Source organism: Chromobacterium alkanivorans (assembly GCF_016937655.1).
Taxonomy (GTDB): Bacteria; Pseudomonadota; Gammaproteobacteria; order Burkholderiales; family Chromobacteriaceae; genus Chromobacterium; species Chromobacterium alkanivorans.
This window is the reverse complement of record NZ_JAFHKL010000005.1, coordinates 57,672-114,119: the sequence shown is the minus strand read 5'-3', so window position 1 is coordinate 114,119 and position 56,448 is coordinate 57,672. Positions and strand designations below refer to the sequence as shown.

Annotated in this window: 52 protein-coding genes and 1 riboswitch (2 of these 53 running past the window's edge); of the genes, 25 read left to right on the top strand and 27 right to left on the bottom strand. The window is 64.5% G+C overall.

Annotated elements, in window-relative coordinates; translation table 11 throughout:
* Positions 1-866, top strand: partial view of a polyamine ABC transporter substrate-binding protein gene (locus JW897_RS10545; RefSeq protein ID WP_048414808.1) — the 3' portion only. The gene continues 223 nt to the left of window position 1, outside the view; only the last 866 of its 1,089 coding nucleotides appear in the window; the start codon falls outside the window, past its left edge; the stop codon is at positions 864-866.
* A 76-nt stretch (positions 867-942) separates the two neighbouring features.
* On the opposite strand, the gene acnA is transcribed toward JW897_RS10545, so the two are convergent.
* Positions 943-3,615, bottom strand: a complete 2,673-nt coding sequence (gene acnA / locus JW897_RS10540; protein WP_205466044.1) for an aconitate hydratase AcnA — start codon at positions 3,613-3,615, stop codon at positions 943-945.
* 180 nt (positions 3,616-3,795) lie between these two features.
* On the opposite strand from acnA, the gene fumC reads away from it, so the two are divergent.
* A complete protein-coding gene (gene fumC, locus JW897_RS10535) occupies positions 3,796-5,175 on the top strand; it encodes a class II fumarate hydratase (protein WP_048414810.1) in 1,380 nt (459 codons plus the stop codon).
* A 276-nt stretch (positions 5,176-5,451) separates the two neighbouring features.
* Here the strand turns inward: fumC and JW897_RS10530 are convergent, their stop codons facing one another.
* A complete protein-coding gene (locus tag JW897_RS10530; protein WP_205466043.1) occupies positions 5,452-6,141 on the bottom strand; it encodes an SOS response-associated peptidase in 690 nt (229 codons plus the stop codon).
* A 227-nt stretch (positions 6,142-6,368) separates the two neighbouring features.
* Between JW897_RS10530 and JW897_RS10525 the strand changes: the two genes are divergently transcribed.
* From JW897_RS10525 to JW897_RS10505, 5 genes are all read left to right on the top strand, one after another.
* Positions 6,369-6,893 (top strand): P-loop nucleotide/nucleoside kinase family protein, encoded by a 525-nt coding sequence (locus JW897_RS10525; RefSeq protein WP_205466042.1) that lies wholly within the window; start codon positions 6,369-6,371, stop codon positions 6,891-6,893.
* A 172-nt stretch (positions 6,894-7,065) separates the two neighbouring features.
* Entirely contained in the window at positions 7,066-7,521 is a 456-nt protein-coding gene (locus JW897_RS10520; RefSeq protein ID WP_205466041.1) for a hypothetical protein, read from the top strand.
* Between the two features lie 238 nt (positions 7,522-7,759).
* Positions 7,760-8,014: a hypothetical protein gene (locus JW897_RS10515; RefSeq protein ID WP_048414814.1), complete on the top strand. Its 255-nt coding sequence runs from the start codon at positions 7,760-7,762 to the stop codon at positions 8,012-8,014.
* A 228-nt stretch (positions 8,015-8,242) separates the two neighbouring features.
* On the top strand, positions 8,243-8,398 hold the full coding sequence (locus JW897_RS10510; RefSeq protein WP_158274275.1) for a DUF5993 family protein: 156 nt from the start codon (positions 8,243-8,245) through the stop codon (positions 8,396-8,398).
* Between the two features lie 10 nt (positions 8,399-8,408).
* Entirely contained in the window at positions 8,409-8,957 is a 549-nt protein-coding gene (locus JW897_RS10505; protein WP_048414815.1) for a disulfide bond formation protein B, read from the top strand.
* A gap of 18 nt (positions 8,958-8,975) precedes the next feature.
* Here JW897_RS10505 and JW897_RS10500 read toward each other — a convergent pair whose 3' ends face one another.
* Positions 8,976-9,884 (bottom strand): DMT family transporter, encoded by a 909-nt coding sequence (locus JW897_RS10500; RefSeq protein ID WP_205466040.1) that lies wholly within the window; start codon positions 9,882-9,884, stop codon positions 8,976-8,978.
* 135 nt (positions 9,885-10,019) lie between these two features.
* Between JW897_RS10500 and JW897_RS10495 the strand changes: the two genes are divergently transcribed.
* Positions 10,020-10,913 (top strand): LysR substrate-binding domain-containing protein, encoded by an 894-nt coding sequence (locus JW897_RS10495; protein ID WP_205466039.1) that lies wholly within the window; start codon positions 10,020-10,022, stop codon positions 10,911-10,913.
* Positions 10,914-10,931: 18 nt separating this feature from the next.
* Here JW897_RS10495 and JW897_RS10490 read toward each other — a convergent pair whose 3' ends face one another.
* The 4 genes from JW897_RS10490 to JW897_RS10475 form a co-directional block, all read right to left on the bottom strand.
* On the bottom strand, positions 10,932-11,207 hold the full coding sequence (locus JW897_RS10490; protein WP_048414818.1) for a hypothetical protein: 276 nt from the start codon (positions 11,205-11,207) through the stop codon (positions 10,932-10,934).
* 318 nt (positions 11,208-11,525) lie between these two features.
* A complete protein-coding gene (locus JW897_RS10485; protein ID WP_205466038.1) occupies positions 11,526-12,209 on the bottom strand; it encodes a helix-turn-helix transcriptional regulator in 684 nt (227 codons plus the stop codon).
* The gene (locus tag JW897_RS10480; RefSeq protein WP_205466037.1) at positions 12,206-13,207 is read right to left on the bottom strand and encodes a threonine ammonia-lyase; all 1,002 of its coding nucleotides are present in this window, start codon (positions 13,205-13,207) and stop codon (positions 12,206-12,208) included. Before JW897_RS10480 ends, JW897_RS10485 begins: the two co-directional genes overlap by 4 nt.
* Positions 13,204-14,220: an ornithine cyclodeaminase family protein gene (locus JW897_RS10475; RefSeq protein ID WP_205466036.1), complete on the bottom strand. Its 1,017-nt coding sequence runs from the start codon at positions 14,218-14,220 to the stop codon at positions 13,204-13,206. The genes JW897_RS10480 and JW897_RS10475 overlap by 4 nt, the downstream gene beginning before the upstream one ends.
* A gap of 401 nt (positions 14,221-14,621) precedes the next feature.
* Between JW897_RS10475 and JW897_RS10470 the strand changes: the two genes are divergently transcribed.
* Positions 14,622-15,098: a MarR family winged helix-turn-helix transcriptional regulator gene (locus JW897_RS10470; RefSeq protein ID WP_205466035.1), complete on the top strand. Its 477-nt coding sequence runs from the start codon at positions 14,622-14,624 to the stop codon at positions 15,096-15,098.
* Complete coding sequence (locus JW897_RS10465; RefSeq protein ID WP_205466034.1) at positions 15,095-15,589, top strand: hypothetical protein; 495 nt, start codon at positions 15,095-15,097, stop codon at positions 15,587-15,589. The genes JW897_RS10470 and JW897_RS10465 overlap by 4 nt, the downstream gene beginning before the upstream one ends.
* A gap of 145 nt (positions 15,590-15,734) precedes the next feature.
* On the opposite strand, the gene JW897_RS10460 is transcribed toward JW897_RS10465, so the two are convergent.
* Positions 15,735-16,247, bottom strand: a complete 513-nt coding sequence (locus tag JW897_RS10460) for a hypothetical protein (protein WP_205466033.1) — start codon at positions 16,245-16,247, stop codon at positions 15,735-15,737.
* 610 nt (positions 16,248-16,857) lie between these two features.
* Here JW897_RS10460 and JW897_RS10455 point away from each other — a divergent pair.
* Positions 16,858-18,327 carry an ATP-dependent nuclease gene (locus JW897_RS10455; RefSeq protein ID WP_205466032.1) on the top strand — a complete coding sequence of 490 codons (1,470 nt, stop codon included), beginning with the start codon at positions 16,858-16,860 and terminating at the stop codon, positions 18,325-18,327.
* A 51-nt stretch (positions 18,328-18,378) separates the two neighbouring features.
* Here JW897_RS10455 and JW897_RS10450 read toward each other — a convergent pair whose 3' ends face one another.
* Complete coding sequence (locus JW897_RS10450) at positions 18,379-21,210, bottom strand: valine--tRNA ligase (protein ID WP_205466031.1); 2,832 nt, start codon at positions 21,208-21,210, stop codon at positions 18,379-18,381.
* A gap of 117 nt (positions 21,211-21,327) precedes the next feature.
* On the opposite strand from JW897_RS10450, the gene JW897_RS10445 reads away from it, so the two are divergent.
* The 3 genes from JW897_RS10445 (at position 21,328) to JW897_RS10435 (ending at position 26,909) form a co-directional block, all read left to right on the top strand.
* On the top strand, positions 21,328-22,554 hold the full coding sequence (locus JW897_RS10445) for a diguanylate cyclase (RefSeq protein ID WP_048414824.1): 1,227 nt from the start codon (positions 21,328-21,330) through the stop codon (positions 22,552-22,554).
* A 354-nt stretch (positions 22,555-22,908) separates the two neighbouring features.
* Positions 22,909-24,795, top strand: coding sequence for an amidohydrolase (locus JW897_RS10440; protein WP_205466030.1), 1,887 nt, complete (start codon positions 22,909-22,911; stop codon positions 24,793-24,795).
* A gap of 278 nt (positions 24,796-25,073) precedes the next feature.
* Positions 25,074-26,909 carry an amidohydrolase gene (locus JW897_RS10435; RefSeq protein WP_205466029.1) on the top strand — a complete coding sequence of 612 codons (1,836 nt, stop codon included), beginning with the start codon at positions 25,074-25,076 and terminating at the stop codon, positions 26,907-26,909.
* Positions 26,910-27,006: 97 nt separating this feature from the next.
* On the opposite strand, the gene JW897_RS10430 is transcribed toward JW897_RS10435, so the two are convergent.
* From JW897_RS10430 to JW897_RS10420, 3 genes are all read right to left on the bottom strand, one after another.
* Positions 27,007-27,339, bottom strand: a complete 333-nt coding sequence (locus JW897_RS10430) for a DMT family transporter (RefSeq protein ID WP_048414826.1) — start codon at positions 27,337-27,339, stop codon at positions 27,007-27,009.
* Positions 27,340-27,792 carry a multidrug/biocide efflux PACE transporter gene (locus tag JW897_RS10425; protein WP_048414827.1) on the bottom strand — a complete coding sequence of 151 codons (453 nt, stop codon included), beginning with the start codon at positions 27,790-27,792 and terminating at the stop codon, positions 27,340-27,342. It abuts the gene before it with no gap.
* Between the two features lie 93 nt (positions 27,793-27,885).
* A complete protein-coding gene (locus tag JW897_RS10420; RefSeq protein ID WP_048414828.1) occupies positions 27,886-28,335 on the bottom strand; it encodes a multidrug/biocide efflux PACE transporter in 450 nt (149 codons plus the stop codon).
* 205 nt (positions 28,336-28,540) lie between these two features.
* Between JW897_RS10420 and JW897_RS10415 the strand changes: the two genes are divergently transcribed.
* On the top strand, positions 28,541-29,401 hold the full coding sequence (locus tag JW897_RS10415; RefSeq protein ID WP_205466028.1) for a LysR family transcriptional regulator: 861 nt from the start codon (positions 28,541-28,543) through the stop codon (positions 29,399-29,401).
* Positions 29,402-29,446: 45 nt separating this feature from the next.
* Here JW897_RS10415 and JW897_RS10410 read toward each other — a convergent pair whose 3' ends face one another.
* From JW897_RS10410 to speA, 3 genes are all read right to left on the bottom strand, one after another.
* The gene (locus JW897_RS10410; protein WP_048414830.1) at positions 29,447-29,881 is read right to left on the bottom strand and encodes a hypothetical protein; all 435 of its coding nucleotides are present in this window, start codon (positions 29,879-29,881) and stop codon (positions 29,447-29,449) included.
* A gap of 74 nt (positions 29,882-29,955) precedes the next feature.
* On the bottom strand, positions 29,956-30,414 hold the full coding sequence (locus JW897_RS10405) for an RICIN domain-containing protein (protein WP_197083060.1): 459 nt from the start codon (positions 30,412-30,414) through the stop codon (positions 29,956-29,958).
* Positions 30,415-30,676: 262 nt separating this feature from the next.
* The gene (gene speA / locus JW897_RS10400) at positions 30,677-32,557 is read right to left on the bottom strand and encodes an arginine decarboxylase (RefSeq protein WP_048414831.1); all 1,881 of its coding nucleotides are present in this window, start codon (positions 32,555-32,557) and stop codon (positions 30,677-30,679) included.
* Positions 32,558-33,211: 654 nt separating this feature from the next.
* On the opposite strand from speA, the gene astE reads away from it, so the two are divergent.
* On the top strand, positions 33,212-34,210 hold the full coding sequence (gene astE, locus JW897_RS10395) for a succinylglutamate desuccinylase (protein WP_205466027.1): 999 nt from the start codon (positions 33,212-33,214) through the stop codon (positions 34,208-34,210).
* A gap of 240 nt (positions 34,211-34,450) precedes the next feature.
* Here astE and blaCHA read toward each other — a convergent pair whose 3' ends face one another.
* On the bottom strand, positions 34,451-35,338 hold the full coding sequence (gene blaCHA / locus JW897_RS10390; protein ID WP_205466026.1) for a CHA family extended-spectrum class A beta-lactamase: 888 nt from the start codon (positions 35,336-35,338) through the stop codon (positions 34,451-34,453).
* Positions 35,339-35,551: 213 nt separating this feature from the next.
* On the opposite strand from blaCHA, the gene JW897_RS10385 reads away from it, so the two are divergent.
* Positions 35,552-35,875, top strand: a complete 324-nt coding sequence (locus JW897_RS10385; RefSeq protein WP_205466025.1) for a DUF3761 domain-containing protein — start codon at positions 35,552-35,554, stop codon at positions 35,873-35,875.
* Between the two features lie 290 nt (positions 35,876-36,165).
* Here JW897_RS10385 and JW897_RS10380 read toward each other — a convergent pair whose 3' ends face one another.
* Positions 36,166-37,146, bottom strand: a complete 981-nt coding sequence (locus JW897_RS10380) for a sodium:calcium antiporter (RefSeq protein WP_048414835.1) — start codon at positions 37,144-37,146, stop codon at positions 36,166-36,168.
* A 56-nt stretch (positions 37,147-37,202) separates the two neighbouring features.
* Positions 37,203-37,347: riboswitch (yybP-ykoY riboswitch) on the bottom strand.
* A gap of 285 nt (positions 37,348-37,632) precedes the next feature.
* Here JW897_RS10380 and JW897_RS10375 point away from each other — a divergent pair.
* From JW897_RS10375 to JW897_RS10345, 7 genes are read left to right on the top strand one after another with little or no spacing between them, the layout of a single operon-like run.
* Positions 37,633-39,933 carry an acyl-CoA dehydrogenase family protein gene (locus JW897_RS10375; protein WP_205466024.1) on the top strand — a complete coding sequence of 767 codons (2,301 nt, stop codon included), beginning with the start codon at positions 37,633-37,635 and terminating at the stop codon, positions 39,931-39,933.
* 55 nt (positions 39,934-39,988) lie between these two features.
* Positions 39,989-41,215, top strand: coding sequence for a CaiB/BaiF CoA transferase family protein (locus JW897_RS10370; RefSeq protein ID WP_205466023.1), 1,227 nt, complete (start codon positions 39,989-39,991; stop codon positions 41,213-41,215).
* Positions 41,216-41,257: 42 nt separating this feature from the next.
* Complete coding sequence (locus JW897_RS10365; RefSeq protein ID WP_205466022.1) at positions 41,258-42,427, top strand: ABC transporter substrate-binding protein; 1,170 nt, start codon at positions 41,258-41,260, stop codon at positions 42,425-42,427.
* Positions 42,428-42,459: 32 nt separating this feature from the next.
* Entirely contained in the window at positions 42,460-43,332 is an 873-nt protein-coding gene (locus JW897_RS10360; protein ID WP_048414839.1) for a branched-chain amino acid ABC transporter permease, read from the top strand.
* Positions 43,329-44,303: a branched-chain amino acid ABC transporter permease gene (locus JW897_RS10355; RefSeq protein ID WP_205466021.1), complete on the top strand. Its 975-nt coding sequence runs from the start codon at positions 43,329-43,331 to the stop codon at positions 44,301-44,303. Before JW897_RS10360 ends, JW897_RS10355 begins: the two co-directional genes overlap by 4 nt.
* Positions 44,290-45,003, top strand: a complete 714-nt coding sequence (locus tag JW897_RS10350) for an ABC transporter ATP-binding protein (RefSeq protein ID WP_205466020.1) — start codon at positions 44,290-44,292, stop codon at positions 45,001-45,003. Before JW897_RS10355 ends, JW897_RS10350 begins: the two co-directional genes overlap by 14 nt.
* The gene (locus JW897_RS10345) at positions 44,996-45,736 is read left to right on the top strand and encodes an ABC transporter ATP-binding protein (protein ID WP_048414842.1); all 741 of its coding nucleotides are present in this window, start codon (positions 44,996-44,998) and stop codon (positions 45,734-45,736) included. Before JW897_RS10350 ends, JW897_RS10345 begins: the two co-directional genes overlap by 8 nt.
* Before the next feature lie 387 nt (positions 45,737-46,123).
* Here the strand turns inward: JW897_RS10345 and JW897_RS10340 are convergent, their stop codons facing one another.
* The 10 genes from JW897_RS10340 to JW897_RS10295 form a co-directional block, all read right to left on the bottom strand.
* Complete coding sequence (locus tag JW897_RS10340) at positions 46,124-46,552, bottom strand: MaoC family dehydratase (protein WP_048414843.1); 429 nt, start codon at positions 46,550-46,552, stop codon at positions 46,124-46,126.
* A 22-nt stretch (positions 46,553-46,574) separates the two neighbouring features.
* Positions 46,575-47,027, bottom strand: a complete 453-nt coding sequence (locus tag JW897_RS10335; protein ID WP_205466019.1) for a MaoC family dehydratase N-terminal domain-containing protein — start codon at positions 47,025-47,027, stop codon at positions 46,575-46,577.
* A 254-nt stretch (positions 47,028-47,281) separates the two neighbouring features.
* Positions 47,282-48,202 carry an SDR family oxidoreductase gene (locus tag JW897_RS10330; protein WP_205466018.1) on the bottom strand — a complete coding sequence of 307 codons (921 nt, stop codon included), beginning with the start codon at positions 48,200-48,202 and terminating at the stop codon, positions 47,282-47,284.
* Between the two features lie 153 nt (positions 48,203-48,355).
* Positions 48,356-49,531 (bottom strand): thiolase, encoded by a 1,176-nt coding sequence (locus JW897_RS10325; RefSeq protein ID WP_048414845.1) that lies wholly within the window; start codon positions 49,529-49,531, stop codon positions 48,356-48,358.
* Positions 49,528-50,052 carry a Zn-ribbon domain-containing OB-fold protein gene (locus JW897_RS10320; RefSeq protein ID WP_205466017.1) on the bottom strand — a complete coding sequence of 175 codons (525 nt, stop codon included), beginning with the start codon at positions 50,050-50,052 and terminating at the stop codon, positions 49,528-49,530. The genes JW897_RS10325 and JW897_RS10320 overlap by 4 nt, the downstream gene beginning before the upstream one ends.
* 2 nt (positions 50,053-50,054) lie before the next feature.
* Entirely contained in the window at positions 50,055-50,885 is an 831-nt protein-coding gene (locus JW897_RS10315) for an HpcH/HpaI aldolase/citrate lyase family protein (RefSeq protein WP_205466016.1), read from the bottom strand.
* Positions 50,882-52,267, bottom strand: coding sequence for an MmgE/PrpD family protein (locus JW897_RS10310; protein WP_205466015.1), 1,386 nt, complete (start codon positions 52,265-52,267; stop codon positions 50,882-50,884). The genes JW897_RS10315 and JW897_RS10310 overlap by 4 nt, the downstream gene beginning before the upstream one ends.
* A gap of 22 nt (positions 52,268-52,289) precedes the next feature.
* Positions 52,290-53,468: a CaiB/BaiF CoA transferase family protein gene (locus JW897_RS10305; RefSeq protein WP_048414848.1), complete on the bottom strand. Its 1,179-nt coding sequence runs from the start codon at positions 53,466-53,468 to the stop codon at positions 52,290-52,292.
* A gap of 168 nt (positions 53,469-53,636) precedes the next feature.
* Positions 53,637-54,797, bottom strand: coding sequence for an acyl-CoA dehydrogenase family protein (locus JW897_RS10300; protein WP_048414849.1), 1,161 nt, complete (start codon positions 54,795-54,797; stop codon positions 53,637-53,639).
* Positions 54,798-54,816: 19 nt separating this feature from the next.
* Entirely contained in the window at positions 54,817-55,680 is an 864-nt protein-coding gene (locus JW897_RS10295) for an HTD2 family dehydratase (RefSeq protein ID WP_338030565.1), read from the bottom strand.
* A 433-nt stretch (positions 55,681-56,113) separates the two neighbouring features.
* Between JW897_RS10295 and JW897_RS10290 the strand changes: the two genes are divergently transcribed.
* Positions 56,114-56,448, top strand: partial view of a LysR family transcriptional regulator gene (locus tag JW897_RS10290; protein ID WP_240352161.1) — the 5' portion only. It continues 598 nt past the right edge of the window; 335 of the gene's 933 nt are visible here — the first part of the coding sequence; its start codon is at positions 56,114-56,116; its stop codon lies beyond the right edge, outside the window.

Genomic DNA, 56,448 nt, shown 5'->3' with positions numbered 1-56,448 from the left:
TGCCGTCCAACAATGTGCTGGGCCTGGGCATCAAGGCCGGCCTGTTCCAGCCCTTGGACAAGAACAAGATCCCCAACTACAAGAACATAGACCCGGCATTGCTGAAGATGATGGAAGTGTCCGACCCCGGCAATAAATACGCGGTGCCGTATTTCTGGGGCGTGATCACTCTGGGCATCAATGAGGAAAAGGTGAAAAAGGCGCTGGGCGGCAAGCTGCCGGCCAATGAGTGGGACCTGTTGTTCAAGCCGGAATACGTGTCCAAGCTCAAGTCCTGCGGCGTCAGCATCCTGGATTCCCCGTCCGAATTCTTCCCGATGGCGCTGCACTACTTCGGCAAGGACCCGGGCAGCACCAAGGAAGCCGACTACCGCGCCATCATGCCGCAGCTCAACGCCATCCGCGCCAGCGTCACCCGCATCTCCTCCTCCGGCTACATCAACGACATGGCCAGCGGCGAAGTCTGCCTGGCCATGGGCTACGGCGGCGACCTCAACATCGCCAAGCGCCGCGCCGCGGACGCCAAGAACGGCGTCAAGGTAGTGCCGCTGATGCCCAAACAGGGCGTGGCCATCTGGGTGGACAGCATGGCCATCCCCAAGGACGCCAAGAACGTGGCCAACGCGCTGTCCTTCATCAACTACAGCCTGGACGCCAAAATCGCCGCGGACAACGCCAATACCGTGACCTTCGCCCCCGGCAGCCTGCCGGCGCGGCAGTTCGTCAACAAGCAGTACCTGAACGACCGCTCCATCTTCCCCAGCGCCGAAGACCTGAAAAACAGCTTCATTCAAAAGAGCGTGGGCCAGGAAACCCTGCGCATCTACGGCCGTTTTTGGCAGAACTTCAAGCTGGGCCGCAGCTGAAGCCGCCGCCCGCCGGGAATGAACAACAGCCGCTTGCAGCGGCTGTTGTTCATTGAGCCCTAGTCTCGCCTGGCGTTCAGCTCAGCAACTGGCGCAGCACATAGGGCAGGATGCCGCCGTGTTGGTAGTAGTCCACCTCCACCGGCGTGTCGATGCGCAACAGCAAGGGCAGTTCTCGCTCGCCGCCGGCGGCGTCGCGGACCAGCAGCCTTACCCGCTGCTGCGGCGCGATGCCGTCCTCCAGCCCGCGCAACTCGAAGGTTTCGTCGCCCTTGAGGCCGGCGGCGCTGTCGCCGTCCAGAAACTGCAGCGGCAACACCCCCATGCCCACCAGGTTGGAGCGGTGGATGCGCTCGAAGCTCTTGGCCACCACCGCGCGCACGCCCAGCAGGCGCGTGCCCTTGGCCGCCCAGTCGCGGCTGGAGCCGGTGCCGTACTCCTCGCCGGCGAAGATCAGCGTCGGCGTGCCGGCGCGCACATAGGCCATCGCCGCGTCGTAGATCGCCATCTGCTCGCCGTCCGGCTGCAGCAGGGTCAGGCCGCCCTCCACCGGCTTGCCGTCGGCGTCCGGCGCCAGCATCAGATTGCGGATGCGCACATTGGCGAAGGTGCCGCGCATCATCACCTCGTGATGGCCGCGCCGCGAGCCGTAGCTGTTGAAATCGCCGGGCTGAATGCCCTGCCCCTGCAGATACAGGCCGGCCGGCGAGCTGGGCTTGATCGAGCCGGCCGGGCTGATGTGGTCGGTGGTCACCGAGTCGCCGAAAATCGCCAAGGCGCGCGCGCCGCGGATGGGCGGCTGCGGCGTGGGCTGCATCGCGAAATCCTGGAAGAACGGCGGTTCGGCGATATAGCTGGACGGCTCCCAGCCGTAGACCTCGCCCGTGCTGGCGGCGATGTCGTTCCACAAGGGGTTGCCGCTGGCGAAGTCCTGGTACAGCCGGCGGTAAGTGGCCGCGTCGGTGGCTTGCAGCAAAGCCGCGCCCACCTCCTGCTGGCTGGGCCAGACATCGCGCAGATACACCGGCTTGCCGTCCACGCCGACGCCCAGCGGCTCGTGCTCCAGATCGATGTCCACCCGGCCGGCGATGGCGAAGGCCACCACCAAGGGCGGGCTCATCAGGAAGTTGGCCTTGATCGCCGGATGGATTCGCGCCTCGAAGTTGCGGTTGCCGGACAAGACCGACGCGCAGATCAAATCCTGGCCGCTGACCTCGTTCTCCAGCTGCGGCTCCAGCGGGCCGACGTTGCCGATGCAGGTGGTGCAGCCGTAGGCCGCCACGCGGAAGCCCAGTTGCTCCAGCGGCGCCAGCAAATGCGCCTTGCCCAGGTAATCGGTCACCACCCGCGAGCCGGGCGCCAGCGAAGTCTTGATGTGGCCGGCCACGCTCAGGCCGCGCGCCACCGCCTTCTGCGCCAACAGGCCGGCGGCCAGCATCACCCCCGGGTTGGAGGTGTTGGTGCAGGAGGTGATCGCCGCGATCAGCACCGAGCCGTGGCGCAGCTTGCCGCTGAAGCCGCCGGCGCCGTCCTTGCCGTAGCCGCCGGTCTTGGCCGGCTGCTGCAAGAGCTCGTTGAAGCGCTGCTTCAGCTCCGGCACCGCGATGCGGTCCTGCGGCCGGCGCGGACCGGCCACGCTGGGCGTCACCTCGGCCAGGTCCAGCTCCAGCACGCTGCTGTAGTCGATGTCGCCCTGCTGCGGCATGCCGAACATCTGCTGGGCCTGGAAGTAGCGGCGGAACGCGTCCACCTCCGCCTCGCTGCGGCCGGTGGCGGTCAGATAGGCGGCGGTCTGCTCGTCCGGCGGGAAGAAGCCCATGGTGGCGCCGTATTCCGGCGCCATGTTCGCCAGCGTGGCCCGGTCCTGCAAGGTCAGCGAGGCCGCGCCGGCGCCGTAGAACTCCACGAACTTGCCCACCACCTGCGCCTTGCGCAGCAGCTCGGTCACGGTCAGCACCAGGTCGGTGGCGGTCACTCCCTCGCGCAGCCGGCCCTTCAAATGCACGCCCACCACGTCCGGCGTCAGGAAATACACCGGCTGGCCCAGCATGCCGGCCTCGGCCTCGATGCCGCCCACGCCCCAGCCCACCACGCCCAGGCCGTTGATCATGGTGGTGTGCGAATCCGTGCCCACCAGACTGTCCGGGTAATACACCCCGCCCTTGCTCAACACCCCGCGCGCCAGATACTCCAGGTTCACCTGGTGCACGATGCCTATGCCCGGCGGCACCACCTTGAAGGTGTCGAAGGCCTGCATCCCCCATTTGATGAAACGGTAGCGCTCCGCGTTGCGGCGGAATTCCAGTTTCATGTTAAGGTCCAAAGCGTTGTTCTCGCGGAAGTGGTCGATCTGCACCGAGTGGTCCACCACCAGGTCCACCGGCACCAGCGGTTCGATGCGCTTGGGCGGCTTGCCGAAGCGCTCGGCCACCGAGCGCATCGCCGCCAGATCGCACAGCAGCGGCACCCCGGTGAAATCCTGCAGCACGATGCGCGCCACCACGAAGGGGATCTCCTCGCTGCGCGGCGCCCGCGGCTGCCAGCCGGCCAGCTGGCGCACATGCGCCTCGGCCACGCGCTGGCCGTCCAGATGACGCAGCAAAGACTCCAGCACGATGCGCAGCGACACCGGCAGCCGGCCGACATCGCCGACGCCCAGCTCCGCCAGAGCCGGCAGCGAATGAAATTGACAGGACTGGCCCGAGGCCAGGGTAAAGGAACGCAAAGTGGATTCGGAACGAAGCGACATGGTGGACTCCTGTTGAAAGCCAAGATGCAAATCAAGGGCAGAAGCGATGGGAGCGCCTTGCAAAATAGCCTGTTCGAGGCGCTCCGCCTCGTGTTCAGACTGGAAAACAGGTCAATGGTTCAGTCCTGAATTTGCATTTAGCATACAATCGAAACCTCATTCCCGTGCGAAAGGCATGCCATGACACACAGAATAGAACACGATTCCTTCGGCGACATCGAAGTCCCCGCCCACGCGCTGTGGGGCGCGCAGACCCAACGCTCGCTCGGCCACTTCGCCATTTCCAGCGAAACCATGCCGCCGGAACTGATCCTGGCGCTGGCCCAGGTCAAGCGCGCCGCCGCGCTGACCAACCGCGAGCTGGGCAAGCTGCCGGCGGACAAGGCCGACGCCGTCGTCGCCGCCGCCGACGAAGTGCTGGCCGGCAAACACCCGGACGCCTTCCCGCTGTCGGTGTGGCAGACCGGCTCCGGCACCCAGAGCAATATGAATATGAACGAGGTGCTGGCCAACCGCGCCTCGGAACTCCTGGGCGGCGAACGCGGCCCCGGCCGGCTCGTCCACCCCAACGATGACGTCAACCGCGGCCAATCGTCCAACGACATCTACCCCACCGCCATGCACGTGGCCGCCGCGCGCGCGGTGCACGACCGGCTGCTGCCGGCGCTGGGCCGGCTGCGCGCCGCGCTGGTGGACAAAGTGGCCGCCTTCGCCGACATCGTCAAGATAGGCCGCACCCATTTGCAGGACGCCACCCCGCTGACCCTGGGTCAGGAACTGTCCGGCTGGGTGGACCAGCTGGAGCAAGCCGAACACGCCGTCCGCGCGGCGCTGCCCGGCCTCTACCAGCTGGCCGTGGGCGGCACCGCCGTGGGCACCGGCCTCAACACCCACCCGGAATTCGGCCCGCGCGTGGCCGCCGAGCTGGGTCGCGCCTGCGGCCTGCCCTTCTTCAGCGCCGACAACAAGTTCGCCGCGCTGGCCGGCCACGACGCGCTGGTGCACTCCCACGGCGCGCTCAAGCAACTGGCCACCGCCTTGATCAAGATCGCCAACGACATCCGCTGGCTGGCGTCCGGCCCGCGCAGCGGCCTGGGCGAACTGCTGATCCCGGAGAACGAGCCGGGCAGCTCCATCATGCCGGGCAAGGTCAACCCCACCCAGTGCGAGGCGATGACCATGCTCTGCTGCCAGGTGCTGGGCAACGACGTGGCGCTGTCCATCGGCGCCGCCTCCGGCAATTTCGAACTGAACGTGTTCAAGCCGCTGATCGTCCACAACTTCCTGCAAAGCGCGCGGCTGCTGTCCGACGGCATGGACAGCCTCAACCATCATTGCGTGCGCGGCATGCAGGCCAACCGCCCGCGCATCGAGCAATTGCTGGAGCAATCGCTGATGCTGGTCACCGCGCTCAACCCGCACATCGGCTACGACAAGGCCGCCGCCATCGCCAAGCTTGCCCACGCCAACGGCGGCACCCTCAAGCAGGCGGCGCTGGAACTGGGTTATGTGACGGCGGAGCAGTTTGATCAGTGGGTGGATCCGAAGGCGATGATCTAACCTCTTTTTCAGTGCGCTGAACCAGGCTTGGCGCTCAGAGAGCCGCGCGTCCAAGGCGCCCCAAGCCTCTGCAGCCGACCTCCGCGCGGGTATCGCTACGCTCCACCCGCCCTACCCCTGGCCAACCGCCTCGCGTAGGGCGGGTGGAGCCGCAGGCGATACCCGCCAGCATTCGCCGTCTTCCTCGGCGACCGGTCTTAACTCCCGTTGAGGGTCTCGCCAGCTCCGGCGAAACAAGGCCTTGCGGCGGAGAAAACGGCTTTGCTCAGACGGCGCTCAGTCGAACAAACCCAAGGTGCGCGGCTGCGGCTGCGGCGCCGGCTTGGCCGCGCCCTGGCGCGGCGCCAGCGGCGCGTCCTCTGCCCGCATCTCCTCCGCCGGATACAGGCGCAGCAAGCGATACGCATCCTCCGGTCGGCGCGCCGTCAGCCAGGCCTGGTAATCCTCCGGCCGCACAATCACCAGCGAACGCTTCTCGTCCTCCGGCTTGTGGGTGCGCCGCATCAGCGCGTGCGCCTCGGCGTTCACCGTCAGCTGGGTGAAGGCGTGGCTGATCGAGCCGTCCGGCTCCGACCAGGCCCGCCACAGCCCTGCCACCGCGAACGGCGCGTCGTCGGCCAGGCCGATGCGCCAACGCACCGCGCGGCCGGTTTCGTACGAAGGCTCGAAAAAGGCGCGCATCGGCACCAGGCAACGCTGGCCGGCCCGCCACGGGTAACGGAAGTTTTTCAGCTCGGCCACGGTTTCCGAGCGCGCGTTGGTGGTGGACAGCCGCATGCCTTCCGGCTGATGGCGCTTGGGCACCAGGCCGTAATTGCCCAGCCGCAGCTCCAGGCCCTGGCGGCCGGCCGCGATGAAGGGGGCGGCGTAGTCCTGCCAGGCCTCCTCCGGCCAAACCAGCTCGCCGGGCTCCACGCCGAACAGCGGCAGTTGATCCGGGTGGGGACATAGATAATTGACGCACATCGGCGCAGTCTACCGGATATTGCGCCGGCCGGCCCGCCGCCGCGGTTTGACAAGCTCGCCCCAAGCGGCGACCATAAGCTCACTATGCGCCGCTTTGTCCCGTTCTCCAGCCAAGATTGGATTGACGCCTTTTTCTGAGGCGGGTTGGCGCGCGACCGGACGAAGCTCGACAACCCGCCCCAGCAGGCGGGTTTTTTCATATGTGCCCCTATCCCAAGGAGACTGTCATGCCAAGCAATGAACAATTCAAAGATGCGGCCAATGAGGCGACACTGCACTTGGTTTGCGGCAAGATCGCAGCGGGCAAGTCCACCTTGACCCGCCGCCTGGCCGACCAGCCTCGCACCATGCTGATCAGCGAGGACGAATGGCTGGCTAAGCTCTATCCCGGCGAAATCCGCACCATGACCGACTACGTGCGCCGCTCGCAGTCGCTGAAGGACGCGCTGGCGCCGCACGTCGCCGCCCTGTTGCGCCAGGGCCTGTCCGTGGTGCTGGACATGCCTGCCAACACCCTGGACAGCCGCCGCTGGATGCGCGAGGTGATCAACGCCAGCGGCGCCGCCCATCAGCTGCACCACCTGGAGGTCAGCGACGAGGCCTGCAAAGCGCGGCTGCGTCAGCGCAACGCCAAGGGCTCCCACCCGTTCAGCGTCAGCGAAGCGGAGTTCGACCACATCACCCGCTACTTCGTGCCGCCCAGCCCGCAGGAAGGCTTCAACGTCGTCGCCCATCGCAGCGCGGAAGACTGAGCCGCCCCGCCTCAGCGAAAAACGCCGGCCCGCCGGCGTTTTTTCTTGCCCTCGCATGAAAGCGCCGGCTTCCGGCGCGGCCCTTCCCTCCCTGGCATGGCCTATTGGATATAAAAATTGATAACCATGTGACAGCTTACCAGCCGGATATATTTAGGCTTGAATAGCGGGCATGAACACCACCGAAATCCGCCGCCATAAACTGGGCTTGTTGATCGAACGCGATTTTGACGGAACCGTTTCCCGACTCGCGGAGCTGATCGATCGTCGCCCTCCGCAAATCTACCGCCTGTTCTCCGACGCCCCCAGCGGCCGCGGCATGGGAGAAAACCTGGCCCGCCACATCGAAACCCGCCTGAATCTGCCCCGTTACTGGCTGGATCAGGAGGGCGACATCGACGCCCTGCCGCCGCTGCGCGACCGGGTGGCGGAGTTTGAAGCCTCGCTGTCGGAACGCGCCTTGCTGCAGTTGCTGATAGACGATCTGCACCGCGGCGTGCGCGGACAGACGCTGAGCCGCAAAGCGCTGATCAGCCTGCGCGGCATGGTGGAAGCGCTGGCCCAGGAGCGGCGGCCCATCCTGGACGCCCCACCGCCGGACCTCTGGGCGGACGACGCCGCGGAGTGAGCCGCCAAGCGGCGTTGGCCGATACGCAACACCCCGCCTCCAATAACCTTATGGTTATTGTTGCTTAATATCTTTATTGATAGGCTATGCCAGTCGCTTTTTGACGCATGGAGACTGGCATGACCTTAGCGCCGCCTTGCCCCCGATTTACCCAGCACGGCGGCCACGCCGCCGCGAAAAACCCACGCCCACGCATCCCCGCCCTGTGTCCCAACGATTGAACCTCACCGGAGCCCGCATGCCGCTCAACGTCAAGCCGGACGACACCGTCGCGGCCTGCGCCATCGCCATGGACGCGCTGCAATCGCTGAGCTCGCTGATGCACGCGATCGAACGCCTCAACGAAACGCCGGACCCGCAGGCGCGCAGCCATATCGCCGAACTCTGCCGGCTGGCGGTGGAAATGGCGCAAGACGCTCACAATGAGCTGGACCTGATCCGCGAACAGGCCGAAACGCGCACCCGCCGCCCCCGTCAGAAAACGCCGGGCTAGGCGCCGACGCCTCGCGCCGGCTGGCCCCTTCGTCCGTCCCTCCGCCCCACTCCGGGGAGCATTTGCTTAGCCAGTTTGAATAGCCACACAATGCGCCGAGGCGCCTGGCCGCCGCTTTACTGCGCCTTACCCTGTTTCGCCGGCATTAAGCGAATGCTAATATTCAATCGCCACAAGCCGTCGGCATCCGCCGCCGGCCCATCGCCACCACCAAGAAGGACACCACCGATGGATACCCTGTTGTTTCTGCTGCTAGCCGCTTCCCTGCTGGCCCTGATCCTGCGCAAGCGCCAATGGGCCTACGCCTGCTGGGGCCTGGCCTTCGCGCTCACCCTGTACTGGTTCAAATTCCACGCCACCAGCAGCCTGCCCATTTCCCTGTGAGGAGCCAGACATGACGCAAAACCTCACCGACAAGCTGAACCTGCTGGGCCTGCTGCTGATCAACCTGATGTTGCTGGTCGCCTTCTACTTCCAGTTCGCCCAGCATGAACTGCCCTGCCCGCTCTGCCTGCTGCAACGCGTGGCCTTGTGCGCCATCGCCGTGGCGCTGGCCGCCAACGTGCTGCTGGGCGACAAGCCCGGCCATTACGGCATGATGCTGCTGGCCGCCGGCGCCGGTTTCGCCGTGGCCGGCCGCCAAGTGCTGCTGCACATCGCCCCCGGCGACGCCGGCTTCGGCCCGCCCATCCTGGGCCTGCACTTCTACACCTGGGCCGCGATCGCCTTCTTCGCCGTCTTCATCGGCTGCGGACTGCTGCTGATGCTGTGCCAACGCGAACACAGCTTCGATCGTCAACCCCCGGCGCAGCTGGGCCGGCTGGCCAAGGCCGGCGTCGCCCTGACCATGTTGCTGCTGCTGGGCAACGCCCTGTCCGTGTTCCTGGAATGCGGGCTGGCGGCCTGCGGAGAAAGCCCGATCAGCTATCTGCTGCTCAATTAAGCCCGCGCCGCGCCGCCGCTAGATCGACCAATCCTCATCCGGCGCGGCGGCGCGCGCCGTCGGCGCTTCCGGCCGCAGCACCAGCCACAGCGCCAGCGCGATCAAGGCGCCGCCCAGCGCCTGGGACAAGGTCGCCGTCTCGCCCAGCGCCAGCCAGCTCCAGAAAATGCCGAAGGGCGGGATCAGAAAGGTCACCGTCAGCGCCTTCAGCGGGCCGACGTCCGCGATCAAGCGGAAGTACAGCACATAGGCCAGCGACGTGCACAACAGGCCCAGCGCCAGCATCGCCAGCCACACCTCCGCTCCCGCCGCCGGCCAACTCAGCGGCTGCGCGCTCGCCTGCCACGCCATGAACGGCAACAACAGCAACACCGCGCCCAGCTGGCTACCCAAGGCCACCACGCGGCTGTCCAGGCCGCCGCGGTCCGCGATCCAGCGCTTGGTCAGAAAACCGGCCAGGCCGTAACAGGCGGTGGCCGCCAGGCAGGCCGCCACGCCCCACAAGGCTTCCGGCCCCGCCGCCGGCCCCGTCCGCGTCAGCACCGCCACGCCGGCCAGGCCGATCAACACCCCGGCCAGCTTGTTGGCGGTGACACGCTCGCCAAACGCCGCCGCCCCGATCAACACCCCCATCAAGGGCGTGCTGGCGTTCAGAATCGCGCTATAGCCGGCCGGCAACACCCGGGCCGCCAGTGCGAACAGCAGAAAGGGCAAGCCGGAATTGACCACCCCCAGCAACAAGGTGGCGGCCAACTTTCCCTTGAAGGACAGCCCCACCCGCAACAAGGCGATCAGCCCCAGCAGACCCGCCGCTCCCAGCGCCACCCGGCCAAACGCCGTCGGCAGCGCGCCCAACGCCGGCGCGGCGATGCGCATGAACAAAAAGCTGCCGCCCCACAAGGCCGCCAGCAACAGTAAGCGACCCAAGCTCGCCATCCCCATGATGTCTCTCCCTTCGCCTTGAATTTAACTTTGCTAAACCAGATACTGAAATCATCAGCCGCCAATGCAGTACAAACAAACGATTTTTCCTGCCAAATGCTTTAGAAAAACTAAATCGACATGCCCAAACCGCCGTTGGACACCCTCCGCTTCTTCGAAGCCGTCGCGCGACGGCTCAGCGTCAAGCTCGCCGCCGAAGAACTGCACGTCACCCCCGGCGCCGTCTCCCAGCAACTGCGCAAGCTCGAAAGCTTCCTCGGCCAGCCCCTGTTCGAGCGCCGCGCGCGCGGCCTGGAACTCAACGCCGCCGGCCGCGACTATCTGGACGCCTGCCGGCAAGCGCTGGAGCTGATAGACCACGCCACCGCGCGGCTGACCGACGCCCGCCGCGTGATCCTGCTCAGCTGCACCCCGTCGTTTGGCGCGCAATGGCTGCTGCCGCGGCTGCAGGGCTTCATGCGCGAGCATCCGCGCATCGACGTCCACGTCAGCACCGGCAACCGCGTGGTCGACCTCGCTGCCGAGAACATCCACTTCGCCGTGCGCCACGGCCTGGGCGACTACCCCGGCCTCAGCGCCTGCAAGCTGCTGGACGACGAACTGACGCCGGTGTGCGCGCCCGCGCTGCCGGCGCGGCTGGACGCGCTCAGCGGCGAACAACTGCTGCACGACGAACACCGCGAGGACTGGCGGCTGTGGAGCCGAGCCGCCGGCCTGGACCGGCTGGACTGCGAACAAGGCGTGGTCTGCGTGGACTCCAACGCCGCCATCGAAGCCGCGCTGGCCGGCCGCGGCTACGCGCTGGCGCGGCGCTCGCTGCTACAGGCGGAGCTGGCCGCCGGCCGGCTGCGCGAACTGCCGGCGCCACGGCTGCGCAGCGCCCTCGCTTATTACCTGATACACCGTCCGGACCTCCTGCGCGACCCGGAAATGGGCGTCTTCAAACAATGGCTGCTGGAACAAGCCGCAGCGGCCCAAAACAAAAGCCCGCCGGGCGGCGGGCTAGATGCGTAACAGCGTCTTGCTAAGGGCTTACAGACGCAGGTTCTCGATGCGGGTCACATGCGGCGGCTTGCCTCCCAGCGGCTGGAAGATGTACACCGCCACCAAGTGCGGCTGCGCGCCGGGATAGACCACTTCCGCGCTGGCCAGGAAGATGAAGTTCTCCCCCGCCACCACCTGCGTGGACACCGCCAGCGGCACGTATTTCACGCCCAGCAAACCTTCCGTGGCCTGATGAAACACCTTGCGGTCCTGCTCGTTCAGCGGCCGGAATCCGGACCAACCACCCAGCAATTGTTCAGACATGGTTCATGCTCCCATAACGGTTATCCAACACAGGAAACAACACGGAGCAAGCTCTGCCCGCCCCGCCCATAGCTGGTATAGCAAGCGCCTTCGCACCGAGGCAAGACGCTAGTTATTACTACGTACTTGACATTTCAAATATAATTACCATTTGTCATTTTTATATTGCCAAACAGACTTTGAGCGAGCTCTCGGGCGTCGTCGGCCAAACCACAGACCCATGAAAAAGCCCCACACGGGGGCTGTCTACCTATCAGCACATATCTCAATGCCTGAGCTAACACACGTTGACAAACACTGAGCGCAAACCGATCTGTCTTAATCTAGCTTTGTTGCTCCTCTTTCAGGTTCAAGGTCTGTTTTCTCCGCATCACGCCGGATCGTCTTCAAATGCTTGTAGAGCGCCGCACGCGAAATGCCCAGTTTCTCCGCGACAACTGACGGCGCGTTGCGTACATTGAGCAAGCCTCCGGTCTCCAGCCGGCGGATGAACTGCATTCTTTGCTCGGCATCCATGGTTTTGATGGGCCGACCAAGACTTGACTCCTGCTCCTCAACGGCCCGGTCCAACGCTTGATGCCAGTTGTCATGGAAAAACGGGGCGTGCGGCTCAAGCGAGCCGGGCAGAAATGCCAGGATCTTAATCTGGTCCGCAATATTCTCGAGCTGCGAGACGTCGAAGTTGAGACACATGACGGCGACAGGCTTGCCCTTGGCATCGCGTATTACCGCCGACATAGACCGCAGGTTGCGACCATCGCGATTCACCTTCCGATATGGCCCGATCACGTCTGCGTCCAATTCCGCCTTTGGGAATTGATCACCGAGAGACGAGTCGCCAATTTTCCGCTTCGAGATTGGATTGGCAATGAAGGCAATTCTTTCGGTCTTGAGATCGTGGATCACGACTTCCAGTTGCGGATGAAACAATCCACTGATTGCCGTGGCGATTGGGTAATAGGATCTCAAGCGATTGTCGACGTCGGCATCGTTCCTGCTCATCTTTTCACCTCGAAGGAATCTGGAATCGGAGCCGCAATGGACGCCAGCGTCGACAGATCCAGGTTGCCTCCCGTCACCATAATGACCGCCGTTTGGCCTCGAACAAGTTCCGGCCGCGACAATGCAAGCGCCAAGGCGGCTGCGCCGCCTGGTTCGACGACCAGCTTGAGGTCCTGAAGCGCAACGCGCATTGCCTCACGAATCTCATCATCGCTTACCGTATAACCGGGGCCCAGGAGGCGCTTGTTGATCTCAAATGGGATTTCGCCCGGTTTGATAGTCATCAGCGCGTCGCATATCGAAGCCGCCGCCGGATTGTTGGGCACTAATCGTCCTGCGGCTAGCGAACGGCCCATGTCGTCATAGCCGACAGGCTCCACTGCGTGCATGCGGATGTCCAATCCGGAGCCTTCGGCGCTTAGCGCGCAACCTGCGATCAAGCCGCCGCCTCCCGTGCCGCACAGCAGCATCGTCGGCGTTTCACCAGCAACTTTGGCATCCCGAATGGCCTCGAGAAATGCAGTACCTTGCCCAGCGATGACGTCGGGATCATCGAAAGGCGGCACGATGACCAAGCCGTTTTGCAGGGCAAGATCCTGGCCAATTTGTTCTCGGCTCTCGGTGAGCCGGTCATACAACACGACTTTAGCCCCCCATCGTTCCGTACCAGAGATCTTTGCCCGTGGCGCATCCGAAGGCATCACGATAGTCACCGCAACTCCGAGACATTGTCCGGCATACGCCAACGCCTGGCCGTGATTGCCCGCCGACCAAGCAACGACGCCCGCTTTGCGTTCGCTTTCAGACATCATCAAAAGACGATTGAAAGCCCCTCTGACTTTGAAAGAGCCGGTGAGCTGAAGACATTCGGCCTTGATGAGAAGCCGTGCTCCAAGCCGCCGATCCAGTACCGGATTTCGAAGCAATGGCGTACGGGCGATATATGGGCTCAGCCTGGATGCCGCGGCCTCAACATCGGCAAACGTGGGTATTCTCATTTCAACACTCCCTGAATTTGATGACTGCCCGGAACCTGTTCAAGAAATCCAATCGGATCCACCAATTTCAGTTCCAAAGCTCGTTTTAGCGCCAGCGCACCTATGGCAAGGTCTTGCAAACCAATACCCGAACTGTCGAAGATCGTGATGTCATCGCGTTCGATGCGACCTTTTGCGCTTCCATCGATAACGGCGCCAAGGGTGACGATATCCTCTTGCCTTATGAGGCCTTCCTTGATGGCAGCCTCAAATTCGCCAAGCGATACGGACTGCTCAAGCAAATCGGTGAACAGCCGTGCAGAGGCGACCAGGGAAGCATCGAGTTCCTGTTTGCCGGGCGCGTCGGAACCCATTGCACTGATATGCGTGCCAGGCTGCACCCATTCGCGCGACACCAAGGGTTGCCGTGCCGCAGTGACGGTAATGACGATATCAGCAGCCTTGACCGTGCTCTCAAGATCAGACGCCGCTGCATCCTGAATGCCAAGCTCGTGCCGAACTCGCTCGGCCAATCGCTCGGCCTCCGGCATATTGCGATTCCATATCCGCACGCAATCGACCGGCCGCACCGCAATGGCGGCTTGCAGTTCAAACCACGCTTGATGACCCGCGCCGACGAGACCTACGCGGTGACTGTCTTCCCGTGCCAGATGGCGTATGGCGGCGCCATTGGCAGCAGCCGTCCTGAGCGATGTCAGATAGGTGGCGGCGATGAGAGCCTTGGGAAAACCCGTCTCGGCTTCGAGCAGGAGCGTTGACGACGCATGCGCAGGAAGTCCCGAATGGCGATTGCCGGGCCAGTAACTGCCTAGCTTTGCGCCATAGATGGCGCCATTGTCCAGCGCGCCGCATTTCACGCCGAATAGCTCGGCCATGCTCGGGCCCTTTGCCATTACCGCTGGATACGCCCTCGCTTCGCCTCGAACGAGCTGGCGGAATACATCTTCAACCACCTCGATCGCATCCAATATGCCAACAACGCGGGCCGCAATTGCTTCACTGACAAAAAACATCTGGATTTCCCTCCGGCTTCTCTACACAGCTAACTGTTTTTAATTCTAAGAAGGAGTATTCAAACTGTCAACTGTAGACTATTTGTCTAGCAATTCACTAGATGTCGCGCTGCGCACTGCGTCGCGAGCGCGCATTGCCGTCGCCCCAACCCTCATTCGTCTTAGAACCTGTTCATAATCTGCTGCGCATCGGCGATACGGCGTTGCAACCCACGTCGAAATGCTCATGTACCACATGTACATTCCGCTTTTTCAGCCGCTTCCGCCTTATCTCGCCCTTGCTCGCGAGGCTTTGAACAGGCCTTAGCTCCATCCAACAAAACGCGTTCCAAGCCATCAACGCTTGCAATTTGACAACCAGTTGTCAATAATGGCAACCGGTTGTCAAACAGGAGAAGCCCATGCCCCCAAACCAAAGCGATCGCCGTCAACGCATTACCGACCTGATGCTGCTGATCTTCCGCCTGAACGGCACCCTGCTGGAAAGAGGCGACCAGCTGGTGGCCCACCTGGGCATCAACAGCGCGCGCTGGCAGGTGCTCGGCGCGGCGGGCCTGGCCGGCGAGGCGCAAACCGCGCCGCAGATCGCCGCCCGCATGGGCATCAGCCGCCAGGGCGCGCAAAAGCAGCTGCACAAGCTGGTGGAGGAAGGCTATTTCGAAGTGCTGCCCAATCCCCAGCACGCCCGCTCCCCGCTGTACCGGCTAAGCGCCAAGGGCGAACGCACCGTGGCCGGCACCCAGCGCAGCCAGGCGCTGTGGACGGCGCAACTGGCGCAACAACTGCCGGACGCGGATTTCGAATCCGCCTGCCAAACCCTGCAACAACTGCTGCGCACGCTGGACACGCTCAGCCCCCCCATTGGAGAAGAGCCATGAACCGCACGCTCAAACTGATTCACTTCATCGCGCTGGCCCTATTCCTGGGCAGCATCCTGGCCTGGATCGTGCTGTCCGAAACCGGCCCAGCCACACCGCCGACCCTGCTGGCGCAAACTCGGTGGTACATCCATATCGGCACCTGGGCGTTGACCGTGCCCGGCCTGTGGCTGATGTTGATCAGCGGCCTGCTGCTGGGCTACCGGCGTTACGGCCCGCGCAACCGCTTCTTCCAGCTCAAGCTGGGCCTGACGCTGGTGATTCTGCTCAACGCCTCCTTTGTGGTGGCGCCGGCGGTGGATCAGGCCTACCTGCTGGCGCAAGCCGCGCTGCCCGCCAGCGCCGTGGGCGCGGACTTCCACGCAGCGACTTTGCGCGAGGCGATAGGCGGCGGGCTCAACATCCTGCTGATCGTGATCACCGCCGCCGTTGGCGTCTGGCGGCCCGGCGTTCGCGCTCGCGCGGCGGGAAGCATCCCGTCAGTTGGCTGAGGGAGGCTTGGGCATGAAGCCGTATGAGCGGCTCCGCTCACACCTGTTCTTTTTCAATAAAATGCCCCGCCAGCGTCAGCAGGCGGGGCATTTTACAATCAGCTCAAGCACGGTTTGACCCAGGCCAAGCCGCGCCCAAACCGGTTCAACGCTTACGCTTGCGCTCCAGCCAGGCCAACACGCTCAGGCTGCGGTGCAGTTGATGCACCGCCTCCACGTGGCGGTACAGGTTCAATCGCCGCCCGGCCAGACCCAACAGCACTTCCAGATAATTGAAAAAGCCCAGCCGCAGGCCGCGGCGGTGGCTGCCGTCGCTGTAATCGATGTCGCGCGCAATGCGATGCAGCAAGCCGCGCCCGATGTGCAGCTGGTTGTTTTTCAGCAATTGAGCCAGATGCGCGGCGTATTGGCGGCCCAGGAAGCAGGCTTCCTCGTAATCCTGAGTCTCCTCCGGCTGCCAGTAATGCGGATGATTGCGTCCCGGGATATAGCGGACAAAAGGCAGGCGGATTTCCTTGGTGACCAGCGCGATGAAGCGGTAACGCGAGCGTGGCAGCGCCGGCTGTTGCGGGGAGTCGATGACCTGACGGACCGGCTTAACCTTGGAATGGGATGGAGTGGATTCGATGTTGGGCATCGGACGGACTGACTTCGCCATTGCAACCTCCTTGAAAGAGAGGGCCTGGCCGACAAGCGCGGCAAGGCGGGCACATGACAAGGTTAGTCTCACCGGCATCCCAGCCCCGGCGCGCCCAAGGGCGCCCCTGCCACGGCCCGCCCAGATTTAGGCAAAGCAATAGCAACCGGACACGAAAATGCCGCTTTCGCGGCGTGTCCGCTGGGATGGATTGCAGGAGACTAATCCTGGCGCTGTTTGTGCGGCAGCGCGGGGGCCATTGTTGGCTAGATGGAGGGGGGAGTCAAGTTGGAATGGATCTGGAGTTTTAGATAGGGGACGGTAACTCACCTTCCTTTTTTGGGTTCTGCCACTTAATCGTAAAGTTGAGCAACACGGCCAACTCATGAGCCGCCCAAAGCTAGCTTATTAAAAAACACCCGACTAGTCATAATAACATCAACAACATTTCCATCGCTTGTTCTACAAACGACAAATCGAAACAATACAGATCCACCTCAACCCACCCCTTGTTGCTTTAAATACACAATCAGCACCATCCAGACTGAAAAGAATGCAACATGCCATAGAAATAACTAAACTACTCCGAAGTCGAATCCAAAAACAGACCATCTTTACAAGGGGGCTCATCATGAAGCTTTCACCCAGTGAAGTCCAGCAAGAGATCAACAAAGTCAGACAAAACAACTACAATCAATTTATTAAAAAAATTCACCTAAGAAATGTCCGTGGATTTAATGATGAGAATGTAGAATTCAAAACCCCCGTTACTGCTCTAATCGGAACAAATGGAGGTGGAAAATCAACAATACTAGGCTCGGCCGCATTAGCCTATAAAAACATAAAACCAAGACAGTTCTTCCCAAAAGCATTCCTTGGGGATGAAAGCATGAGCGATTGGAATATTGAATTTGAACTTGTTGACAAATCAATTCAATCAGACAAAACGATAACTAAAACGGCTCGATTTGCACAATCTCAGTGGAGAAGAGATGAGTTTGGATCTAGGCATATTGAATACATAGAAATTCAAAGAACTGTACCTGCTGGAGAAATGTCTAGATTCAGAAAGTTCTTAGCGGGCAATAGTGACGACTTCGAGACCATTAGTCTCAATGAGAATACAATAAAATACGCAACAGCAGTCTTAGACAAAAAAATAGAAAATTACAAATTAGTCAGAAAAAAAGACAACCACTCAATAAGAATGTACTTAGGCAACACTCAAACCAACATTGGTTACTCACAATTTCATTTCGGCGCTGGCGAAGCCTCGATAATCGAGACAATAGATCGAATCGAATCAGCACAAAACAATGCCTTAATTTTAATAGAAGAAATAGAAAATGGGCTTCACCCAGTTGCCGTAAGACTGTTTGTTCAATACCTACAGAATGCAGCAAAGCGCAAAAGGCTGCAAATCATATTTACAACTCACTCTCAAGAGGCTGTCAACGAACTCCCTTCCGAGGCAGTTTGGGCCACCATAAACAAAAGAACGTGGAATGGCAAATTAAATATCGAAAGCCTGAGGGCCATCACAGGAACTGTCAACGCAACCAGAGCCGTTTATGTAGAGGATGAATTTGTCAAAGAGCTGGTTGAAAATGCACTAGGGAGACATGGAAATGGATTGGCTGAAACTACAAAAGTATTTTCAGCGGGAGGATATCCAAACCTAATCAAAGTAAGTCAGTTTCACAACGAGAACCCACTCCTAACAATTCCATCTGTAGCTTTAGTTGATGGAGACATTTACGATCCAGAAACAAATGGGGAGCTTCCTAAACATGCAATGTTTATCGGTGAAGGATACCCCGAATCGACAGTGTTTAATTACATACATGAAAACAGAGTTGAACTAATCTCCTTTATCAAACAAAGGTGCCTCCTGTCAAGATTCACAGAAAGTAGAATTTTAAATGCAATTGAAAGCGTTCACAATTCATCATGTGATCACCACATAATATTTAGCGAGCTCAGCCAAAAATTAGACTTCACATCCTCCATATATATCCAGTCAGGCATGATAGATATATTTAATGAGCGCAACAAAAATTACTGGGTAGATATCGTCAATTTTGTTTCACAACAGCAATAATTAAAAACCCGCCTCGCGGCGGGTTTCTTCACTTCCAGATCAGGCTTAAGTTCAAGCCAACTTAGCCAACTGCACCTTGATCTTGTCCAGCTTGTCGTTCAGCTCGGCCAACTGCGCCTTGTCGCGTTCCACCAGGTGAGCCGGGGCTTTGTCGACATAGCCCGGCTTCTCCAGCTTGGCGCTGAGCTTGGCCAGTTCGGCTTCCGTCTTGCCCTGCTCCTTGGTCAGGCGCGCGGTTTCCGCGGCCTTGTCCACTTCCACCTTCAGCATCAGGCGGGCGTCGCCGGAGATGGCCACCGGGGCGTCGTCTTCCGGCAGCGCGGCGACGATGGAGCCTTCGGTCAGCCGCGCCAGCAGCTTGAGATAGGGCACGAAGTCCGCCACCGTGGCGTCGCCGGTTTCGATGAACAGCGGCGCTTTGACTGCCGGGCCGATGCCCATTTCGCCGCGCAGATTGCGCACGGCGTTGACCATGTCCTTGAACGCGTCCATGCGGGCGTTGGCGGCGGCGTTGATCTTGCCGGCGTCCGCCACCGGCCACGGGGCCAGCATGATGGACGGGGTGGTCTTGGCGTTGGCCAGCGGGGCCACGGTCTGCCACAGCTCTTCGGTGATGAAGGGCATCAGCGGGTGGGTCAGGCGCAGCGCCACTTCCAGCACGCGGACGATGGTGCGGCGGGTGGCGCGCTGCTGGGCTTCGTTGCCGGTTTGCAGCTGCACCTTGGCCAGTTCCACGTACCAGTCGCAGTACTCGTTCCAGATGAATTCGTAAATGGTCTGGGCGGCGATGTCGAAGCGGTAGGTTTCCAGCGCGTTGGTGACGTCGATCTCGGCCTGTTGCAGGCGGCCGATGATCCACTGGTCAACGAAGCTGAATTCCAGCGGCAGGCTTTCGTCCTGGCCGCAGTCCTTGCCTTCCACGTTCATCATCACGAAGCGGGTGGCGTTCCACAGCTTGTTGCAGAAGTTGCGGTAGCCTTCGGCGCGCTTGAAGTCGAAGTTGACGCTGCGGCCCAGGGTGGCGTAGCTGGCCATGGTGAAGCGCAATGCGTCGGTGCCGTAAGCCGGGATGCCTTCCGGGAACAGCTTTTCCGTGGCCTTGGCGATGGCCGGGGCTTTTTCCGGGCGGCGCAGGCCGGTGGTGCGCTTGGCCACCAGCGGTTCCAGCGCGATGCCGTCGATCAGGTCCACCGGGTCGATGACGTTGCCCTCGGACTTGGACATCTTCTTGCCTTCGTGGTCCCGCACCATGCCGTGGATGTACACGTCGCGGAACGGCACCTTGCCGGTGAAGTGCTTGGTCATCATGATCATCCGGGCCACCCAGAAGAAGATGATTTCGTAGCCGGTCACCAGCACGTTGGAGGTGAGGAAGGCGCGCAGTTCGGGGGTGTCTTGCGGCCAGCCCAGGGTGGAGAACGGCACCAGGGCGGAGCTGAACCAGGTGTCCAGCACGTCTTGTTCGCGGCGCAGGGTCTTGCCCGGCGCTTGCGCCTGGGCGTCGGCCTCGCTGCGGGCCACGTAGATGTTGCCGTCTTCGTCGTACCAGGCCGGGATTTGGTGACCCCACCACAGCTGGCGGCTGATGCACCAGTCCTGGATGTTGTTCATCCACTGGTTGTAGGTGTTGACCCAGTTTTCCGGGATGAAGCGCACTTCGCCGCTGGCCACGGCTTCAATGGCTTTGGCGGCGATGGACTGGCCGGTGGGGTCCGGATTGCCGTCTTGGTCCACGGCCACTTTGTCCATGGCCACGAACCATTGGTCGGTCAGCAGCGGTTCGATCACGGTGCCGGTGCGGTCGCCGCGCGGCACCATCAGTTTGTGCGGCTTGGTCTCCAGCAGATAGCCCTGGGCTTGCAGGTCCGCCAGCATGGCTTTGCGCGCGTCCTGGGTGCTGAGGCCGGCGTAGGCGGCCGGCAGTTCTATCGTGCCCTGGGCGCTGCCGTCGAAGCCGAAGATCTGGGCTTTGGCCAGGATCTTGGCTTCCAGGCTCATCACGTTGATCAGCTGGGTGCTGTGGCGCTTGCCCACCTGGTAGTCGTTGAAGTCGTGCGCCGGGGTGATCTTGACGAAGCCGGTGCCGAACTCCTTGTCCACGTATTCGTCGGCGATCACCGGGATCTGGCGGCCGGTGAGCGGCAGTTCCAGCTGCTTGCCCAGCAGGTGCTGATAGCGCTCGTCGTCCGGGGCGATGGCCACGGCCACGTCGCCCAGCAGGGTTTCCGGACGGGTGGTGGCGACAGTGACGAATTCGTCGCTGCCCACCACCGGGTATTTGATGTGCCACATGTGGCCGTCTTCTTCCTCGGAAACCACTTCGAGGTCGGAGATGGCGGTGCCCAGCTTGGAGTCCCAGTTGGACAGGCGCTTGCCGCGGTAGATCAGACCTTGTTCAAACAGGCGGACGAAGACTTCGGTGACGACTTCGGCGCGGGTGTCGTCCATGGTGAAGTATTCGCGGTCCCAGTCCACGGAGCAGCCTACGCGGCGCATCTGGCTGGTGATGGTGCCGCCGGATTGCTCTTTCCACTCCCACACTTTGGAGGTGAAGGCGTCGCGGCCCAGGTCGTGGCGGTTGACGCCCTGCTCGGCCAGTTGGCGCTCCACCACGATCTGGGTGGCGATGCCGGCGTGGTCGGTGCCGGGCACCCACAGGGTGTTGTCGCCCTTCATCCGGTAATACCGGGTCAGACCGTCCATAATAGTCTGATTGAAGGCGTGACCCATGTGCAGGGTGCCGGTGACGTTGGGCGGCGGCAGCTGGATGGCGAAGGACGGTTTGGCGGTGTCCATGCTGGGCTTGAAGTAGCCGGCCTGTTCCCACTGATCGTACCAGCGACGTTCGATGTCGCCGGGTTCAAAGCTTTTGGCAAGTTCCATGGTGATGAATCGTAGTTCTTCTAGAATGGAAAAAATGGGTCGATTATACCCGGTTTTGGAGCGTTCTCCGAGAGCCGGCGCGGGCGGATCAGGCAGTAGGCATGGGATAAGCGGACGATGAGCGAAGAAACGCGCGTTTTGGTGATTGAAGACAGCATGGTGTTGATCCGTCCCTTGTGCCGCATGGTGGAGGAAATCGGTCTTTCGCCGCTGCCGGTGTGCTCGCTGATCGAAGTGCGCGAGGCGCTGGCGACCGGCCAGCGCTTTTTGGCGGCGGTGGCGGATTACAATCTGCCGGATTCGCCCGACGGCGAGCATTTGCCGCTGCTGTTTCAGCTGGCGATTCCCACCATTGTGCTGACCTCTCGCTCGGACGGCGAGGTGCGCGACCGCATTTTGCAGCTGCCGGTGGTGGATTACGTCAGCAAGGAGAGCCCGGCGGCTTTCGATTACGTGATGCGGATGTTGACCCGCATCCGCAAGAACCCGGGCATCAAGGTGCTGGTGGTGGACGATTCCGCGTCCTACCGCCAGTTTCTGCGCGAAAACCTGGAGCGCCACCGCTACCAGGTGCTGGAGGCGGAGGACGCCAAGCAGGCGCTGGAGATTTTGCACTCCGACAAGCACATCAAGCTGGTGCTGAGCGACAACGACATGCCGGGCATGGACGGGGTGCGCATGACCAGCACGATACGCCGCTTTCTGGATCACGACCGCCTGGCCATCATCGGCATTTCCGGCAACCAGGACCCCACCATGACCACGCGCTTCATCAAGGCCGGGGCGGACGATTTCCTGCAAAAGCCGTTCAACTTCGAGGAATTTTTCTGCCGCGTCACCCGCAATGTGGAGTTTGTGGAAAACCTGGAATCGCTAAAGGAAACCGCGGACCGCGACCCGCTGACCGGCCTGTCCAACCGCCGGCATTTTTTTGAGAAGGTGATGCAGCTGAAGAACGGCTACGGGGTGGCGGTGCTGGACATCGATCATTTCAAGCGGGTGAACGACCAATACGGCCACGATGTGGGCGATCAGGTGATCTGCAACACCGCGCGGCTGATGGAGCAGTTTTTCCCGGACGGCATCGTCGCGCGCTTCGGCGGCGAGGAGTTCGTGATGCTCAGCCCCAGCCCCATCGAGCTGGACATGGTGTGCCGGCTGGAAAGCCTACGTCTGGCGATTGAGGGCTGTATCCTGACCACCGCCAAGGGCGGGCTGCGCTACACGGTGAGCATAGGCGTGGCGGCGTCGGACATGCCGGAGATCAGCCGGCTGCTGAAGCTGGCGGACGAGCGGCTGTATCACGCCAAGCAGCATGGCCGCAATCAGGTGTGCGGCGGCTGAGAACCTGTTTACGATCTGCTGCGCTGCGTGGAGCGTTACACGATGAGCACGCCTTCGAAATGCTCATGTACCACGAGTACATTCCGCTTTTCGCTGGCTTTCGCCTTGTCTCGCCCTTGCTCGCGAGACTTTGAACAGGCTTAAGACCCCGTTCCCGGCCTGCCGCGCTTGGCGAGGCCTGGTTTCGCTTTTGCTCGCTGGACTTTGAACAGCTTCTGAAGCAGCCCCCCGACCGAATGGCCAGTTCGCCGTTTTTTTGCGCCGGGACGCCGCCTATAATGACATCGCTTTTTCCGTTCCTCGCGCGCGGCCCCGCGCTTCCCTCGGAGCCGGCGTTTCAACCGGACATCCGCCATGAGCCATCATCACCCGCACGGACCAGGCTGCGCCTGCTGCACTCTCCCCCTGTTGGCTCAGTTGCACGATGAGCTGTTTGAGCGCCCGGACTGGCAGGACGAGGCCAAACGGCTGATCCGCCAGCAGGAAAAGCGTCTGCTGCCGCCCTCGCCGCCACAGACGCTGATCATTTACGGCGGCCCCATCCACACGCTGGCCAGCAGCGGGCGGCAGACGGTGGACGCCGTCGGCATCGCCAAGGGCCGCATCGTGGCCGCCGGCTCCCGCGAGGAGGTGCGCCAGGCGATGGCCGCCGCCGGCCATAAAAAGCCGGAGGAGATGTCGCTGGAGGGCGCCACGCTGCTGCCCGGCTTCGTCGATCCCCACATGCATATCCTGCCCAGCGCCTTGTTCTCGTCCTGGCAGTACGTGGGCGCCTTCTCCGGCCAGACGCTGAAGCCGGATTACGGCATCGCCGGGGTGGAGGACACGGTGCGCGCGGCGCTGACGGACCCCAAGAAACAGCAAAAGGCCAAGGACGGCACGGCCTGGGTGCTGGGCTTCGGCCTGGACCCTTCGCTGATGCGGGTCTGGACCGAGCCGGACCTGGACTGGTTCGCCCAGTTTGGCGACAAGCACCCGATTTTCCTGATGAACGCTTCCGGCCACATCGGCTACGCCAACGCGCCGGCGCTGGCCAAGGCCGGCATCAGCCCGGAGTGCAAGGGGGTGCTGGTGGAGGAGCAGGTGCTGCAGATGATGCCGGCGCTGCCCTCCCCGTCCCCGGCCGCGCTGCTCGCCAGCATCAGCCAGGTGCTGCACAGCGCCGCCAAGATGGGCAACACCACCTTGTTCGACGCCGGCCTGGGTTCCGGCAAGGGAGTGTTCGAGGTCTTGCTGCTGGACCTGGTGGCCCAGACCGCGCTGAACCCGGTGCGCATCGCCGCCGCGCTGTTCTCCAATGAAACCCGGCAGATGGACGAGTGGACGCGGCTGTTCCGTCCGGACCTGGACGGCATGGAGGACAAGCGCTTCAGCATCAAGGCGCTGAAACTGGTGTCGGACGGCTCCAACCAGGGGCTGACCGGCTATCAGACCGAGGCCTACAAATGCTATCCGCAGCACCAGGTGCCGAACGTGCCGGCCACCGGCCTGTTCAATTTCCGCCCGCCCAGCGCCTTTACCCCGCATTTGCGGCAGGCGGTGGAGCACGGCTGGCCGGCCATGGTGCACGCCAACGGCGACCGCGCCATCGACGAGGTGCTGCAGGCTTACGAGCACGCGCTCAACCACCCCGCCGCGCCGCTGCGCCCGGATTGCGCCGGCATGCGGTTGCGCCACCGCATCGAGCACGCCTCGCTGTTGACCGACGAACACATTTCCCAGATGGCGCAGCTGCAGCTGTCGCCCAGTTTTCTGATCGGCCACGTCGGTTATTGGGGCAGCGCCTTCCAGCAAACCATTCTGGGCGAGGCGCGCGCCAAGCTGCTGGACCGCTGCCTGTCCGCCAAGCGCGCCGGCCTGCGCATCAGCCTGCATTCCGATCACTTCGTCACTCCGCTGGGCGGCCTGCGCATGATGGAGCAGGCGATTTTCCGCGTGATGGAGGCGGCGCCGGAACAGGCCGGCGGCAAGCCGGCGCTGAACCCGGCGGAACGTCTGGACCGGCTCAGCGCCTTGCGCGCGGTGACGCTGGACGCCGCCTGGCAATGCCATATGGACCATATCGTCGGCTCGCTGGAGCCGGGCAAGCTGGCGGACCTGGTGGTGCTGGAGCAGGACCCGCTGGACCCGGCGGTGAGCAATCTGCGCGATATCGCGGTGCTGCAGACCTGGCGTTCCGGCGCGCCGGTGTATCTGCACGCTAAGCTGGGTTGCGCGACGGAGTCGGCGCCGCCGGCCTGAGAACCTGTTCAAGGTCTGCTGCGCTTCGTGAAGCCTTGCACGGCGAGTACCAGCTCAAAAATGCTCATGTACCCCTCGTACATTCCGCTTTTTCGCTCGTTTTCGCCTTGTCTCGCTCTTGCTCGCGAGACTTTAAACAGGATCTGAGCCGCCGTTGACCCCGGCGCGCGCCGGCCTTTTGTTCAGCTTTTGTCAGCTCCGCCATATTGCCAACGGCATATAATTCGCTCTGTGCGCGGCGTCGCCGCGCCGTCCGACGCCATGCACAGGAGCGCCCCATGTCCCTCCCCCATCAGCCCGGCTGCGCGTGCTGCACGCTGCCCAGCCTGTCCTCGCAACTGGATGAACTGCAACACCATAACTGGACCGAAAGCCTGGCCAGCCTGATCCGCACCGCCGCCGAGCGCGCCAAGCTGGCGCTGCATCAGGACGCGGCCATCTTCCACGGCGGGCCGATCTACACGCTGCAAGGCGGCCAGCCCGGCCGGGTGGAAGCCTTGGGCATCGTTCACGGCAAAGTGATGTCGGTGGGCAGCCTGCGGCAGGTGGAGACCGATATGCAGGCCCACCCTCGCGCCGAGCGCATCGACCTGCGCGGCAAGACCTTGCTGCCGGGCATGATAGATCCTCACATGCACATCCTGCCCAGCGCGCTGTACCGCAACTGGATCAATCTGTGCCCATTCGAGGGCCAGACCCTGCGCCCGGGCTACAATCTGGGCTGGATTGCCGGACAGTTGCGCGAGCAGCTGCCCAGCCATAGCGGCCACACGCTGAACGGCGCTCAACGCTGGCTGACCGGCTTCGGCGTGGACCCGTCGCTGATGACGGAATGGCAGGAACCGGACCTGGACTTCCTCGACAGCATCAGTTCAGAGGTGCCGATTTTCCTGATCAACGCCTCCGGCCACCTGGGCTACGCCAACTCCGCGGCGGTGAAACTGGCCGGGCTGGATCCCAAGGACAAGGGCGTGACCACCGAGGCCGACGTCGGCAAGGTGCTGACGGTGATCCCCGGCCTGGCCGCGCCGCACATACTGGCCAAGATTCAGGAAATCCTGCACGACGCCGCCGCCAACGGCATCACCACGCTGTTCGACGCCGGCCTGGGCGCCGGCCTGGGGCCGCTGGAAATCACCCTGCTGCGCGCCTTCGCGCAAAGCCCGCTGGCGCCGGTGCGCATCGGCGCCGCGCTGTACTGCAACCAGGACTGGATGCAGGAGCAGTGGCTGCAAACCTATCAGCTCAACCACAACAAGCACGACGACGACCGCTTCAGCGTCCGCGCGCTCAAGCTGATCGCCGACGGCTCCAACCAGGGCCTGACCGGCTACCAGTCGCAGGATTATTGCTGCGCGGGTGAGCACCATGTGCCCGGCGTCTCGCCGCGCGGCCTGTTCAACTTCGAGCCGCCGATCACCTTCGCCGCCCAGCTGCAACGCGCGCTGAACGCCGGCTGGCCGGTGCTGGTGCACGCCAACGGCGACCAGGCGGTGGATTACGTGCTGGCCGGCTTCGAACTGGCGCTGTACGACGAACACGCCAAGGACGGCGCGCCCAACCCCAAACTGGCGCTGCGCTCGCGCATCGAGCATTGCTCGCTGTTGAGCGACGCCAGCATCGCCACCATGGCGCGGCTGAAGCTGTCGCCCAGCTTCCTGATCGGCCATGTCGGCTATTGGGGCCAGGTGTTCAAGACCACCATTCTGGGCCGCGAACGCGCCCAAATGCTGGACCGCTGTCAGTCCGCGCTCAAGGCCGGCCTGCGCATCAGCCTGCATTCGGACCACTTCGTGTCGCCGCTGGGCACCTTGCGGATGATGGAACAGGCGGTGACGCGGGTGATGGAGGCGGACCCGGAGCGCCAGCCGCTGAACCCGGCGGAATGCCTGGACCGCATCGCCGCGCTGCGCGCGGTGACGCTGGACGCCGCCTGGCAATGCCATATGGACCACATCGTCGGCTCGCTGGAGCCGGGCAAGCTGGCGGACCTGGCCATCCTGGAGCAGGACCCGCTGGACCCGGCGGTGCCGGTGGGCACGCTGCGCGACATCCGCGTGCATCAAACCTGGCTGGCCGGCAAGCCGGTCTATCAAAACCCCAAGACGCACTAAGCCGCGTCCAAGGCGCAAAACAAGACCGGCCGGGATTCCCCGGCCGGTTTTTGCGTCTGCCCCTCTTCCGCGCGGCGGATAGAGCCGAAGCGCCGATTCAGTGCGCCACCGATTTGGACATCAGATTCATCACCAACACCCCGGCCACGATCAGGCCCATGCCTATCATCGCCGGCGCGTCCAGCTTCTGGCCGTACATGACCCAGCCGACGATGGATACCAGCACGATGCCGACGCCGGACCACAGCGCGTAAGCCACGCCCACGGGAATCTGGCGCAGGGTCAGCGACAGCATGTAGAAGGCCAGCATGTAGCCGGCGGCGGTCAGCAAGGACGGCCCCAGGCGGGTGAAGCCCTCGGACGCTTTCAGCGAGGAGGTGGCGATCACCTCGCTGACGATGGCCACGGCCAGAAACAACCAGGTTTTCATTCAAGACTCCAGTTCGGCGCACGGCTTGCCGCCGCGCTCGCGCAGCCTGGCGCGCAAGGCGTCGTACAGCCAGTTGAAGATATAAGTGTAAGGCAGGAAGAAGGCGAAGAAGCCCAAATCCAGCAGGAAGGCCTGCCAGTAGCTGACGTCCAGCCACCACGCCGCCAGCGGCACCAGCAGAATCACCAGGCCGCCCTCGAACATCAGCGCGTGCAGGCAGCGCACCGCGGTGGTGCGGGTCCAGCCCATCAAGGCCTCCAGGCGGTCGAACAGCATATTGAACACCACGTTCCAAGACATGGCCGCCGTCGACATCATGAAGGCCAGCGCGCCCATATGCAGCAGGCTTTGTTCCATCAGCAATGAGGCGATAGGCACCAGCAAGGCCATCGCGCACAGTTCGTACAGCACGGCGTGGAAGCCGCGCTCCAGCCAGGATTTTTGTTTGTTCATGTTATTTCCCAATCATGACCGTTTAAAGAATGCCTTATTCTGATTGGTTTTTCGGATGGGTAAAAAATAATTACCATCGGAAAATCCGATAAATTAAATCAAGCCCGCCCGCGCGCGGTTCAAGCGGTTCAACAAGCTGGCGCGCAAGCCGTCGTACAGCCAGTTGAAGACGAAGGTGTAAGGCAGGAAGAACAGGAAGAAGCCGATGTCCAGCAGGAAGGCCTGCCAGTAGCTGACTTCCAGCCACCACGCCACCAGCGGCACCAACAGCACCACCAGCCCGCCTTCGAACAACAAGGCGTGCGCCACGCGCAGCGCCGGGGTGCGCACCCAGCCGCGCAGCCGCTCCAGCCGCTCGAACAAGGCGTTGAACACGATGTTCCAGCTCATCGCCACCGTGGTCATCATCAGGGCCAGCACGCCGATCTGCGCGGTGTCCTGGCTCAGCAGCCAGCTGGCCATCAGCATCAGCAGCATGACGGCGCACAGTTCGTAGACAATGGCGTAGAAGGCGCGCTCCGGCCAGGATTTCTTCACTTGCATCGATTCTCCTTAAAAATCTGCTGCGCTTCGGCGGAATGGATATGAAAACCAGCTCAAAACGCTCATGTCCCGCATGTACATTCCGCTTTCCCAGCTGTTTTCGCCCTGGCTCGCCAGACTTTGAACACCCGGTTTGCAGGGCAATGACGCGATTTTTATTGGTTTTTCGGATAGGATAAAGATAGGTTTAATCGGAGAAACCGATATGAGTATGTCGCTGGACGCGCTGGCGGCCTTCGCCAACGCCGCCGAACTGGGTTCGTTTTCCGCCGCGGCGCGGCGGCTGGGCAAGAGCCAGTCCACCATCAGCGAGGCCATCGCCAATCTAGAGATCGACCTGGCGGTGCAGCTGTTCGACCGCGGCAGCCGCCAGCCGGCGCTGACCCAGGCCGGCCGCCACCTGCTGGGCTATGCGCGGCAGATGCTGGCCATCGGCGATGAGTTGAACCAGCAGGCGCGATTGATGACCGCCGGGCTGGAGCCGCGGCTGACCCTGGTGCTGTCGGACACTTACCAGTCTTCGCGTTTTCAGGAAGTGACGCAGCAATTGGAGCAGAACTTCGAGGCGCTGGAGCTGGAATGCCTGGTGGGCGAGCAGGACGACGTGCTGGACTTGATCCAGACCGGACGCGCGCACCTGGGCTGCATGGCGGCGCAGAAGCAGTACCCGGCCGATATCGGCCACGCCACGCTGGGCGAGGTCAGCGAGGTGGCGCTGTACGTGGCGCGCAACCACCCGCTGGCGGCTTTGGAACAGGTGGACCGGCAGGCGCTGAGCCGCTACCGCGAGCTGCGGCTGAACACCTATACCGAGAGCAAGCCGGAGACGCTGAGCCGGCGCTGCTGGTTTGCGCCCAGCTATCTGATGCTGCTGGAAATGGCGATTCTGGGCGCCGGCTGGGCCGAACTGCCGCGCTGGCTGGCGGATTCCTTCGGCGCGGAGCGGCTGCGCGAGCTGCGCGCGCCGGGCTGGCCCAAGGCGCGCCACATCGACCTGGTGTGGTCGCGGCGGCGGCCGCTGGGCCTGGCCGCGGTCTGGGTGCGCGAGCAGTTGCTGCGTTCCTGACAAGGCCGCCGCACCGCGGCGCCAGGCGCGGCGGATGACGAGAACTCAGCCGCCGGGCACGGTCATCGGCCGCAAAATCCACATCGGCGGCCGGCCGGGGTGCAGCTTGCGCAGCCGCAAGGTCGGCGGAAAGATTTTTTCCATGCCGAAGCCAAAGGCCAGGGCGCGGTCCGCCAGGCAGACGATGTCGCCCGGCTGCGAAAACACATCCCAGCGCTGATTGGGCAAAGCCGGCTCCGGCAGCAAATCCAGCTGCAGCGGCGAGCCGTCGGCCACTTCATTGGCGGCGATCACCAATTGATTGCCGCTGGTGGCCAACGCGAACAAACCCCGGTCGAAGTCGATATTGAACAAGGCGGCGAAATTGTTCTGGAACGGCTGCAGGCTGAGCCGCGCGCCCCTGATCGAGTCGTCGGCCACAATGGCGTAATCAGGAAAATAGGCCGAGGTGATGAAGTACGAAGTGCTGCTGAAGCCCATCTCTTGCTCCTTCCGTAAACCCAAAAAAACGGCGGCGGGCCATGCCGCCCGCCGCCGCGATTTTTGCCTTGCGCTTATTCAGCGGTTTCCAGCACCAGTTCCGAACGTTGCGCCGAGGTCAGCGGCTTGAGCGCCCATTGCTGCGCCGGCGAAGCGTTGAACTCGTACAGCCAGATCAGGCTGCCCACGCCGCCGCGGCTCTGGTTGTCGATCACCAGATTGGGGTTTTGACGGCTGGAGATAAAGCCCGGACGGGAGAACAGATCCCATTGCTGGCTGAGCGAGGACGGGTTGTACGGACGCAGCACCAGCGGCTTGCCGCTGGACAGGTCGGAAATGTCGATCACCAGTTGGTTGCCGCTGGTGGACAGCGCCAGCACGCCGCTGGCGAAGTCGATGTTGAACAGCGAGAGGAAGTTGCCCTGAATGGGCTGCAGGTACAGCTGGGAACCGCTCATCGAATCTTTGGCGGTAATGCCCAGCGCGGTGTTTTGGCTATAGGTGAGGAAGTAAGGAACGCTAGAGAAAGACATATGGCAACCCCCATGTTTATGCCAATCAATTATTGGCTTTCTCAAACTAGCAAGCTTTTCCCGCATTGCAAGCGCCCGCTCGAAACCGGCCGCGCCCGGCGTAAAATTCACGCAAAAACCCGATAAAAAACACAAACTTAGGCGTCGATAGGTGAAATTGCTTAATTTAGTCCAGCACAGAATGGTCTGTCCGCGCACAGACGACACAAAGGAAAACAGCCGGGCGTCGCCCGGCTGTCTTGTTAGCGCTTGCTGAGTCGAATCAGACCGACAGGTAAGACGACTGCTTCAGACCGCGGCAGAACTCGGCGAAGAACAGGCTGCGTTCTTCGCTGCTGAGGTCCGCGGCGCGGGACTTGGCTTCGTAGCGGTTGAGGATGTCCTCCGGCGACAGGTGCACATAGCGCAGCATGTCTTCGATGGTGTCGTGCTCTTCCACGCCGGAGAACTCCAGCTCGCCGCCGTCGCGCACATAGACGTTGACCGAGTCGGTGTCGCCGAACAGATTGTGCATATCGCCCAGGATTTCCTGGTAAGCGCCCACCAGGAACACGGCGATCAGATACTCATCGCCCTGCTTCACCTCGTGCACGGACAGGCTGGACTCGATGCTCTGCTGGTCCACGTACTGCTTGAGCTTGCCGTCGGAATCGCAGGTCAGGTCTTGCAGCACCGCGCGGCGCGTCGGCTGCTCGTTCAGACGGTGCAGCGGGGTGATCGGCAGGATCTGATCGATGGCCCAAGTGTCCGGCAGGCTCTGGAACACCGAGAAGTTGCAGAAGTACTTGTCGGCCAGACGGTCGGTCAGCTCGTCGTACACCTGGCGCTGCGAACGCTGGCTGGCTTGCAGCTGGCTGTGCAGGCGGCGGCACAGCGCGGCGTGCACGTCTTCGGCCAGCGCCTTTTCCTTCAGCGACAGGCGGCCGGCGGCGTACAGATCGGTGACTTCCGACACGTAGTGGCTGGCGCGGTAGTAGATTTCAGTGACCAGGTCGTCGTCGTTGAGCTGCACCAGCTCAAACAGCTTGCGCACCGGCTGCGACAACGCGGCGATGTCGTCCACCTGCGGCACTTCGTCCGGCAGGCGCTCGACATCGGTCACGTTCATGATCAGCACCGCGTGGTGGGCGGTCATCGCGCGGCCGGATTCGGACAGGATGCGCGGATGCGGAATGCCGTTCTCGCCGCAGAACTCGGACAGCATGGAGACGATCACGTGCGCGTACTCGTCCATGTCGTAGTTGATCGAGCTGTCGTTGCGCGAATGGGTGCCGTCGTAATCCACGCCCAGGCCGCCGCCCACGTCCACGTGATCAATGGGCAGGCCCAGCGCGCGCAGTTCGGCGAAATAGCGAATGGCTTCGCCGAAACCGCTACGGTAATCGCCGATGTGGGCGATCTGCGACCCCATGTGGAAGTGCATCAGGCGCACGCAGTCGGCCAGGCCGGCTTCGGTCAGCTTGTCCGCGGCGGAAATCAGTTGGCCGGCGGACAGGCCGAATTTGCCCTTCTCGCCGCCGGTGTCCGCCCATTTGCTGGACGCCAGCGAGGACAAACGCACGCGCATGCCGATATTGGGACGAATGCCCAGCTTGCGGGATTCGTCGATCACCAATTCGACTTCCGACTCTTTCTCGATGACGATGAACACCTGGTGGCCCAGACGCTCGCCCATCAGGGCCAGACGGATGTAGTCGCGGTCCTTGTAGCCGTTGCAGACGATGGTGCAGCCCTTGGGCGCCAGCGCCAGCACCGCCATCAGTTCCGGCTTGGAGCCGGCTTCCAGGCCGATGGACACGTCAGGCGTGGCGATGATGCTCTTCACCACCGCTTCTTGCTGGTTGACCTTGATCGGATAGATGGCGGTATAACGGTTGCCGTAGCCTTGTTCGGCGATGGCCTTGTCGAAGGCCGCGCACAGACGAGTGACGCGGTCTTGCAGAATATCCGGAAAACGAACCAGCAGCGGCAGGTCCAGGCCCTTGCCGGACAGCTCGCCCACCAGGCGGTGCAGGTCGATTTCCTTGTTTTGGCGCACATTCGGACGCACGACGATATTGCCGTTGGCGCCCATGTCGAAGTACCCCGCTCCCCAATGCCGGATGCCGTACAACGCCCGGCTATCAGCCACAGACCAAGCCATGAGTTTTCCCCTCAAGAACTGACGGAAAGCCCTGAACCCCGCGCAATGGGTGGACACAGGGATTTCCAAAGGACGCGCCCAGGCCGCCGCAGAAAAAGCGATAAGCCAGCCGCAAGAGCATCCTTATGATGGATAACCCCGCTCCTTAGTGCGCGGCTTTCGGGCTGAACAGCTTTTATGTGGGCCTGGGATGTCGGAGCGAAACAATTGAATTGTAGGTTTGCAAAGCTGCAAACGAGCGCGGATTGTAACAACATCACGCGGCTTGACAAGTAAAAAAATGTATAAAAATCCGCATGTCCAATTTAATCGACAAGCCCGCACCAGGCGGCCCGGCGAGCCTTGCCCGGCAAGGCTTGAGCAAAAACAGCCCCCTATATTTTCCTCATGCCGGCAAGCGGCCGATTCTCCGGCCGGAGTCGCCGCGTTTCAGGCAATGGACTTGTCCAAAATATTCAACAAGGTCGCGCTGGGTCCCCCTGCGCCGCAGCCCGAAAAAACCACAATGCGGTCTGGCGCGCCAAGCCCCGCCGGACAAGGCTTTTAGCCCAAATACGGCATGTTTTTTCAAATCTGCGCCACGCGCCGCCACTAGCCGCGCCGGCTCTGGTTACAATGCCCCGGTCATCCCTAGCCGCAAGCACGAGCCAGCCCATGCGCGAGCATCACCACGATTTTCTGTCCTGGACCATGAATCCCGCCTCCTCCGCCGCCACGGAATGGCAACTGCCCTCCGGCGTGCGGGCGCGCTGGCTGGATTACGGCGTCGTCGAGTTGGAGCCGGTCGCCGCGGCCAGCGATTCCCTGCTGCTGTCCAGCGGCGTGCACGGCAATGAAACCGCGCCGATCGAAGTGCTCAACGCCATCCTGGCCGACATCGCCGGCGGCAAGCTGGCGCTGCGTTGCCGGCTGCTGGTGATTTTCGGCAACCTGGACGCGATGCGGCTGGGCAAGCGTTATCTGGATTACGATATGAACCGGCTGTTCAACGGCGCGCACGCGCGCCAGCCGGAAGCTCGCGAAGCGGCGCGCGCCACGCGGCTGGAACAGGCGGCGGCGGACTTCTTCGCCTCCGCCCGCGGCCGGCGCTGGCATTACGATCTGCACACCGCGATCCGCGGCTCGGTGTTCGAGAAGTTCGCCATCTACCCTTATCTCCACGAGCGTCCGCACAACCGCGCGCAACTGGCCTGGCTGAAAAGCTGCCAGGTGGAAACCGTGCTGCTGCACAGCCAGCCGGCCAATACCTTCAGCTACTTCACCAGCCGCCACTGCCAGGCGGACGCCTTCACGCTGGAATTGGGCAAGGCGCGGCCCTTCGGTCAAAACGATCTGTCCCGCTTCGCCGGCATCGATCAGGCGCTGCGCCGGCTGATCGCCGAACCGGAGCAAGAGCTGCCCGGCTACCGCGACGGCGACCTGCCGCTGTTCCAGGCCAAGTACGACATCGTCAAACACAGCGAGGCCTTCCGCCTGCACCTGGCCGACGACGTGGAAAACTTCACCGCGCTGCCGGACGGTTTCCTGATCGCCGAGGACGGCGAGCACCGCTACGTGGCCGTCGGCGGCGAGGAGCGCATCCTGTTCCCCAATCCCACGGTCAAGCCCGGCCTGCGCGCCGGCATCGTGGTGACGCCGGCGCGCCTGCCCTGAGAACCTGTTCAAAGTCCGCGGCGCTTCGCGAAGCCTTGCGCGGTGAGTACCCGCTCAAAATGCTCACGCAGCCCTCGCGCATTCCGCTTTTTCGCTGATATTCGCCTTGTCTCGCTCTTGCTCGCGAGACTTTGAACAGGCTCCAGGCCAGGCGCGACAACGCCGCAGCTTTGGCTGCGGCATTGTTGATTCCGGCAGAACCCGCCCGCCGCGCAAGATTTTCAGCGCGCGGCCTCCTACTTAAATAAACTCGGCGGCCGCCACCCGCGCCACCGCGGCGATCACCGCGTTGCGCTCGTCCATCATCGCCGACGATCCCCAGTAATACACCGACAGCAGCAACGGCGACTTGCCCGGCCGCCAGGCCACGGCCACGTCGTTGGCGGCGCCGTGGCCGCCGCTGCCGGTCTTGTCCCCCACTCGCCATTCCGCCGGCAAGCCGGCGCGGATGCGCAGATTGCCGGTGGTGTTGCCCAGCAGCCAGTCGTTCAACAACCCGCGCTGCCGCTCCGGCAACAAGGGGGAAAACAGCAGCGCATGCAGATTGGCCGTCATCGCCGCCGGCGTGGTGGTGTCGCGCGGATCGTCCGGTTCGGCCAGGTTCAATTCCGGTTCGATCCGGTCCAGGCGGCTCTGGCCGTCTCCCAGCGAACGGGCGAAGCGAGTCACTTCCTGCGGCCCGCCCAACTGCTCCAGCAGCAGATTGGCGGCGGTGTTGTCGCTGAAGCGCATCGCCGCATCGCACAAATCCTTCACCGACATGCCCTGCTCCACATGCTGCTCGGCGATAGGCGAATAGTCGATCAATTGATCGCGCCGGTAGTCGACATGGCGGTACAGCAGGTCAGGCTGCGCCGCGCTGCGTTGCAGCAAGGCGCCCACCAGCAGCAGCTTGAAGGTGCTGCACATCGGGAAACGCTCATCGGCGCGATAGGCCAGGCTCCGCCCGCTGTCCACCTCCTGCGCGAACACGCCGATGCGGCCGCCGGCGTTGCGCTCCAGCTCCGCCAGCTGTCGCGCCGCCGGCGCCTCGCCCGGCGCCCGCAACGGCGGGCGGGCACAACCCAAGATCAACGGCGAGGCGGCCAAGGCCGCCAGCAAAACGCGCCGCTGCGCGAAATAATCCATAGTTCCATCCCCAGATCGGTGTGACGACGCGGCCCATGGCGGGGCCGGCCATCGCGGTTTAGTTCCCCCGATGCGCATTGCCGCTACCCGTGACAATGACAATGAACTAAAATGCGATACATATTCTTTTGCGCTTGAACTCATCTAAATGGCCCGTAAGGAATCATAGACAGATTCAAGCTTTTTAAATGAATCATTAAACAATCGAATGACATGGAAAAGCTCACGCAGTTCCGTACGCCGGCTTGGCGGCGCGTCGTCGCCCTCCTCGGCCTGGGCCTGGCCCTGCTGGCCGCGCCGGTTCAGGCCAAAGCGCCGCCCACCCATCGCCACGCCAGCGCGCCGGCGCAAGAACAGTTGCTGGAACACGGCAGCTACACCAACTCCGACGGCGTAGAGGTCCACAGCCCGGCCCACACCCGCTCCGGCAAGGCGCCGGCCGGCGCCAGCGCGCGCTGCCGCGACGGCAGCTACAGCTTCAGCCAGCATCGGCGCGGCACCTGCTCGCATCACGGCGGCGTGGCGGCCTGGCTCTGAGCCCGTCTCAGAGCCTGTTTACGATCTCGCGAGCCGAAAACCGCTGAGAAAGCGGAATGTACATGCGCTACATGAGCATTTCGAAGCGGGTTTCAACGCCCTTATCTAAACTATCCCGCCGACGCGCAGCAGATCGTAAACAAGTATTCAGAACATGCTTACGATCTCGCGAACTAAGGCGAGACAAGGCGAAACCGGCTGAGAAAGCGGAATGTACATGCGGTACATGAGCATTTCGAAGCGGGTTTCAACGCTGTATCGCCGACGCGCAGCAGATCGTAAACAAATTCTCACACCAGACAGCCGGCAAACACCAAGTACACCGCGCCCGCGCCCAGCAACCAGCGGCCGTCCACGCTGCCGCGGCGGAACAACAGCCACAATCCGACAATCGCCGCCATTGTGGCCAGTCCGGACCACAGCAGGACGCCGTCGAACATCCACGGGGTGAAGAACAGGCCGAAGGCGCTGGGAATCGTCGCCTGAATCATCATCGCGCCGGAAATATTGGCCAGCGCCAAACGCTCCTTGCCCTGACGCAGCCAGATCAGCGCGTTCATGATTTCCGGCAGCTCAGTGGCCACCGGGCTCAACAGCAAGGCCACCAGATGTGGCGCCATGCCCCAGTGCCCGGCCAGCGCCTCCAGCTGCGCGACGAAACCGTGCGCGGCCGCCGCGATCACCACCAGGGCCAGCAAGGCCTGCGTCGCCGCCCAGCCCAGGCCGCCGCCGGCGCGCAGCTTCAAGGGGTCCAGCTCCTCCTCTTCCGGCGCGGTGTCCGCGCTGCGGATCTCGCGCCAGACATAGGCGGCGTAAGCGGCCAGGAACAGCACGCCCAGCCAGGGCTTGATGGCGAAGGCCACCAGGCCCAAGACCACCTTCAAGGCGAAGACCAGCAGGAAGGCCAGTTGGTCGCCGGCCAGCCGGCGGTGATCGACGCGCAGCAGATAATCTCCGCGCCCCAGCCGGCTGCGGTTGCGCCACAGGGCGAAACCCACCACCGCGTAGGCCAGCGTGGCCAGCACCAGCGGCCCGCCCAGAGCGGCGCCGACACCGATATCCTTATGTTGCGGCGTATCGCCGAAGGCCATCGCGGTCAAGGTCACCGCGCTTTCCGGCAAGGCGGTGCCGAAAGCGGCGAGCACGGTGCCGACGGCGCTGGCGCCCAAGTTCAGATGGCGGCCGCACCATTCGATGGCGTTGACGAAATATTGACAGGAAAGATAGATCAGGACGGCGAGTCCGAGCAGAAAAAACAGGGTCAACAGCATGGATAGTCTTGGGCCGGGCAAGCGAATGGACAATGGCGCAACGACGCGGCTTGCCCGGCGGCAAACGCATCGTGGCCAAAGGTCTCGCTTGGCGGCGCCGGCAATGCCGGCCGCTGACCGCGCCATGAGGAAAGCTCCTCAAGTTTGTTGACGCGGCCTCTTCGGCGGGGCCGAAGATGGCTACTCCCCAATGACAACGGCGCCATTGTGCCAGCCCGGGCGCGATGGCGCAAACCTAGGCGCCCGTCATGCGCGCCGCCGCTTAAGCCCAGCCTAATCCTCGCTTCGCCAAATGCGAATTGTCGATGTGGGTCAGATCATCGAGTCTATTCCCGAATTCCGGATTTAAGAGTGGCTAACAAAAATCAGTTTCACGTCTGAGGCAAGGCGCGCCGACGCAGGCAGTACTTGAGTACGGCAAGTCGGCGCAACGCAGCATCAGGAGTTTTGTTAGCCGCGCTAAATAGAGAACGATGGAGGCCGGACATGGATCAAGACCTATTGGCCCAGCTGCGCGACAGCGCCCGCGACTTGCTGAGCCGCGACAATCACGCCGCCCGCGTCAGAGACGGACGCGGTCGCCTGCCCAGCGGCCATGAGGCCGCGTCTTGGCGCGACCTCGCCGCCGCCGGCTGGCTGGCGATCTTGCTGGCGGAACGCGACGGCGGGCTGGGACTGGACCTGGCCGCCGTCGCCGCCGTCGCCGAGGAGATAGGCCGCAGCCTGCTGCCGGAACCGTTCACCGCGGTGGCGGTGCAGGCGGCGCAGGCGCTCAGCGCTTGTCCAGACAGCCCGCTGCGCGCGCAATTGCTGGAACGGCTGGCCGGCGGCCGGCTGCTGGCGGCGCTGGCCTGGCAGGAACGCGCCGGCCAGCAGGACGACGACCCCATAGACACCCGGGCCGAAGCCGACGGCGAGCATTACCGCCTTCACGGCCACAAAACCTTCGCCTTGCCGGCTGCCGCGGACCTGGACGGCTGGCTGCTGAGCGCGCGCGGCGACGCCGGCTGGCTATTGTTCTGGCTGCCGGCCGGCCTGCCCGGCCTGACGCCCAGCTACAGCCCCGGCATAGACGGCAGCATGATGGCCAGCCTGCGACTGGAGCAAGTGACCGTGCCGCGCGCCCACGCGCTGGCCGGCGGCGACGCCGCGCGGGACGCGGTGCGCCAGGCCAACGACGCCTCCCGGCTGGCGCAAAGCGCCGAACTGCTTGGCGTGGCGCGGCAGGCGCTGGCGTTGACCCTGCCCTATCTGGCCTCCCGCCAGCAGTTCGGCAGGCCCATCGGCAGCTTTCAGGCTTTGCAGCACCGGCTGGCGGACGCCCACATCCAGCTGGAACTGGCCGCGGCCGGCCTCGACGAAGCGCTGGAGGAACAAGCGGACCCGGCGCGGCTGGACAGCGCCCGCGTCAGCCGGCTGAAAGCCCGCTGCGCCGACGCCGCCATCGGCATGTGCCGGCTGGCGATCCAGCTTCACGGCGCCATCGGCTACACCGACGAGTGCGACATAGGCCTTTACTTCAAGCGCGCGCTGCACCTGAACGCCTGGCTGGGCAATGCCGAGCACCAGCGCCGCCGCTACCGGAAACTGCGCCCGCAGATAGCGGACGCTGAGCCGGAAGCAGCGGCGACGGCGGACTACCCCCGCGACGCCGACTGGGAAGCCATGCCGGAGGACGACTTCCGCCGCATGCTGCGCGGCTTCTTTTCAAGCCGCTATCCGCCGGCGCTGCGCCATCCGCCGCGCCGGCTGCGCTGGCACGAAATCCACGACTGGTATCTGACCCTGTCCCGCCAGGGCTGGATCGCGCCGGCCTGGCCCAAGGCCTTCGGCGGCATGGGACTGTCGCCGGCCCGCCACCTGGCCTTCATCGAGGAGCAGGAACGTCACGGCGTGGCGCGGGCGCCGGACCAGGGCATCGTCATGGTGGGTCCGCTGCTGATCCGGCACGGCAGTCCGGAGCAACAGCAGCGCTTCCTGCCCAGCATCCTGTCCGGCGAGCATATCTGGTGCCAGGGCTATTCCGAGCCCAACGCCGGCTCCGACCTGGCTTCGCTGCGCACCGAGGCGGTGGCTGACGGCGAGGAATTCGTCGTCAACGGCCAGAAGACCTGGACCACGCTGGCCCAGGACGCCACCCACATCTTCACCCTGGTGCGCACCGATCCGCGCGCCCGGCAGCAAGCCGGCATCAGCTTCCTGCTGATAGATCTGGCCACGCCCGGCATCACCATCCGCCCCATCGCCACCCTGGCCGGCCACGAGGAATTCTGCGAAGTCTTCTTCGACCAGGCGCGGGTGCCGGCAGCCAATCTGGTGGGCGGTCTGAATCAGGGCTGGAACATCGCCAAGGCGCTGCTGGGCTTCGAACGCATTTTCCTGGGCAGTCCCCAGCAAGCGCAGCAGGCGCTGGCGCAACTGGCGGCGCAAGCGCGGGCTCAGGGCGACTTCGACGATCCGGTGTTCGCCGACCGCTACACGCGGCTGGAACTGGACGTGGCCGACCTGGGCGCGCTGTACAAACACTTTGCAGCCATCGTCCGGCGCGGCGAAGCGCTGCCGCCGGCGGTGTCCGCGCTGAAAATCTGGGCCACCGAGACCTATCAGCGCATCAGCCTGGAGCTGATGGACCTGGCCGGGGAATACGGCAGTTGGGCCGACGCCGACCCGCACGCCGGCCAGGCGCCGGCGCTGTTGTTCAACGCCACCCCAGCCAGCATTTACGGCGGCAGCAACGAAATCCAGCGCAACATCCTGGCCCGGCACGTGCTGCAACTGCCGGCCTGAAGACCCGCGCCGTGTTCCGCGGCGCTTCCCCCATGCTAGAAAGGAGAGTCCGCTTATGCGCAGCGCTTTGTCCCATCTCCGGGTACTGGACCTGTCCAGGATTCTGGCCGGCCCCTGGTGCACTCAAAACCTGGCCGACCTGGGCGCGGACGTGATCAAGGTGGAGCGGCCCGGCAGCGGCGACGACACCCGCCACTGGGGACCGCCCTGGCTGCCGCGCCGCGAAGGCGAGCGGCCGGACTCGGTGTATTACGCCTCCACTAACCGCAACAAGCGCTCCATCGCCATCGACATCGCCTGCGCCGCCGGCCAGCAACTGGTGCGCGAGCTGGCCGCCCGCAGCGACGTGCTGATTGAAAACTACAAAGCCGGCGATCTGGCGCGCTACGGCCTGGCTTACGCCGACCTGCGCGCCGTCAATCCGCGCCTGGTCTACTGCTCGATCACCGGCTACGGTCACAGCGGCCCCTATGCCGGCAAACCGGGCTATGACTTCATCTTCCAGGGTCAGGGCGGCCTGATGAGCGTGACCGGCGAGCGCGACGAACTGCCCGGCGGCGGGCCGCAGAAAGCGGGTTTCGCCGTGGCCGACGTGCTCACCGGCATGTACGCCGGCGTCGCCATCCTGGCCGCGCTGCAGGCGCGCGAGCGCAGCGGCGCCGGCCAGCATATCGACATGGCCTTGCTGGACTGCGTGGTGGCGCTGGGCGGCAACCACGCCACCAGCTATCTGCACACCGGGGAGGTTCCCCGCCGCTGGGGCAACGCCCATCCCAATATGGTGCCCTATCAGGTGTTCGCCACCGCCGACGGCCACATCGTGGTCGCCGCCGGCAACGACGGCCAGTGGCAGCGCTTCTGCCAGGCGATAGAACGCCCGGAGCTGGCCACGGACGCGCGCTACGCCAGCGCCAGCGGCCGCATCGTCCACCGTCCGGACCTGGTGCCGAAGCTGGAGCGCGCCTTGCTGCTGCGCGACAGCGCCGACTGGCTGCAACGGCTGGAGGCCGCCGCCATCCCGTCCGGGCCGATCAACGACTATCGGCAAGTGTTCGCCGACCCGCAAGTGCGCCACCGCGGCCTGCACGCCAACATTCCGCTGCCGGACGACGAGGCCGGCTGCGCCACCGTGGCCAGCCCGCTGCGGCTCTGCGACACCCCGCCGCGCTACCGGCTGCCGCCGCCGCGCCTGGGCCAGCATACCGGGGAGATTCTGAGCGGACTTCTCGAAAAAACACCGGAAGACATCGCGCGGCTGCGCGCCGAAGCCGTCATTGGCTGAAGCCGCCGCGCTTAATAAGAGCCTGCAAGGAGGAGAACAAAAATGAAGCAAACCCGTCTGAACGCGGCGCTGGCCGCGGTGCTGGCCAGCGCCGGCATGAGCGTTGCCGCCGCCGACTTCAAAGTGGGCGTGCAGCTGTCGCTGACCGGCCCGCTGGCCCTGGCCGGCAATGAGATGTACCACGGCGTCCAGACCGCCGCCGACGTGTTCGCCCGCCGTTATCCGCAGCATAAAATCCAACTGGTGGTGGTGGACGATGAATCCACGCCGGCCAAGGCGGTGGCGGCGGTGGAAAAGCTGGCGGAACAGAAAGTGACGGCGATGGTGGGCGGCGTGATATCCAATATCACCGGCCCGGCGTCGGAAGCCGCCAACAAGGCCGGCATCCCCTTCGTCACCTCCGGCGGCACCAGCGACGATATGGTGGGACGCGGCCTGAAAAGCTTTTTCCGCATCAGCAACACCCCGGGCTACGCCCGCGGCATGAGCGGGCTGCTCGGCAGCCTGGGCGTCAAGTCCGCATCCATCGTCTACTCCTCCCGCGACGCCACCAGCGACCTGGCCGCCAAACTCAAGGCCAAGCTGGCCGCCGCCGGCATCGCCACCGTCATGCATCCGTTCGACCCGGCGGTGAAGGACTTCAAGCCCATCGTCAACAAGATCAAGCTGCGCGACCGCAGCGAGGCCATGGTGATGATCGCCTACGAAAACGACTACGTCGGCATCCTGCGCGCCGCCCGCGTGCTCAAGCCGCCGCTCAAGGCGGTGGTGGGCGCCTGGGCGCTGGCCACGCCCAAGATGGCGGCGGCCTTCCCGGAATTGACGCCCAATGTCTTCGGCGCCACCGTGCTGCCCACTCAGATCGGCAACAACCCGCAGGCGCAGGAGTTCGAGCAGGCCTATCGCCAGCGTTACAAGAGCAGCGCCTCCTACCACGCCCAGACCAGCTACGCGATCTCCCGCCTGCTGTTCGACGCGCTGGCCAGGACCGAGCAGGCCGGAACGCTGAGCAAAAACGGCGCGCTGGCCGCCGAGCTGCACCGCGCCGGCGCCGAGGCCACCCTGCTGGGGCCGGTGCGCTTCGATGAACGCGGCGACAACCCCAACTACACCGCCCACATGGGGCAGTTCCGCGCCAACGGCGACATCGACATCGTCTGGCCGGCCGCTTACGCCACCGCCAAGCCAAGCTACCCGGCCCTGCCCTGGTGAGCGGGCCCGCGCGGAAAACAAGGGAACGACTCATGACGGAACTGATTCTGCAGGCGCTGTACTCCGGCGTGCTGGTGGGCGGCGCCTACGCGCTGGTGGCGCTGGGCCTGGCCCTGGTGTTCGGCACCATGAAAATCATCAATCTGGCGCACGGCGAACTGGTGCTGCTGGCCGCCTACATCGCCTACGCCGCCGAGAGCCGGCTGGAGCTCAATCCGCTGCTGGCCATTCCGCTGGCGCTGGCGGTGGTGTGCGTCAGTTCGGCGCTGGTCTACCTGCTGGTGGAACGGATCCGGCAGGATCGCGAACTGAACTCGCTGATTCTGACCTACGGCATCGGCATCATTCTGACCAATGCCATCCTGCTGGTATGGAAGGCCGACATCCGTTCCACCGCCAGCACCTGGTTCCAGGAGCCGCTGATCCTGGGCGCGCTGTACAGTATGAACAGCGAGGCGCTGTTCTTCTGCGTCAGCCTGGCGCTGATAGGCGCGGCGGGGCTGTGGCTAAGCCGCAGCTGGCATGGCCGCGCGCTGCGCGCCGTCGCCGGCAACCGCGAAGCGGCCAAGCTGATGGGGGTCAATCCGCGCAAGATAGAAATGGTCTCCTTCATCCTGGCCGGCATCCTGGCCACCTTCGCCGGCGTCGCCATTTACAGCTCCGGCGTAATCCAGCCGGCGATGGGCCATTCGCTGACGGTGAAGGCCTTCATCATCGCCGTGCTGGCCGGCACCGGCTCCATTCCCGGCGTGCTGCTGGGCGCGCTGTTGCTGGGCATCGCGGAGTCGTTGACCGTCACCCTGTTCAGCTCCGCGCTGCAGGAGCTGGCCGGCATGCTCTTGTTCCTGCTGGTCTTGTTCATCATGCCCAACGGCCTGTTCGGCGTGAAAGGGAGGCGCGGATGAAAGCTTCAACCTGGGCCACCGCCCTGCTGCTGGCCGCGCTTTACCTGCTGGTGCCGCTGTTCTTGGGCGAGCGCCTCTACCTGATGAGCCTGATCGTCTCCGCCTTGACGCTGGGCGGCATCGCGCTGGCCTGGGCGCTGCTGGGCAATCTGGGCGGCATGGTCAGTTTCGGTCACGCCGCCTTCTTCGGCGTCGGCTCTTATGTGTCGGCGCTGCTGACGCTGAAACTGGGCTGGCCGGTGCTGCCGTCCATGCTGCTGGGCGGCGTGGGCGCCGCCGTGGCCTCGCTGGCGATGCTGCCGGCGCTGCGGCTGCAAGGCCCCTACTTCGCGCTGGCCATTCTCGCCTACGCCCAGATCTTCCGCATCCTGGCCACCGAGTGGCGCGGACTGACCGGCGGCGCCGGTGGTCTGTCCAGCATTCCGTCGCTGCCGCGCATCGCCGGCGTGGACCTGTCCAGCAAAACCGGCGCCTATCTGGTGATCCTGACCCTGGTGCTGCTGTTCGTCGCGGTTTACCGCCGGCTGCGCGCCAGCGATTACGGCCTGGCGTTGAAAGCGATGCACGATTCAGAGGACGCCACGCGCGTAGTCGGCGTCAACAGCACCGGGCTCAAGGCCGCCATGCTGCTGGTGTCCGCCGGCATGACCGGCGTCATCGGCGCCTTCAACGCCCACATCATCAACTTCCTGGAGCCCGACTACGCCTTCGACGGCTCCTGGACCATCATTCCGGTGATCGCGGCCATCTTCGGGGGCTACCGCACCATCGCCGGTCCGCTGGTCGGCGCGGCGGTGGTCTACCTGGTCAGCCAGTTGCTGTTCAAGAATTTGCTGCCCATAGGCCATGAAATCATGCTGGGCGCGTTGCTGGCGCTGATGATCATCGTCAGTCCAGGCGGGCTGTTGCCGCTGTTGGAGCGCGCACTGCGCCGCCGCCGAACCGAGGAACCATCGCATGCTGAAACTTGAAGACATATCGGTGCGCTTTGGCGGACTCGCCGCGCTCAAGGGCGTCAGCCTGGAGATCGGCGACGATGAGATCGTCGGCCTGGTCGGCCCCAACGGCGCCGGCAAGACCACGCTGTTCAACACCATCTCCGGCCTGGTCAGGCCCAGCGGCGGCCGCATTTTATTCCAGTCCCGCGACATCCTGTCCTTGCCGCTCTACCAGCGCGCGCGGCTGGGCATAGGCCGCTCCTTCCAGATTCCTCAGCCCATGCACCAACTGACGGTGCGGGAAAACCTGCAAGTGGCGCAACGCTTCGGCGCCGGCCAGCGCGACCCGGAGGACATCGAGCGCATCCTGGACCTGCTGGCCCTGAGCGCCAAGGCCGAGCGCCAGGCGGCCGGCGAGCTGAGCCTGAGCGAACTGAAGGCGCTGGAAGTGGGCAAGGCCTTGGCCACCCGCCCCAAGATCCTGCTGCTGGACGAAGTGCTGGCCGGCTTGGAAACCAGCAGCAAGCGCCGTTTCATGACCATGCTGCAAGGCCTGCAGCAACGCTATGCGCTGACCATTCTGCTGATAGAGCACGATATCGAAACCATACACCGGCTGTGCCGCCGCGTTTGCGTGCTCGATTTCGGCGAGTTGATCGCCGACGGCGAGCCGGACGCGGTGTTCCGCGATCCGCGCGTCGTCAGCAGCTACACCGGAGAGAACCATGCTTGAAATCCAGCGCCTGCGCGCCGGTTACGGCGGCATCACCATCTTGTGGGACGTGGATCTGCGCTTCGCCGCCGGCCAGCTCACCGCCATCATCGGCCCCAACGGCGCCGGCAAAACCACGCTGCTGCGCACCATCAGCGGCCTGCTGCCGATACAGGGCGGCGACATCCGCCTGCGCGGGAAGTCCTTGCGCAATGTGCCCGCCTGGGACATGCCCGGCCACGGCATGGTTCTGGTGCCGGAGGGCCGGCTGGTGTTCAAGGACATGACGGTGGAGGAGAACCTGAGGATGGGGGCCTTTGTTCCCGCGGCCCGGTCGTGGGCGGCCGACGGCCTGGAGCGCGCTTACACGCTGTTTCCCAAACTGGCCCAGCGCCGCCGCCAGCTCGCCGGCTCGCTGTCCGGCGGCGAGGCGCAGATGCTGGCGCTGGGGCGCGGCCTGATGGCCGAGCCGCAGCTGCTGCTGATAGACGAACCCTCGCTGGGCCTGGCGCCGGTGATCAGCCAGGAGCTGTTTGCCTGCCTGGAGGCGCTGAAACGGGAGGGCAAGACCATCGTACTGGTGGAGCAAAGCACCCGCAGCGCGCTGGCGGTGGCCGACCATGTCTACCTGATGCAAAGCGGCAAGGTGCTGCTGTCGCAGCCCGCCGCCAGCGTGGAGTTGGAGGCCTTGCACGATTTGTACTTCAGCCGCGAAGCGGCGGAGGCCGGCGCGCCTAGCCCAAGCCCAGCCTAGCCAGCCCTCGAACAGGTTCTTAGAACCTGTTTACGATCTTTCCGAGTGATGGCTCCAAGATATGGAATCCGCTGCGCGGATGATGATTTTCATTGCCGGGGCTGCCCGGCGAGCAGGGAGGAGATATTTGCTTGGCCAAATATCCCCTCCACCCCTAAAGGCCACCCTGCAAGCCTGGCCTGCGGCTTCCCGCCAGGTCCCGTCAGGTCCGAGGCGCGGCTGAACTCGCAGCGCGCTACCGTCGCGCTGCTCGAACAAGCAGCCGCTTAAGACCTCGGACCTGCCACCCGACGGCAGGCTTGAAGGGACCCAGGGCGCGTCGAATACGCGACTTCCTGTGTACCAAACCGTGTTTCAAGTACTGACAAAAGATCGGTAAACAGGTTCTTAGTCCGGCGCGGCCAAAGCCACCACCGCCTCGCCCTGCAGCCGGGTCTCACCGTGCTGGTTGACCGCCCGCAGTTGCAGGCGCACGCGCCGCTCGCCGTCCTGCTCGAATAGCTGCGACACCGTCGCCTCGCAACGCAGGCAGTCGCCCAGGCGGGTGATCGAGACAAAGCGGGCGCGGCAGCTGCGCAGCGCGGCCTGCGGCGCCCAGCGCGTCAGCAGCTGCGCCAGGTAGGCCATGCCCAGCATGCCGTGGGCGAACACATCGTCCTGACCAGCCGCGCGGGCGAAATCGCTGTCGATGTGCATGGGGTTGTGGTCGCCGGACGCGCCGGCGTACAAGGCCAGCGCGGCGCGGCTGATCGCCGGCGCGGTGAAGGCCGGCAATTCGTCGCCGACTTGCGGCTCGCTCCAATCTGCGGTGTTCATTTCTCTCTCCCTCCAGCCAGGCTCAGGCCGGCTTGACCACCGTGACCCGGCGCAACTCCGCCACCACTTGCCGCTCGGCGTTGCTGACCGTGGTCTCGATCTCGATAAAGCCCAACTCGCCGCCGGAGCGGCTCCGCTTGACGTAGATGTTGGCGATGCGGCCGGCGTAATCGAGGCGATCGCCGGCGAACACCGGCCGCCGGTAGGCGAAGCTCTGCTCTCCGTGCAGGATGCGCGCGATATCGATGTCCAGCAGACGGAACAACTCGCCCCGCTGCGGCGACTCGAACTCCAGGCAAAACAGAAAGGTCGGCGGCGCCAGCAAGGCCGGGTAGCCGGCGGCCTCGGCCGCGGCTTGATCAAAGTGGACTGGGTCGCTTTGCGCGGTGGCCAGGGCGAAAAACCTCAACCGTCCCGCCTCCACCAGCACCGAATACGGCGTCAGCGCCCGGCCGATATGGCTGTGATCCAGCATGCGAACTCCTTTCCTTAGAACCTGTTTACGATCTGCTGCGCGTCGGTGATACGGCGTTGAAAACACCTTCGAAATGCTCATGTACCACGTGTACATTCCGCTTTCTCAGCCGTTTTCGCCTTGTCTCGCCTTAGCTCGCGAGATCGTAAACACGTTCTTAGAGCGGCTAACAAAACTCCTGATGCTACGTTGCGCCAACTTGCCTCAGACATAAAACTGACTTTTTTAGCCGCTCTTTGCTCGCCCAGCCATCTTCACACCGGGTCCCAGCTGAACACGTCGGCCGAGCGCTCCAGGCCGACGAAAGAGCCCTGCAGCGCCGGCATCGCGTGCTCGGCTATGGTTTGCGGCGTCCAGCCCTGATCGCGCTGCACCGAGCGCAGTGGCCGCGGCTGGCTCATCAGGAAGATCTCGTTGTTGCGCACGCAGAACACCTGGCCGTTGACCGCGCCGGCGGCGTCGCTGGCCAGGAACACCGCCAGCGGCGCGATCTTGGCCGGCATCATCTGTTTGATCTTGTCCACCCGCTGCCGCTCGGCCTCGGTCTGCGACGGGATGGACCCTATCATCCGGCTCCAGGCGAATGGCGCGATGCAGTTGGAACGCACGGCGAAGCGCTGCATGTCCAGCGCGATGGACTTGGACAGCGCCACCACCGCCAGCTTGGCCGCCGCGTAATTGGCTTGGCCCAAATTGCCGATCAGCCCGGAAGTCGAGGTCATGTGCACCAGGCTGCCCGAGCCCTGCTCCTTGAAATGCGGCGCCGCGGCGCGGCTCATGTGGTAGGCGCCGTAAAGATGGACCTTGAGCACCGCGTCCCATTCCTCCTCGCTCATCTTGTGGAAGATGCGGTCGCGCAAGATGCCGGCGTTGTTGACCACGCAATCCACCCGGCCAAACGCTTCGATCGCGGCGGCGATGATCCCGGCCGCGCCTTCCGCGCTGGCCACGCTGTCGCTATTGTCCTGCGCCAGCCCGCCCCGCTCGCGGATCTCCGCCGCCACCCGCTGCGCCGGCCCGGCGTCGCGGCCCTCGCCGCTGAGCGCGGCGCCGATGTCGTTGACCACCACCCTCGCGCCTTCGGCCGCCATCGCCAGCGCGATATCGCGCCCGATGCCGCCGCCGGCCCCGGTCACCACCACCACCTTGCCCGCCAACATGGCTTGCTTTTCCATTGTCTGCCTCCTTGTTCCCAATAGCTGTTCAAAGTCTCGCGAGCCGGGGCGAGACAAGGCGTGGGGGCTGAAGAAGCGAAGAGTGCATACGGTATCTTCCAAAGCCGGTTGCAACGCCGTCTCGCCGACGCTCAGCAGATATTGCGCAGGTTTTCAAAGCGCTGCGGCGCCGCCCAACACCGCGGTGACCTGCGACGACAGCGTGCCGCCGTTGCCGTGCACCAGCGCGGTAGTCGCGCCGGCCACCTGGCGCGCGCCGCAATCGCCGCGCAACTGCCTCACCGCCTCTATCACCTGGAACACGCCGTACATGCCGGGGTGCGCGCAGGACAGGCCGCCGCCGTTGGTGTTGACCGGCAGCCGGCCGCCCGGCGCGATGGCGCCGTCTGCGACGAAGGGCCCACCCTCTCCCTTGGCGCAGAAGCCCAGGTCTTCCAGAAACAACAAGGTGTTGATGGTGAAGGCGTCGTAGAGCTGGACCACGTCGATGTCGGCCGGGCGCATGCCGGCCATCGCCAGCGCCCGCGCGCCGGATTCGCGCGCCGCGGTCACGGTCAGGTCCGGCATCGCCGAAATCTGCCGGTGCCAGGTGGCGCCGGCGACGCCCAACATATAGGCCGGCGGCCGCGGCAGGTCGCGCGCGCGCTCGGCGCGCACCATCACGTAGGCGCCGGCGCCGTCGGTCACCAGGCAGCAATCGCGCACCGACAGCGGGTCCGCCACCATGCGCGCGTCAAGCGCCTGCTCCAGGCTCAGCGGCTCGCGCGCATAGGCCTCCGGGTTGAGCTGGGCCCAACGCCGGGCCGCCACCGCCACCTCGGCCAGGTGCTCGCGGCGGGTGCCGTACTGGTGCATGTGCCGCGCCGCGGCCAGCGCGTAGGCAGTGACCGGCAGCGCCGGCTGGTACGGATGTTCATGCGGCATCGGGTCGAGGAAGCGCCGCGCCTGATTGCTTTCCTTGCGGCCGAAGGTCGCCGTGCGCTGGGTGCTGCCGTAGCAGACCAGCACCGCGTCGCAGACGCCGGCCTGCAGCGCCAGCGCCGCCGGCAGCATATGGGCGACAAAGCTGGAGCCGCCCAGCATGGTGCTGTCCAGGAAGCGCGGGCGGATGCCCAGGTACTCCGCCACCGGCAGTCCCCACATGCTGGCGTTGACGCTGGCGGTGGTCAGACCGTCGATCTCGCCCAGCGTCAGGCCGGCGTCGGCGATCGCGATGCCGGCGGCTTCGGCCAGGATTTCCATCTCGCTGCGGCCATGGGCCTCGCCCAGGCCGGCCTGGCCGACGCCGACGATGGCCACCGCGCCGCGCAACCCTTGCGCCCGGCTCATGTCCGCCCCCCTTCCGGCACGAAGACCAGCAAGGCCTGGCCTTGCTCGCTGACGATGGACGCCCGCACCGCCATGCCGATGCGCACCGCATCCGGTGCCACGCCTTCCACCCGGCTCATCAGCCGTACGCCCTCGGCCAGATCCACCAGCGCGATGTTCAAATCGCCGCCCTGCTCCGGTTTGCGGCGCACCACCGAACTGGAATAGACGGTGCCGGCGCCGCTGGGCCGCACCCAGGTCAGCGCCGCCGCGCCGCAATGCGGGCAGGCCACCCGCGGATAGAACACATGGCGCTCGCACGCCGCGCAGCGCTGTATCTGAAACACGCCGGCCCGCAGCGCCTGTTGGTAGATCCGTTCCGGCCCGGCGGCCTCTGATGTAGTCATGCCTATGCTCCTGGGGGAATGAGTCAGAAAGGAAACGCTGGGCGACAGGCCGCAGAAGCCTTGCGTGAACACCGACCACAAGCCGGGCCGCCGCGCGATGGAAGTGACGGGGTCGGCCGTCGATTGGCGCGCCATGTTCAGAACTCCTCCGCCAGAATCCGCTCGGCGCGCAACAACACCGGCCGGTCTATCATCCTGCCGTCCAGCAAGGTGGCGCCGCCGCCGGCCCGCGCCGCCGCCTCCCGCACCCGCAGCGCCCAGGCCAGCTGCGGCTCGCTGGGGCGGAAGGCGGTATTGACCGCGGCGATCTGGCCTGGGTGAATGCACAGCTTGCCGCCGAAGCCCAGCCGCCGCGCTCGCTGCGCGTCGCGGTGCAATTGCGCTTCATCCAGCGCGGTGGTGACCCCGTCCACCGGTGGCGGCAGCTCGGCCAGCCGCGAATTCAGCACCAGCCGGGAACGGAAATACAACAAGGCCTCGCCGTCGTCGTCGTCGATATCCAGATCCAGGTCCAATTGAAAATCCAGCGCGCCGAACACCAAGCGCGCCACCCGCGGATGGGCGGCGATGGCGGCGACCTGGTCGAAGCCGCGCGCGGTTTCGATCAGCGGCAGCAAGGGCGGGCCGGCGCGGCCGGCGGTCAACGCGTCCAGTTGCTCCACGCTCTCGGCCTTGGACAGCACCACACCGTCCAGGGACAGCTCCCGGCATAGCTGGGCATCGGCGGCGAAGTCGGGGCTGTCGGCGGCGTTGACGCGCAACAGCCGCGCCGGGCCGGCGCCGGCGCCGGCGGGCAGCGCCAACCAATTCGCCGCCGCCCCTCGCGCCAATGCCTTGTCCGCCGCCGGCACCGCGTCCTCCAGGTCCAGAATCAGCGCATGGGCGCCGGAAGCGGCGGCCTTGGCGAAACGCTCCGGCCGGTTGCCAGGCACGAACAGATAGCTGTGCCATGCGGCAAGCGGCCTCATGTCCGCGCTCCCGGCAACAGGCTGCCCACCACCGCCGCCCCGCGGATCTTCCACAGATTGGCCAAGGCCAGCCTGGCCTCCTCCGGACCCGCCGCGCCGCCGAAGGCCGCCAGCCGCAAGGCCTTGGCTTCCAGTTCGGCGCGGCTCAAGGTATTGCCGGGGTCGCCCTTGGGCTGTTCCACCTTGCATGTCAACCGGCGGCCATCGCGAGTATTCACCTCCACCTTGCCTATCCAGCGCAGCGGATAGGCGGCCTCCACTTCGGCGTCCGCCTCCATCGTCACTTTGGCGGCAAAGTCGCCAACGGCGTCGTCGTCCAGCGCGCGCTCGAATTCGGTGATGCCGGCGGCGCCGTGGCAGGCGATCAGGCCCAGCACCGTGCCCATGGAAAACTTGGCCTGATGCACGCTCTGCGGCCGCCCCACCACGCCCAGCACCTCCAGCGCGGCGACGTGCACCCGCGCGTTGACGCGGACGATATCGTCCGCGCCGAGGCCGTGCTCGCGCATCAGCTGCAACAGCGCGTCCGCCGCCGGATGGGTGTGGCGGCAGGAGGCGTGGTACTTGAACGAGGTTTCCAGCAGCGCCCAGCGCTCGCCCAAACGGTCGCACAGCCGGCCGGCGTCGGCGTCGCTGGACATGCCGGCCGCCATGCCTTGCGGGCCTTCCAGTATCTGCGTCGCGCCGCGGAAGCCGTCGCGCGCCAGATAGGCCGCGCTCAAGCCGCTGGCGGCGGCATGGGCGGCGTGCAGGGGCTTGGAGTCGGCGGCGGTGCGCAAGAACTCCCACAGGCCGGCGGCCTGGGTGCCGGCGCTGCCGATGGCGTGGTTCATCTGCTCCGGGTTCAGCCGCAGCAAACGCCCCACCGCCACCGCCGCGGCGATGCCGCCGACGGTGCCGGTGGTGTGGAACACCCGGTAATGGGAACGGCCCAGGCTTTCGCCGGCGCGGATGCCGGCCTCGTAGCCGGCGATGGCGGCCAGCAGCAGTTCGGCGCCGGAACGGCGCAAGGCCTGCGCCGCCGCCAGCGCCGCCGGAAACACCACGGTGCCGGGATGGAACACCGCGCCGTTGTGCACGTCGTCCTGCTCCGCCACGTGGGAGGCGGCGGCGTTGACCATGGCTGCGAACAGCGGCGAGCTGCGCCGCCGCGAAATCAGCAGTTCCGCCGCGCCGCCGGCCGGCCCCATCGCCTCGGCCAGCGCGGCGATGCTTTTCACCGGCCGCGCGCCCTTGCCGGCCAGCGCGGCGCCGAACCAGTCCAGCAGCAACTCCTCGGCCCGGCGCCATACCGGCTCCGGCACCTGTTCCGGCCGCAGCTCGGCGGCAAAGGCCGCCAGGCCGGCGCTGCCGCTGGCCGGTGTCGACGTTATCGCTGTCATCCTTGTCCTCCCGTTTCAGGTTTCAGATCGCCCGCTGTTCGCGCAGGCGGTGAATATCGGCGGCGGCGTAGCCCAAGTCCCGCAAAATCGCCTCGGTGTGCTGGCCCAGCGCCGGAATCGCGTCCATCCGGTAGTCGAAGCCGTCGTTGTCGCCCGGCGGCAGCAGCGCCGGAATCGGCCCCGCCGGGGACTCCACTTGCCTCCAGCGCCGCCGCGCCGCCAGCTGCGGATGGCGCCAGACGTCGGCCATGTCGTTGATGCGGCCGTTGCCGATGCCGGCCCGCTCCAGCCGTTCCAGCAACTGGGCCGAATCCAGGCCGGCGAACACCTGATCGATGATGGCTTGCAGCGCCTCCCGCCCTTGATGGCGCTGCGGATTGGACGCGAAGCGCGGATCGTCGGCCAGCGCCGGCGTCTCCAGCACCTGATCGCAGAAGCGCCGCCACTCGCGCTCGTTCTGTAGACCGAACAGCAGCCACTGGCCGTCGCCGGCCTGGAACGGGCCATAGGGGTAGATGCTGGGATGGCTGGCGCCGCTGCGCCGCGCCTGCGGCTGCCCCTGGAAGGCGAAATACAGCGGATTGCCCATCCATTCGGCCAAGGCCTCCAGCATCGACACTTCGATATGGCTGCCCTCCCCGCTGCGGCCGCGCTGGATCAGCGCCGCCAGGATGTGGCTGTAGCCGTACATGCCGGCGGCGATGTCGGCGATGGAAATGCCGGCGCGCGCCGGCCCGTCGGCGCCGCCGGTGATGGAGAGCAGGCCGGCCTCGGCCTGGATCAGCAAGTCGTAGGCTTTCTTGCCGGCGTAGGGGCCGTCGCTGCCGTAGCCGGAAATGTCGCAGACGATCAGCCGCGGCAGCCGCGCGCGCAGCGCGGCGGCGCCCAGTCCCAGCCGTTCCGCCGCGCCCGGCCCCAGGTTCTGCACCAGCACGTCGGCGCGCTCCAGCAACGCCGTCAACACGGCGGCGGCGGCTGGCTGTTTCAGGTCCAGGGTCAGGCTTTCCTTTGAACGGTTGATCCAGGCGAAATAGGAGGACAAGCCGCCCACCCGCTCGTCGTAGCGGCGGGCGAAGTCGCCGTCGCCGGGGCGTTCCACCTTGATCACCCGCGCGCCCAGGTCCGCCAGTTGCCGGGTGGCGAAGGGCGCGGCGACGGCGTGTTCCAGCGAAACGACGGTAATGCCTTGCAAGGGTCCCATTCGGGTCTCCACGAGACTGCCGTGCTCAGAACCTGTTTACGATCTGCTGCGCGTTGGCGATACGGCGTTGAAAACACCTTCGAAATGCTCATGTACCACTTGTACATTCCGCTTTCTCAGCCGTTTTCGCCTTGTCTCGCCTTAGCTCGCGAGATCGTAAACAGGTTCTCAAAACGAGCGCGGCAGGCCCAGCACGTGTTCGGCCACGTAGGCCAGGATCAGATTGGTGGAAATCGGCGCCACTTGGTACAAGCGGGTTTCGCGGAATTTGCGTTCGACGTCGTATTCGCAGGCGAAGCCGAAGCCGCCGTGGAATTGCAGGCAGACATTGGCCGCCTCCCAGGAGGCGTCGGCGGCCAGCAACTTGGCCATATTGGCTTCGGCGCCGCAGCTTTGCCGCGCGTCGAAACGCGCGCAGGCTTCGAAGCGCATCAGGCTGGCGGCTTCCAGATTGACGTGGGCGCGGGCGATGGGAAATTGCACGCCCTGGTTCTGGGCGATGGGCCGGCCGAACACCTGGCGCTCGCGGCCGTACTCGGCGACGCGCTCGATGAACCAGCGGCCGTCGCCTATGCACTCGGCGGCGATCAGCGCCCGTTCGGCGTTGAGCCCGTCCAGCAGGTAGCGGAAACCCTGGCCCTCCTCGCCGATCAGGTTCTCCGCCGGCACTTCCAGTTCGTCGAAGAACAGCTCGTTGGTCTCGTGATTGACCATATTGGCGATGGGCTGCACGCTCAGGCCGCGGCCCACGGCTTCGCGCAGGTCGATCAGGAACAGCGACATGCCTTCCGAGCGCCGGCTCGTCTGTTCCAGCGGGGTGGTGCGCGCCAGCAGTATCATCAGATCGGAATGCTGGACCCGGGAAATCCACACTTTCTGGCCGCTGACGCGGTAATGGTCGCCGCGGCGGACGGCGCGGGTCTTGATGCGGGTGGTGTCGCTGCCGGTGGTCGGCTCGGTGACCGCCATGGACTGCAAGCGCAATTCGCCGCTGGCGATGCGTGGCAGGTAGTCGCGCTTTTGCCGCTCGGAGCCGTGGCGCAGCAAGGTGCCCATATTGTACATCTGGCCATGGCAGGCGCCGGAGTTGCCGCCGCAACGGTTGATCTCCTCCATGATCACCGAAGCCTCGGTCAGGCCCAGGCCGGAACCGCCGTATTCCTCAGGAATCAGCGCAGCCAGCCAGCCGGCCTCGGTCAGCGCGGAGACGAAGGCCTCCGGATAGCCGCGCTGCTGATCGATCTCGCGGAAATAGGCGTCCGGAAACTGCGCGCACAGCGCGCGCACCGCTTCGCGCAGCGTCTGGTAATCATCCTTGCTTTGCCGCATCGCATCCTCCCTTAACGATTCAGGCGCCGTCGTCCGGCGCCCATTGCAGGCGGGCCTCCATCGCCGGCTGCCCGGCCGCGTTCCAGGCCCACAGGGCCACCATGCGGTCGGCCGGGTCCGGCAGGCCGCCCAAAGTGATCTCGGTGTTTTCGAACAAGGGCCGCAACGAGCGGAAGCGGAAACCGCCGGGGCGGAAGCCCGGCGCGCTCCGGCCGCACAGCTCCAGCAACAGGGTGGCGAGCAAGGGCCCGTGCACCACAAGGCCCGGGTAGCCTTCGCTGCCGGTCGCGTAATCGCGGTTGTAATGGATGCGGTGGGTGTTCAGCGTCAAGGCCGAATAGCCGAACAACAGGACGTCGTCGGCGCGCAGCGCGCGCCGCCACGGCGTGGCCGGAATCGGCGCCGGCGGCGCGGCGGCCTGGTCCGCGGCCGGCGGCCGGCAATAGACCAGATCCTGCTCCTCCACCAGCGCCAGGCCGTTCTCGCCGCTGATTTCGTGACGCAGCGTCAGAAACAGCAAGGGCCCGCTGCGGCCGCTCTTGTCCTGGATGGCGGCGATGCGGGAGTCGCGGCTGGCCCGCTCCCCCAGCCGCAGCGGCTGCAGCCATTCCACCCGGCCGCCGGCCCACATCCGCCGCGGCAGCTCCACCGGCGGCAGGAAGCCGCCGCGGCGCGGATGGCCGTCCGCGCCCAGCGCCTCCGGCGGCGACAGGCGGTTGAAGTACAGCCAGTGCCACAGCGGCGGCAAGGCCTCGCCCGGCTCCGGCGGCGGACCGGCGCGCCCCAGCAAGGATGCCAGCGCCGCGGCCGGCGCCGGCGCCAGCCAGTCGTCGCGCCGCTCGCGCTTTCCCAACCATTGATTCACATGTTTAATGTCAAACACTGCGCCCGCTCTCTTTCTCATGCCCATCGGCAATTGCTCGAACTGGAGTGGAGACTGCGGGCTCAGCATGAAGAGGCCGGCCGCGACTGGCAATTCGCATTTGCCGAAGCGGGATTTAGGCATGGCTTAAGAGCCACTGACAAAACCTCGCCGAGAATTGAACCCAGGCGCGCCGACGCAGGCAGTAGCTGCGGTGCGGAAGGCTCAAGGCGGGATCAGGGGTTTTGTTAGCAGACCTGAGAACTGTTTACGATCTCGCGAGACAAGGCGAAAACCGCTGAAGAAAGCGGAATGCACGAGGGGTACATGAGCATTTTGAGCTGGCACTCGCCGTGTAACGCTTCATGAAGCGCAGCAGACCTTGAACAGGTTCTAACCGCGGGCCCCGCCAAGCGGCGGGGGCCGATACCAGCACAAGGAGGAAAGCCCTGCCATGGCTTTGCATTTTGATTTGGTGGACTTGAGGCTGTTCGTCTTCATCGCGGAGGAAAGCAACCTGACCCGCGCCGCCGCGCGCGCGCATCTGTCCTTGCCGGCCGCCAGCATGCGCGTCAAGCATCTGGAACAAGCCATAGGCGTCAAGCTGCTGAACCGGGAGAGCCAGGGCGTGTCCTTGCGGCCGCCGGGGCGGACGCTGCTGCATCACGCCCGCAAGGTGCTGGGCCAGCTGGAGAGCTTGCGCGGGGATTTGCAGGAGTACGCCGAGGGCGTCAAGGGCCATGTGCGGGTGCAGGCCAACACCACGGCGATCACCGAGTTCATCCCGCC

Bases quoted from the DNA above. Each gene is read 5' to 3' on its own strand.
- JW897_RS10435 (WP_205466029.1), top strand. From the start codon at position 25,074: ATGTCCCTCCCCCATCAGCCCGGCTGCGCGTGCTGCACGCTGCCCAGC.
- JW897_RS10305 (WP_048414848.1), bottom strand. From the start codon at position 53,468: ATGGGACCCTTGCAAGGCATTACCGTCGTTTCGCTGGAACACGCCGTC.
- JW897_RS10525 (WP_205466042.1), top strand. From the start codon at position 6,369: ATGCCAAGCAATGAACAATTCAAAGATGCGGCCAATGAGGCGACACTG.
- blaCHA (WP_205466026.1), bottom strand. From the start codon at position 35,338: ATGGATTATTTCGCGCAGCGGCGCGTTTTGCTGGCGGCCTTGGCCGCC.
- JW897_RS10405 (WP_197083060.1), bottom strand. From the start codon at position 30,414: ATGTCTTTCTCTAGCGTTCCTTACTTCCTCACCTATAGCCAAAACACC.
- JW897_RS10310 (WP_205466015.1), bottom strand. From the start codon at position 52,267: ATGACAGCGATAACGTCGACACCGGCCAGCGGCAGCGCCGGCCTGGCG.
- JW897_RS10465 (WP_205466034.1), top strand. From the start codon at position 15,095: ATGAACCGCACGCTCAAACTGATTCACTTCATCGCGCTGGCCCTATTC.
- JW897_RS10320 (WP_205466017.1), bottom strand. From the start codon at position 50,052: ATGGCGCGCCAATCGACGGCCGACCCCGTCACTTCCATCGCGCGGCGG.
- JW897_RS10450 (WP_205466031.1), bottom strand. From the start codon at position 21,210: ATGGAACTTGCCAAAAGCTTTGAACCCGGCGACATCGAACGTCGCTGG.
- acnA (WP_205466044.1), bottom strand. From the start codon at position 3,615: ATGTCGCTTCGTTCCGAATCCACTTTGCGTTCCTTTACCCTGGCCTCG.
- fumC (WP_048414810.1), top strand. From the start codon at position 3,796: ATGACACACAGAATAGAACACGATTCCTTCGGCGACATCGAAGTCCCC.
- JW897_RS10415 (WP_205466028.1), top strand. From the start codon at position 28,541: ATGAGTATGTCGCTGGACGCGCTGGCGGCCTTCGCCAACGCCGCCGAA.
- JW897_RS10355 (WP_205466021.1), top strand. From the start codon at position 43,329: ATGAAAGCTTCAACCTGGGCCACCGCCCTGCTGCTGGCCGCGCTTTAC.
- JW897_RS10420 (WP_048414828.1), bottom strand. From the start codon at position 28,335: ATGCAAGTGAAGAAATCCTGGCCGGAGCGCGCCTTCTACGCCATTGTC.
- JW897_RS10430 (WP_048414826.1), bottom strand. From the start codon at position 27,339: ATGAAAACCTGGTTGTTTCTGGCCGTGGCCATCGTCAGCGAGGTGATC.
- JW897_RS10475 (WP_205466036.1), bottom strand. From the start codon at position 14,220: ATGTTTTTTGTCAGTGAAGCAATTGCGGCCCGCGTTGTTGGCATATTG.
- JW897_RS10330 (WP_205466018.1), bottom strand. From the start codon at position 48,202: ATGGAAAAGCAAGCCATGTTGGCGGGCAAGGTGGTGGTGGTGACCGGG.
- JW897_RS10370 (WP_205466023.1), top strand. From the start codon at position 39,989: ATGCGCAGCGCTTTGTCCCATCTCCGGGTACTGGACCTGTCCAGGATT.
- JW897_RS10380 (WP_048414835.1), bottom strand. From the start codon at position 37,146: ATGCTGTTGACCCTGTTTTTTCTGCTCGGACTCGCCGTCCTGATCTAT.
- JW897_RS10350 (WP_205466020.1), top strand. From the start codon at position 44,290: ATGCTGAAACTTGAAGACATATCGGTGCGCTTTGGCGGACTCGCCGCG.
- JW897_RS10365 (WP_205466022.1), top strand. From the start codon at position 41,258: ATGAAGCAAACCCGTCTGAACGCGGCGCTGGCCGCGGTGCTGGCCAGC.
- JW897_RS10375 (WP_205466024.1), top strand. From the start codon at position 37,633: ATGGATCAAGACCTATTGGCCCAGCTGCGCGACAGCGCCCGCGACTTG.
- JW897_RS10335 (WP_205466019.1), bottom strand. From the start codon at position 47,027: ATGCTGGATCACAGCCATATCGGCCGGGCGCTGACGCCGTATTCGGTG.
- JW897_RS10315 (WP_205466016.1), bottom strand. From the start codon at position 50,885: ATGAGGCCGCTTGCCGCATGGCACAGCTATCTGTTCGTGCCTGGCAAC.
- JW897_RS10445 (WP_048414824.1), top strand. From the start codon at position 21,328: ATGAGCGAAGAAACGCGCGTTTTGGTGATTGAAGACAGCATGGTGTTG.
- JW897_RS10530 (WP_205466043.1), bottom strand. From the start codon at position 6,141: ATGTGCGTCAATTATCTATGTCCCCACCCGGATCAACTGCCGCTGTTC.
- JW897_RS10510 (WP_158274275.1), top strand. From the start codon at position 8,243: ATGGATACCCTGTTGTTTCTGCTGCTAGCCGCTTCCCTGCTGGCCCTG.
- JW897_RS10505 (WP_048414815.1), top strand. From the start codon at position 8,409: ATGACGCAAAACCTCACCGACAAGCTGAACCTGCTGGGCCTGCTGCTG.
- JW897_RS10460 (WP_205466033.1), bottom strand. From the start codon at position 16,247: ATGGCGAAGTCAGTCCGTCCGATGCCCAACATCGAATCCACTCCATCC.
- JW897_RS10455 (WP_205466032.1), top strand. From the start codon at position 16,858: ATGAAGCTTTCACCCAGTGAAGTCCAGCAAGAGATCAACAAAGTCAGA.
- JW897_RS10340 (WP_048414843.1), bottom strand. From the start codon at position 46,552: ATGAACACCGCAGATTGGAGCGAGCCGCAAGTCGGCGACGAATTGCCG.
- JW897_RS10480 (WP_205466037.1), bottom strand. From the start codon at position 13,207: ATGAGAATACCCACGTTTGCCGATGTTGAGGCCGCGGCATCCAGGCTG.
- JW897_RS10385 (WP_205466025.1), top strand. From the start codon at position 35,552: ATGGAAAAGCTCACGCAGTTCCGTACGCCGGCTTGGCGGCGCGTCGTC.
- JW897_RS10515 (WP_048414814.1), top strand. From the start codon at position 7,760: ATGCCGCTCAACGTCAAGCCGGACGACACCGTCGCGGCCTGCGCCATC.
- JW897_RS10300 (WP_048414849.1), bottom strand. From the start codon at position 54,797: ATGCGGCAAAGCAAGGATGATTACCAGACGCTGCGCGAAGCGGTGCGC.
- JW897_RS10425 (WP_048414827.1), bottom strand. From the start codon at position 27,792: ATGAACAAACAAAAATCCTGGCTGGAGCGCGGCTTCCACGCCGTGCTG.
- astE (WP_205466027.1), top strand. From the start codon at position 33,212: ATGCGCGAGCATCACCACGATTTTCTGTCCTGGACCATGAATCCCGCC.
- JW897_RS10325 (WP_048414845.1), bottom strand. From the start codon at position 49,531: ATGAGCCGGGCGCAAGGGTTGCGCGGCGCGGTGGCCATCGTCGGCGTC.
- JW897_RS10520 (WP_205466041.1), top strand. From the start codon at position 7,066: ATGAACACCACCGAAATCCGCCGCCATAAACTGGGCTTGTTGATCGAA.
- JW897_RS10410 (WP_048414830.1), bottom strand. From the start codon at position 29,881: ATGGGCTTCAGCAGCACTTCGTACTTCATCACCTCGGCCTATTTTCCT.
- JW897_RS10490 (WP_048414818.1), bottom strand. From the start codon at position 11,207: ATGTCTGAACAATTGCTGGGTGGTTGGTCCGGATTCCGGCCGCTGAAC.
- JW897_RS10495 (WP_205466039.1), top strand. From the start codon at position 10,020: ATGCCCAAACCGCCGTTGGACACCCTCCGCTTCTTCGAAGCCGTCGCG.
- JW897_RS10360 (WP_048414839.1), top strand. From the start codon at position 42,460: ATGACGGAACTGATTCTGCAGGCGCTGTACTCCGGCGTGCTGGTGGGC.
- JW897_RS10470 (WP_205466035.1), top strand. From the start codon at position 14,622: ATGCCCCCAAACCAAAGCGATCGCCGTCAACGCATTACCGACCTGATG.
- JW897_RS10345 (WP_048414842.1), top strand. From the start codon at position 44,996: ATGCTTGAAATCCAGCGCCTGCGCGCCGGTTACGGCGGCATCACCATC.
- JW897_RS10440 (WP_205466030.1), top strand. From the start codon at position 22,909: ATGAGCCATCATCACCCGCACGGACCAGGCTGCGCCTGCTGCACTCTC.
- JW897_RS10485 (WP_205466038.1), bottom strand. From the start codon at position 12,209: ATGAGCAGGAACGATGCCGACGTCGACAATCGCTTGAGATCCTATTAC.
- speA (WP_048414831.1), bottom strand. From the start codon at position 32,557: ATGGCTTGGTCTGTGGCTGATAGCCGGGCGTTGTACGGCATCCGGCAT.